The organism is Pseudanabaena sp. BC1403 (assembly GCF_002914585.1).
Lineage (GTDB): Bacteria > Cyanobacteriota > Cyanobacteriia > Pseudanabaenales > Pseudanabaenaceae > Pseudanabaena.
In genome coordinates this window covers 56,935-114,605 of record NZ_PDDM01000007.1, presented here as the reverse complement: position 1 = coordinate 114,605, position 57,671 = coordinate 56,935, and the positions used below count along the sequence as shown (strand labels likewise).

General features: G+C 41.5%; 50 protein-coding genes and 1 tRNA gene (2 of these 51 only partly in view). 26 read left to right on the top strand and 25 right to left on the bottom strand.

All coding sequences use genetic code 11. The annotated features are described in order from the left end of the window. On the top strand, positions 1-2,456 hold the 3' portion of the coding sequence (gene gyrA / locus CQ839_RS08670) for a DNA gyrase subunit A (protein WP_219817750.1). It extends 247 nt beyond the left edge of the window; only the last 2,456 of its 2,703 coding nucleotides appear in the window; its start codon lies beyond the left edge, outside the window; it ends in the stop codon at positions 2,454-2,456. Between the two features lie 280 nt (positions 2,457-2,736). Here the strand turns inward: gyrA and CQ839_RS08665 are convergent, their stop codons facing one another. Both CQ839_RS08665 and menE read right to left on the bottom strand, forming a co-directional pair. Then, positions 2,737-4,080 carry a cytochrome P450 gene (locus tag CQ839_RS08665; protein ID WP_258040670.1) on the bottom strand — a complete coding sequence of 448 codons (1,344 nt, stop codon included), beginning with the start codon at positions 4,078-4,080 and terminating at the stop codon, positions 2,737-2,739. 71 nt (positions 4,081-4,151) lie between these two features. Further along, on the bottom strand, positions 4,152-5,645 hold the full coding sequence (gene menE / locus CQ839_RS08660; protein WP_103667877.1) for an o-succinylbenzoate--CoA ligase: 1,494 nt from the start codon (positions 5,643-5,645) through the stop codon (positions 4,152-4,154). Between the two features lie 82 nt (positions 5,646-5,727). Here menE and CQ839_RS08655 point away from each other — a divergent pair, with 82 nt between their 5' ends. After that, positions 5,728-6,096 carry a phasin family protein gene (locus CQ839_RS08655; RefSeq protein ID WP_103667876.1) on the top strand — a complete coding sequence of 123 codons (369 nt, stop codon included), beginning with the start codon at positions 5,728-5,730 and terminating at the stop codon, positions 6,094-6,096. A 31-nt stretch (positions 6,097-6,127) separates the two neighbouring features. Here the strand turns inward: CQ839_RS08655 and CQ839_RS08650 are convergent, their stop codons facing one another. After that, positions 6,128-7,813 (bottom strand): alpha/beta hydrolase, encoded by a 1,686-nt coding sequence (locus CQ839_RS08650; RefSeq protein ID WP_103667875.1) that lies wholly within the window; start codon positions 7,811-7,813, stop codon positions 6,128-6,130. Positions 7,814-8,166: 353 nt separating this feature from the next. Between CQ839_RS08650 and CQ839_RS08640 the strand changes: the two genes are divergently transcribed. Then, a tRNA-Thr gene (locus tag CQ839_RS08640) sits at positions 8,167-8,238 on the top strand. Between the two features lie 44 nt (positions 8,239-8,282). On the opposite strand, the gene CQ839_RS08635 is transcribed toward CQ839_RS08640, so the two are convergent. Then, a complete protein-coding gene (locus CQ839_RS08635) occupies positions 8,283-8,741 on the bottom strand; it encodes a single-stranded DNA-binding protein (RefSeq protein ID WP_103667873.1) in 459 nt (152 codons plus the stop codon). A gap of 307 nt (positions 8,742-9,048) precedes the next feature. Between CQ839_RS08635 and CQ839_RS08630 the strand changes: the two genes are divergently transcribed. Both CQ839_RS08630 and CQ839_RS08625 read left to right on the top strand, forming a co-directional pair. Continuing rightward, complete coding sequence (locus tag CQ839_RS08630) at positions 9,049-9,630, top strand: hypothetical protein (RefSeq protein WP_103667872.1); 582 nt, start codon at positions 9,049-9,051, stop codon at positions 9,628-9,630. A gap of 54 nt (positions 9,631-9,684) precedes the next feature. Beyond that, positions 9,685-10,701, top strand: coding sequence for a zinc-dependent alcohol dehydrogenase family protein (locus tag CQ839_RS08625; RefSeq protein WP_103667871.1), 1,017 nt, complete (start codon positions 9,685-9,687; stop codon positions 10,699-10,701). Positions 10,702-10,759: 58 nt separating this feature from the next. Here the strand turns inward: CQ839_RS08625 and CQ839_RS08620 are convergent, their stop codons facing one another. The 5 genes from CQ839_RS08620 to CQ839_RS08600 form a co-directional block, all read right to left on the bottom strand. Next, positions 10,760-11,443 (bottom strand): Crp/Fnr family transcriptional regulator, encoded by a 684-nt coding sequence (locus CQ839_RS08620; RefSeq protein ID WP_103667870.1) that lies wholly within the window; start codon positions 11,441-11,443, stop codon positions 10,760-10,762. Between the two features lie 66 nt (positions 11,444-11,509). Next, a complete protein-coding gene (gene fabI / locus CQ839_RS08615) occupies positions 11,510-12,286 on the bottom strand; it encodes an enoyl-ACP reductase FabI (protein WP_103667947.1) in 777 nt (258 codons plus the stop codon). Between the two features lie 69 nt (positions 12,287-12,355). Next, positions 12,356-12,640: a YggT family protein gene (locus CQ839_RS08610; protein WP_219817749.1), complete on the bottom strand. Its 285-nt coding sequence runs from the start codon at positions 12,638-12,640 to the stop codon at positions 12,356-12,358. An 84-nt stretch (positions 12,641-12,724) separates the two neighbouring features. Further along, positions 12,725-13,042 (bottom strand): hypothetical protein, encoded by a 318-nt coding sequence (locus tag CQ839_RS08605; RefSeq protein ID WP_181016147.1) that lies wholly within the window; start codon positions 13,040-13,042, stop codon positions 12,725-12,727. A gap of 288 nt (positions 13,043-13,330) precedes the next feature. Then, positions 13,331-14,260: a DUF928 domain-containing protein gene (locus CQ839_RS08600; RefSeq protein ID WP_103667869.1), complete on the bottom strand. Its 930-nt coding sequence runs from the start codon at positions 14,258-14,260 to the stop codon at positions 13,331-13,333. Positions 14,261-15,933: 1,673 nt separating this feature from the next. Between CQ839_RS08600 and CQ839_RS08595 the strand changes: the two genes are divergently transcribed. The 3 genes from CQ839_RS08595 to CQ839_RS08585 all read left to right on the top strand — a co-directional run bounded on the left by CQ839_RS08595 (position 15,934) and on the right by CQ839_RS08585 (position 18,112). Beyond that, on the top strand, positions 15,934-16,944 hold the full coding sequence (locus CQ839_RS08595; RefSeq protein ID WP_103667868.1) for an RNA polymerase sigma factor, RpoD/SigA family: 1,011 nt from the start codon (positions 15,934-15,936) through the stop codon (positions 16,942-16,944). Positions 16,945-17,286: 342 nt separating this feature from the next. Then, a complete protein-coding gene (locus CQ839_RS08590) occupies positions 17,287-17,637 on the top strand; it encodes an NAD(P)H-quinone oxidoreductase subunit M (protein WP_103667867.1) in 351 nt (116 codons plus the stop codon). A gap of 64 nt (positions 17,638-17,701) precedes the next feature. Continuing rightward, positions 17,702-18,112, top strand: coding sequence for a DUF2996 domain-containing protein (locus CQ839_RS08585; protein WP_103667866.1), 411 nt, complete (start codon positions 17,702-17,704; stop codon positions 18,110-18,112). Between the two features lie 30 nt (positions 18,113-18,142). On the opposite strand, the gene CQ839_RS08580 is transcribed toward CQ839_RS08585, so the two are convergent. The 4 genes from CQ839_RS08580 to CQ839_RS08565 all read right to left on the bottom strand — a co-directional run bounded on the left by CQ839_RS08580 (position 18,143) and on the right by CQ839_RS08565 (position 23,634). Beyond that, positions 18,143-18,934: a hypothetical protein gene (locus tag CQ839_RS08580; RefSeq protein WP_103667865.1), complete on the bottom strand. Its 792-nt coding sequence runs from the start codon at positions 18,932-18,934 to the stop codon at positions 18,143-18,145. Between the two features lie 5 nt (positions 18,935-18,939). Then, complete coding sequence (locus CQ839_RS25670; protein ID WP_103667864.1) at positions 18,940-20,703, bottom strand: peptidoglycan-binding protein; 1,764 nt, start codon at positions 20,701-20,703, stop codon at positions 18,940-18,942. An 84-nt stretch (positions 20,704-20,787) separates the two neighbouring features. Continuing rightward, positions 20,788-21,969 (bottom strand): peptidoglycan-binding protein, encoded by a 1,182-nt coding sequence (locus CQ839_RS08570; RefSeq protein WP_103667863.1) that lies wholly within the window; start codon positions 21,967-21,969, stop codon positions 20,788-20,790. Positions 21,970-22,149: 180 nt separating this feature from the next. Continuing rightward, positions 22,150-23,634 (bottom strand): DEAD/DEAH box helicase family protein, encoded by a 1,485-nt coding sequence (locus CQ839_RS08565; protein WP_103667862.1) that lies wholly within the window; start codon positions 23,632-23,634, stop codon positions 22,150-22,152. A gap of 170 nt (positions 23,635-23,804) precedes the next feature. Between CQ839_RS08565 and CQ839_RS08560 the strand changes: the two genes are divergently transcribed. Further along, positions 23,805-25,664 (top strand): iron uptake porin, encoded by a 1,860-nt coding sequence (locus CQ839_RS08560; RefSeq protein WP_103667861.1) that lies wholly within the window; start codon positions 23,805-23,807, stop codon positions 25,662-25,664. 290 nt (positions 25,665-25,954) lie between these two features. Further along, on the top strand, positions 25,955-27,367 hold the full coding sequence (locus CQ839_RS08555; protein WP_103667860.1) for a hypothetical protein: 1,413 nt from the start codon (positions 25,955-25,957) through the stop codon (positions 27,365-27,367). A 70-nt stretch (positions 27,368-27,437) separates the two neighbouring features. On the opposite strand, the gene CQ839_RS08550 is transcribed toward CQ839_RS08555, so the two are convergent. Both CQ839_RS08550 and CQ839_RS08545 read right to left on the bottom strand, forming a co-directional pair. Continuing rightward, positions 27,438-29,012, bottom strand: coding sequence for a family 10 glycosylhydrolase (locus CQ839_RS08550; RefSeq protein WP_258040669.1), 1,575 nt, complete (start codon positions 29,010-29,012; stop codon positions 27,438-27,440). Then, complete coding sequence (locus tag CQ839_RS08545; protein ID WP_103667859.1) at positions 28,999-29,655, bottom strand: M23 family metallopeptidase; 657 nt, start codon at positions 29,653-29,655, stop codon at positions 28,999-29,001. The genes CQ839_RS08550 and CQ839_RS08545 overlap by 14 nt, the downstream gene beginning before the upstream one ends. Before the next feature lie 139 nt (positions 29,656-29,794). Here CQ839_RS08545 and CQ839_RS08540 point away from each other — a divergent pair, with 139 nt between their 5' ends. The 3 genes from CQ839_RS08540 to CQ839_RS08530 all read left to right on the top strand — a co-directional run bounded on the left by CQ839_RS08540 (position 29,795) and on the right by CQ839_RS08530 (position 31,600). Continuing rightward, positions 29,795-30,745 carry a tetratricopeptide repeat protein gene (locus tag CQ839_RS08540; protein ID WP_103667858.1) on the top strand — a complete coding sequence of 317 codons (951 nt, stop codon included), beginning with the start codon at positions 29,795-29,797 and terminating at the stop codon, positions 30,743-30,745. Between the two features lie 187 nt (positions 30,746-30,932). Beyond that, entirely contained in the window at positions 30,933-31,190 is a 258-nt protein-coding gene (locus CQ839_RS08535) for a hypothetical protein (protein ID WP_103667857.1), read from the top strand. Then, complete coding sequence (locus tag CQ839_RS08530) at positions 31,187-31,600, top strand: putative toxin-antitoxin system toxin component, PIN family (protein ID WP_103667856.1); 414 nt, start codon at positions 31,187-31,189, stop codon at positions 31,598-31,600. The genes CQ839_RS08535 and CQ839_RS08530 overlap by 4 nt, the downstream gene beginning before the upstream one ends. Before the next feature lie 12 nt (positions 31,601-31,612). On the opposite strand, the gene CQ839_RS08525 is transcribed toward CQ839_RS08530, so the two are convergent. Then, the gene (locus CQ839_RS08525; RefSeq protein WP_258040668.1) at positions 31,613-33,268 is read right to left on the bottom strand and encodes a pseudouridine synthase; all 1,656 of its coding nucleotides are present in this window, start codon (positions 33,266-33,268) and stop codon (positions 31,613-31,615) included. On the opposite strand from CQ839_RS08525, the gene CQ839_RS08520 reads away from it, so the two are divergent. Continuing rightward, a complete protein-coding gene (locus CQ839_RS08520) occupies positions 33,260-34,687 on the top strand; it encodes a YdiU family protein (protein ID WP_103667855.1) in 1,428 nt (475 codons plus the stop codon). The genes CQ839_RS08525 and CQ839_RS08520 overlap by 9 nt on opposite strands. 39 nt (positions 34,688-34,726) lie before the next feature. Here the strand turns inward: CQ839_RS08520 and CQ839_RS08515 are convergent, their stop codons facing one another. Then, a complete protein-coding gene (locus tag CQ839_RS08515) occupies positions 34,727-35,440 on the bottom strand; it encodes a hypothetical protein (protein ID WP_103667854.1) in 714 nt (237 codons plus the stop codon). A gap of 420 nt (positions 35,441-35,860) precedes the next feature. Between CQ839_RS08515 and CQ839_RS08510 the strand changes: the two genes are divergently transcribed. The 7 genes from CQ839_RS08510 (at position 35,861) to CQ839_RS08480 (ending at position 42,040) form a co-directional block, all read left to right on the top strand. After that, entirely contained in the window at positions 35,861-36,358 is a 498-nt protein-coding gene (locus CQ839_RS08510; protein ID WP_103667853.1) for a GNAT family N-acetyltransferase, read from the top strand. A gap of 9 nt (positions 36,359-36,367) precedes the next feature. Continuing rightward, a complete protein-coding gene (locus CQ839_RS08505) occupies positions 36,368-37,453 on the top strand; it encodes an AAA family ATPase (RefSeq protein WP_103667852.1) in 1,086 nt (361 codons plus the stop codon). Next, positions 37,450-38,094, top strand: coding sequence for a DUF4276 family protein (locus CQ839_RS08500; protein WP_103667851.1), 645 nt, complete (start codon positions 37,450-37,452; stop codon positions 38,092-38,094). Before CQ839_RS08505 ends, CQ839_RS08500 begins: the two co-directional genes overlap by 4 nt. Positions 38,095-38,192: 98 nt before the next feature. Continuing rightward, on the top strand, positions 38,193-38,429 hold the full coding sequence (rpmE, locus tag CQ839_RS08495; RefSeq protein WP_094535981.1) for a 50S ribosomal protein L31: 237 nt from the start codon (positions 38,193-38,195) through the stop codon (positions 38,427-38,429). Positions 38,430-38,500: 71 nt separating this feature from the next. After that, positions 38,501-39,607, top strand: a complete 1,107-nt coding sequence (gene prfA / locus CQ839_RS08490) for a peptide chain release factor 1 (RefSeq protein ID WP_103667850.1) — start codon at positions 38,501-38,503, stop codon at positions 39,605-39,607. 149 nt (positions 39,608-39,756) lie between these two features. Beyond that, positions 39,757-41,256: an isochorismate synthase MenF gene (locus CQ839_RS08485; protein WP_103667849.1), complete on the top strand. Its 1,500-nt coding sequence runs from the start codon at positions 39,757-39,759 to the stop codon at positions 41,254-41,256. 16 nt (positions 41,257-41,272) lie between these two features. Then, positions 41,273-42,040 carry a Fic family protein gene (locus tag CQ839_RS08480; RefSeq protein ID WP_103667848.1) on the top strand — a complete coding sequence of 256 codons (768 nt, stop codon included), beginning with the start codon at positions 41,273-41,275 and terminating at the stop codon, positions 42,038-42,040. A gap of 21 nt (positions 42,041-42,061) precedes the next feature. On the opposite strand, the gene CQ839_RS08475 is transcribed toward CQ839_RS08480, so the two are convergent. Continuing rightward, a complete protein-coding gene (locus CQ839_RS08475; RefSeq protein ID WP_103667847.1) occupies positions 42,062-42,544 on the bottom strand; it encodes a hypothetical protein in 483 nt (160 codons plus the stop codon). Positions 42,545-42,546: 2 nt separating this feature from the next. Further along, entirely contained in the window at positions 42,547-43,959 is a 1,413-nt protein-coding gene (locus CQ839_RS08470) for a DUF3696 domain-containing protein (protein WP_103667846.1), read from the bottom strand. A 905-nt stretch (positions 43,960-44,864) separates the two neighbouring features. Between CQ839_RS08470 and CQ839_RS08460 the strand changes: the two genes are divergently transcribed. Further along, positions 44,865-46,856 carry an FAD-dependent oxidoreductase gene (locus tag CQ839_RS08460; RefSeq protein WP_103667845.1) on the top strand — a complete coding sequence of 664 codons (1,992 nt, stop codon included), beginning with the start codon at positions 44,865-44,867 and terminating at the stop codon, positions 46,854-46,856. Between the two features lie 84 nt (positions 46,857-46,940). Here the strand turns inward: CQ839_RS08460 and CQ839_RS08455 are convergent, their stop codons facing one another. Beyond that, positions 46,941-47,255 carry a DUF3082 domain-containing protein gene (locus CQ839_RS08455; protein WP_103667844.1) on the bottom strand — a complete coding sequence of 105 codons (315 nt, stop codon included), beginning with the start codon at positions 47,253-47,255 and terminating at the stop codon, positions 46,941-46,943. A 555-nt stretch (positions 47,256-47,810) separates the two neighbouring features. Here CQ839_RS08455 and CQ839_RS08450 point away from each other — a divergent pair. Beyond that, complete coding sequence (locus CQ839_RS08450) at positions 47,811-49,127, top strand: hypothetical protein (RefSeq protein WP_103667843.1); 1,317 nt, start codon at positions 47,811-47,813, stop codon at positions 49,125-49,127. A 39-nt stretch (positions 49,128-49,166) separates the two neighbouring features. On the opposite strand, the gene CQ839_RS08445 is transcribed toward CQ839_RS08450, so the two are convergent. The 4 genes from CQ839_RS08445 to CQ839_RS08430 form a co-directional block, all read right to left on the bottom strand. Beyond that, positions 49,167-50,828, bottom strand: a complete 1,662-nt coding sequence (locus tag CQ839_RS08445; RefSeq protein ID WP_103667842.1) for a GMC oxidoreductase — start codon at positions 50,826-50,828, stop codon at positions 49,167-49,169. A gap of 328 nt (positions 50,829-51,156) precedes the next feature. After that, positions 51,157-51,906: an N-acetylmuramoyl-L-alanine amidase gene (locus tag CQ839_RS08440; protein ID WP_103667841.1), complete on the bottom strand. Its 750-nt coding sequence runs from the start codon at positions 51,904-51,906 to the stop codon at positions 51,157-51,159. Between the two features lie 126 nt (positions 51,907-52,032). Further along, entirely contained in the window at positions 52,033-52,443 is a 411-nt protein-coding gene (locus CQ839_RS08435) for a hypothetical protein (protein WP_103667840.1), read from the bottom strand. Positions 52,444-52,686: 243 nt separating this feature from the next. Further along, positions 52,687-53,868 (bottom strand): hypothetical protein, encoded by a 1,182-nt coding sequence (locus tag CQ839_RS08430; RefSeq protein WP_146048710.1) that lies wholly within the window; start codon positions 53,866-53,868, stop codon positions 52,687-52,689. Positions 53,869-54,156: 288 nt separating this feature from the next. On the opposite strand from CQ839_RS08430, the gene CQ839_RS08425 reads away from it, so the two are divergent. Both CQ839_RS08425 and CQ839_RS08420 read left to right on the top strand, forming a co-directional pair. Further along, on the top strand, positions 54,157-55,095 hold the full coding sequence (locus CQ839_RS08425; RefSeq protein ID WP_103667838.1) for a sensor histidine kinase: 939 nt from the start codon (positions 54,157-54,159) through the stop codon (positions 55,093-55,095). A gap of 26 nt (positions 55,096-55,121) precedes the next feature. Further along, a complete protein-coding gene (locus CQ839_RS08420; protein WP_103667837.1) occupies positions 55,122-55,799 on the top strand; it encodes a LuxR C-terminal-related transcriptional regulator in 678 nt (225 codons plus the stop codon). A gap of 92 nt (positions 55,800-55,891) precedes the next feature. On the opposite strand, the gene CQ839_RS08415 is transcribed toward CQ839_RS08420, so the two are convergent. After that, positions 55,892-57,283 carry an aldehyde dehydrogenase gene (locus CQ839_RS08415; RefSeq protein WP_103667836.1) on the bottom strand — a complete coding sequence of 464 codons (1,392 nt, stop codon included), beginning with the start codon at positions 57,281-57,283 and terminating at the stop codon, positions 55,892-55,894. Positions 57,284-57,387: 104 nt separating this feature from the next. Between CQ839_RS08415 and CQ839_RS08410 the strand changes: the two genes are divergently transcribed. Next, a protein-coding gene (locus CQ839_RS08410; RefSeq protein ID WP_103667835.1) for an E3 ubiquitin ligase family protein crosses the window boundary here: on the top strand, positions 57,388-57,671 show its 5' end (the start). Its footprint extends 514 nt past the window's final position; the window shows 284 of its 798 coding nt (coding positions 1-284); its start codon is at positions 57,388-57,390; its stop codon lies off the right edge, out of view.

Sequence of the window (57,671 nt, the reverse complement as noted above, 5' to 3'; positions counted from 1 at the left end):
ACACCGCCGTGTATGAAGCACTGGTGCGGATGGCGCAGGACTTTTCGATGCGCGATCGCATGGTCGATGGACATGGTAACTTTGGCTCGGTCGATAACGATCCCGCCGCCGCAATGCGATATACCGAATGTCGGCTGACCCGCATCTCTCAATTCGGGTTAATTCAGGATATCGATCGCGATACGGTTAACTTTGGTGATAACTATGATGGCTCACAGCAAGAGCCTTTGGTATTACCCGCTCGGATTCCTCAATTATTGCTGAATGGCTCTTCAGGCATTGCCGTGGGGATGGCGACAAATATTCCGCCGCACAATTTGGGCGAGTTGGTCGATGGCTTAGTCGCTCTGATTGCTGATCCAATGCTGACGGATTTGGAATTGATGCAATATATTCCAGGCCCTGACTTCCCCACAGGCGCGTTGATTTTAGGAACTGATGGTGCTCGTGAAACCTATACGACTGGGCGCGGCTCCGTGACTATGCGAGCAGTGGCTAGCTTTGAGACAATTTCGGCTTCTGGACGACAAGATCGTGAGGCAATTATTATCACGGAAATGCCTTACCAAACCAATAAGGCGGCGCTGATCGAACGTATCGCGGAAATGGTCAATGAGAAGAAAATTGATGGCATTTCTGATATTCGCGATGAAAGCGATCGCGATGGTATGCGTTTAGTAATCGAGCTGAAGCGCGATGCCTATCCAAAAGTGGTATTAAATAATCTCTACAAATCTACCCCTCTGCAATCGAACTTCAGTTGCAATATGTTGGCATTGGTAGATGGCGAACCAATTACTCTAACGCTTCGCAACGCTCTGCAAGTATTCCTCGATTTCCGTTATGAAGTAATTACGCGCCGTACACAGTATGAACTGCGTAAAGCCGAAGAACGCGATCATTTATTGCAAGGTCTATTAATTGCGCTCAACCATCTGGATGCAGTAATTGCCCTGATTCGTGGAGCTGATGACAGTAGTTCTGCGAAGTTGGGATTGATAGAAAGTTATGGACTTTCAGAAGCTCAAGCTGACGCAATTCTGGCGATGCAGTTGCGTCGCTTGACAGCTCAAGATGCCGATAAGATTCATGACGAGCATGATCAATTAGTCGCTAAAATTGCCGATCTGCAACATATTCTTGCCAATCGCGATCGCATTCTCACGATTACCCGTGAAGAATTAGAAGCAATCAAACTCGAATTTACGACACCTCGCCGCTCACGCATTTTGCCCAATGAAGGCGATATCGATACTGCCGACTTGATTGCCAATCGCGAAACAATCGTGATGGTGACGGAGCAAGGCTATGTGAAACGGATGCCTGTGGATACTTTCACGGCTCAACATCGTGCCACACGCGGTAAAGCTAGCGCCAACGTCAAGGATGATGATGCGATCGCGCATTTCTTTGCATGTCGTAGTCATGACAAAGTTCTATTCTTTACAGATCGCGGTAAGGTCTATGGAGTAAAGGCTTACGAGGTTCCAGAATCTGGTCGTGCCGCCCGTGGTACTGCTGTCGTGCAGCTATTACCGATCGCTGCGGATGAAAAAATCACTACGGTTTTACCGATCAGCGAGTTTTGTGAAGATGAATATCTGGTCATGCTTACAGCTGGCGGCTATATCAAAAAAACCAAGCTTCCTGCCTTCGCGAATATTCGCTCCAATGGTTTAATTGCGATCGCTCTTGAAGAAGGTGATTTACTGCGCTGGGTCAGACGTGCCAAAGCCGATAATACAATTATCGTTGGCTCGCGCCAAGGGATGTCGATCCGCTTCCGTACTGATCATGAGCAATTACGTCCGATGGGACGTGATACTCGCGGCGTGCGATCGATGCGACTTACAGGCGATGACTTGATCGTGAGTATGGATATTATTCCTGCGGGTCTTGCAGAAATCGAAGCTGAAGATTCTGAGGAAGAAATTGATATCACTGTAACTGCTACTGAAACAGTCAGTGAAGATGAAAATCTGGAAACTGAGGCTGAAACTGGAAACGAAAAAGCCCAAGGGCCTTGGGTACTAGTCGTAACTAGAGGTGGCTATGGTAAGCGTGTTCCTGTCAATCAATTCCGTATTCAAAAACGAGCTGGTAAAGGTTTGCGTGTCACCAAATTCAAGTCTGGACAAGATCAACTGGCTTCACTCTGTTTAGTTGATGAACAGAACGAACTAATGATCGTCACCAGTCGCGGTATCGTCATGCGTCAATCTACCGATGCGATCGCTTGTCAGTCTCGTACGGCAAGAGGTGTGCGTCTACAAAGATTGGATGCATCCGATGCGATCGTTGGTGCAACTCTAGTTCCTCCTGCTTTGGAAGAGGAACTAGAAGAAGTGGAAATCCAAAGTGGTGATGTAGCGGTAACTGCTGTTGAAATTATTGTCGAAACAACAGAAGCCGAAGAGTCAGAAGCCGAAGAATTAGACGGAGATACTGAAGTCTAAGAAAAGCATTGTAGGGGCGGGTTTAGTAGACAATTCTGTTTTTTGCACAGGAACATATCTGCAAAACCCGCCCCTACAAATCTCGTGCTCTTGGTGGTCAATATTTTTTGTCCAGATTGCCTACTGATACCAAGACACAAAATGGCTACGCATTTTGTGTCTTTAAAACCCTTACAGGGTTTGGTTTTTAATTCACAGAAGTGTTGCCACACTTTTGTGAATTATTATGAATATAGGCTACAAAAGAAAAGGTGGCGCTAATCGCCACCTTTTCTTTTAATTATGTTAAGGGTTGAAACTTTACTCTTAGCCCATCCTTTGGTCGAAGAGTGGGAATTGGGAACGGCTCTAGATTTTGGGAAGGTAAAATTTCCCATTGATAATTGCGTAATAGATGCGCAGCAATAATTTTCATTTCTAGTTTGGCAAATGCAATCCCAATACAAATCCTTGCCCCTCCGCCAAACCCAATCAGACTAAAGGGTTTCTGTTTATGTTCTTGGCGATCGCTACTAAAGCGATCAGGATCAAACTTATCAGGATTGGGATAGATATCTGTTTGTTTATGGGTAATCATAATTGAATAGAGAGCTAGCCAACCTTTAGGAACATGGTAGCCATTAAACTCGAAAGGCTTAACCACTCCCCGAAATCCGCCACCAACAGGCGGACGTAGGCGCTCAATCTCTTGAAAAATTTGATCGAGATAAGGCATTTGTCCGATTTGTTCTAGACTTAACTTACCTGTTTCCGCTAGTAACTTTTGCTCTTGTCGAGCACGTTCCAAAACTTGGGGATGACGACCTAATTCTAAACAAAACCAAGTTAACATCGATGTGGTGGTTTCATGTCCAGCAAATAACATCAGCATCGCTTGTGCCTTCAATTCTTCCAGACTAAAGCGACCACCATCCTCATCTTGCGCCTGAACCAACATACTCAGCACGTCATTAGTGGGATTTTGTTGACGTTCCTGCACAACTTGAGTGAGATGTTGTAATAGAAGATCGCGTGCTTTAAGCGCTTTACCCAAGGTGGTAAAAGGCAAGTCAAAGGGCGCGATCGCAAATAGACCATTGGTTAAGGTCGTAAATAATTTACTCAATCTCTCTACATCATCACCAGCATTTGCTCCAATCAAAAGTTGACTAGCAATCTCAAAGGTCAGTTTTTTGAATTCATCAAACCAATTAAACTCCCCCTTTTGTGTCCATTTAGCCAAATATCGCTGTGTGATTTCTTCCATCGTCGAGAAATAGCCAGTTAAAGCCTGTCCATGAAAGGCGGGCATCATCAGTCGGCGATTGCGGCGATGTTCTTCACCGTCTTGCAAGAATAGCGATTCTCCTAGCAGCATCTTGAAATTATCTGGCCAGCCCTCTTTCCACGAGAAGTATTCCATATGACTAGACAGCACAAATTCCGCAGCTTCAGAGCCAATCATAAATACTGTCGGTCTACCAAGCAAGCTAGTTTTGGAGATTGCTCCGTACTTGGCATATTGTTTCTCCGCAAATTTGCGATCGAAGAGAAACTGCAAGGTTTGTCCAAGGATCGGTAATCCCAACTCCCCAGGCGGAAGATTCATCGATTGCGAATTAGAGTTTTCAGAATCTTGATTCATGGTGCTAAAGAGAAAAATACTTTTGCTATTTTCATTGGATATTGTAGCGCGATCGCTATAATTCTCAGGTTTTATACGGACTCTAGGCGATCGCGGATTTCTTGACGCAACAATTTGCCAGAAGCAGTTTTGGGGAGAGATTCCCAAATATAGATAGACTTGGGTAATTTGTATCGCGCCAAGGATTTTTGCTCGCAAAAATCCCTAATTTCTTCTAGTGACAATTGAATATCAGTCACGATTGCGGCAGTAACTATTTCGCCCCATTCGCGATCGCTTATGCCTACAATGCAAGCCTCTACGATCGCAGGATGTTCTAGTAAAATTGCCTCAATTTCCGTCGGATAAATATTTTCACCACCACTAATAATCAAATCAGAACGACGACTGACGACATAGAGATAACCTTCGCGATCGAGATAACCTAAATCACCTGTATGTAACCAACCATCTTGAATAGTATTATTTTCAGGTTGATTGAGATAACCATTCATCACACTTGCACCTTGAACGAGAATTTGCCCGATCGCACCAACATCAAGATCTTGCTGATTATCATCGACAATTCGCAGTCGATTGCCAAAAAGTGGCAACCCCGATGAACCTCTCTTAGTAGCCACTTCATAGGGTGAAAGTGTAGTTATTTGTGAGGCAGTTTCAGTCATGCCATAGGTCGGGCTTATCAGTAAATTTAACTGCCGACATTGCTCAATTAGTTCTGAACTCGCTGGTGCGCCGCCCAATAAAATCGCACGTAATTTCTGAAGATTTTGCCATTGGGGATGTGCCAACAAACGTCTCAGCATCGTTGGTACTAGGGAAATGATTGTCACTTTCTCAATGGCGATCGCATCTAAAACTTCCTGTTCATCAAACTTCGGCAAAAGCGTAATTGCCGTACCATTAATCACACTTCGCCACGCGATCGCTAATCCACCGACATGGAACAATGGCATACAGAGCAGCCAGTTATCATTTGGCTCTATACCTAAATTTAAAGCCGATGCGATCGCGCTATGGAAATGATTGTTATAAGTTAATGGAACTGCCTTGGGCTTACCTGTTGTTCCCGATGTATAGAAAATACCCTGTGTATTTTCCAGATTTAGACTTTCGCTGCAAGGTTTACAGCCATTTAATTGAAAATTTAGCAGAGAAAAACTAGATATTTCAGAAATGATTAAATGATCGATTTGTTTATCCAGATTGTTTACAGTTGATTTAGTAAGCTCATCACAAAGCAAATATTTAGCTTGACTATCTTCTATCTGCCAACGCAATTCTTCAGTAGTGAGGCGAATATTGAGAAAAACTGCTATGGCTTCACACTTGACTAAAGCATGAACAATCATGATATATCGCGGATGATTGGTAAGTAACAATCCAATGCGATCGCCTGCTTTGATTCCCAATGCTTCTAAATAATCTACCCATTGATTAACATCAGCTTCTAATTGTGAGTATGTCCAATGTTCTGATTCGCTATTAATACCTGATTTAAATATCAGTGCGATCGCATCCTTTTTTTGCACCGCTCGTTGTGACAGCCAGTTGGAAAATTTCATAATATCGAGATATGATAGTCATTGTGAGCAGTGCAAAGTACTACCCACAACGACTATCATAAAATTTTATGGAGTAATATCAATGAATCCATTTGGTGGCATTGTTCAAAAAGCATTTTATCTAGGTCTAGGCTTGGCGACTGTCGCAGGTGAAAAAGCAGGCGAAACCATTGGTGAACTGAGAAATCAAGCTAGTAAACTAGCTGATGACTTAGTCGAACGCGGCGAAATGACAACCGAAGAAGCGAAAAAGTTTGTCGATGACCTAGTACGTAATTCTCAAAAACCAATCAGTGAGAGTGCTCCAAATCCTAGTAGCAAAGATGCCCCACGCACGATCTCAATTGATGATGAGGAAGATGGTGATTCTAATCAAACTGTAAGTGATGTAGATTCTCTCAAAAGCAAAGTTCAAGCTTTACAAGATGAACTCAAACGACTACAGAAATAAAAAGAGAAGTAGTGCTGAAAAGCGCTATTTCTTATGGAGAATCTCTTAGTGATTGCAGCAGTTGAGCTTCTGAGAAATTGGTAGTCAATGAAGCTGGGAATCGAGGAGATGAGATCGCCTGTACATAAGCATTATTGAGATAAGCTCCAAATTCAGTGCGGTTATTGAGATGAGTTTGAAAAAAAGCTAAGCTTAACGCCTTTGTGTAGGGATGTGTAAATTCAGGCTTTTCTCCTAATATTGTTGTTGGAACTACCAATACACCACGATCGCTTCTTTCTAGAAAAGAAAAATGCGTTCCTTTGGGGAAAGTTACTAAATATTTGTTTGGACTAGTTAACCAAACAAATGGAAAAAACTGTTCAGGAACCGCAGGCGTAAATAAGTCATCTCCACTAGCAAAAATTGCTACAGGAATCTTGATATTTTGAATTCCTTCTTTACCCAGTAGCGTACTACCACCGAGTGGATTAAGGGCTAACACTGCTTTCACTCGGCGATCGCTAAGATTAATATTATTTACATCTAATGAACTAAAGCGACATTGTAGAACCTTAGACACATTAAAAGAAGAGACATTGGGTTCGGGAATGCTGCATTCTTTATTAATTTGATTGAAGTTAAGTTGAGCGCCTGCCAAGGTGAAAACTGTATAACCGCCTAGGGAATGCCCAATTAAGCCTACTTGCTCTGGATTGAAGCGATCGCGCCATTGGGGATCAGTTTTAACCTTTTGCGCTAATGCATCTAGTAAATATTTCACATCATAGGGGCGTTGCACTGCTTCTTCAGTCTGGGGTGCTCTGCTCAAGCCAGATAGGAACGCCGCAAAGTCACGACTACCTGTTTTAGGATGCTCTAAGGCAGCCACAGCAAATCCATGAGAAGCAAGGTGTTGAGATAAGTATTGCAAAGTGTCAGGATTAGAAGCTAATCCATGGGAAATCACAATTAGCGGTGCAGGAGTTGCCAATCCTTGAGGGATATATATATCTGCCGATATTTTGACATTGCGATCTGGTTGCAGATAGGTAAATTGCTCTTTTGTCCATTTTACATCCCCTGCAACTCGTAGCTCTTTTTGAGAATTTACTAGAGCTTTATTCTCATTCTGATTATTCTGAGATTCTGCGATCGCTTGCTTTTCGATGGCGGCGATCGCTTGTTCCTTCTTATAGAGCAATTGTGAAACTTCTGCATAAGCCTGAAGTCCACGAGGCAAATCTAAATAGATAACTGGGACGGGATATTGCCGCAATAGATTGAGAACGCTGAGCCCCTCCTTACTTTGTGCAGAGAGAATCAACGATGCTCGCAATGCTGAGAAACCATTTAGCTCTGGAGTTATCTGCAAAATCCTACCTAAGCGACGCACTAAAATCTCGCCAACGGGAGAATAGGAAAACTGAGCTGCTGTAATATGACTGAGGCTGAAGCGAGTAGTTAAGGCTTCGCGAAGTTGAGTTTGTTGTTGAGGCGATAATCTTTCTAGATAGAACTCTAAGCGCTTGGTTAGTTTCCCTTCTTTCGCAAATTTTTCTAAATCACTAACATAGATTGTAAATTCACCAAAAGGGGCATACCAAAAGCGAATTTGTTCAGCGCTATGGACTGGTGCTGGATTAGCAAAAATATTGCTAATGGCGATCGCTATCCCAAAGACTAGGGATGCAATCAAAGCTCTGCGATCGGGCAACTTTAGTCGTAAACTACCCATAACAATTCCCTTAACTATGAATATTTATAAAATTATCTGTTGCTAAGGATAAGCGTTGCTTCGTGGCGCTTATCCTTAGCAACAGCAATTCTCATTTAAAAATTGGCTTCACAATGAGAATTGCTGCCCTAGCACAGCCGTTCTCATTATAGAAATCAGTTGTTTGAAAGACCGCCAGCGGCGGTCTTTCAAACAACTGATTTTGGTGTTTCCAGCGCCGAAGGCGCTGGAAACACCAAAATCGGTATCATAATGAGAATTGCTGATCTTAGCACTACCGAATTATATAAAGTGTGCGATGATGATATAATAGCAATCGCAAAAAATTTGTATTTGACCAGCTTAGCTAACTTGCCGATGTAGCACAGGGGTAGTGCAGCTGATTCGTAATCAGCAGGCCGTGAGTTCAAATCTCATCATCGGCTTAATATTAAAACAAGAGAGAGCGCAAAGCGCTCTCTCTTGTTCTTTAGAATGGAATATCATCATAATCAGGCGCATCTGCTGCGGGTGCTGCTACAGGCACATATGTTGACATTGGGACAACGTTAGCAGCAGGAGTAGGGTTATTAGCGATTCTTTCTGTGCGTGCAGGTGGAGCAGAAGTATTGTTAGCCGTATTGCCACCAACTCCAAAACTGTGGACACGCTGAGCAATCAGTTCTGTCCGCTTTTCTTTGTAAGTGCCGCGATCAACCGTATCTAGACGCAACCGACCTTCAACGACAACTTGATCGCCTTTATGATATTTCTCAACCATCTCATCTGCCAAACTATTCCAGCCTACAACCTTAATTCGATAAGGTGCATCTTCAGCGCGGCCACCTGCAAACTGGACAAGAAATGAAGCGATCGAGCTTTGATTATCAGGAGTGCGGCGTAGTTCTGGATCGGTCAGCACTTCTGCCATTAGGACAATAGAGTTCATAGGTTTGTATCAAAGCTTATGGCTTATTTTTATTAATCATCATAATATCGCGATCGCTAAAGATCGCCAATTAAATAAAAAACAAAACTATTGTGGAGGGCAAAGCCTGCCACAATAGTTTTGTTTTTTGAATGGCACAAGTTATTTAATTTGCGTAATTTGAGATCATCCAAAATTCAGTTCAAAAACAACAAAAAGCTAGGTGCGTTATTTCAGACAAAATCTTGAGTGCAATATTCTACATCAGCATGTATACTTTTGCTGATTATCAAGCTGCTATGCTGCCATTAGGATTAGTCACGCACATATGCTGACCGTCAATGCAATCATCATCAGTACTATCATTCTCGATGTTGGGATTCAGTCCGTGATTATCGACAGAATATTTCGAGCAAAACAAGGTAATAGGCGGCGGGAAGAAGTGGAAGAAGAAAACCTTACTCGCTACGAGTCCAACACATCTAGCGATCAGCCTAAGGGCTGGGAATTTAAAATCTTGCGTACTAGTAGCGGTGGTTTTCGCGGGCGCAAGATATTGAACAAAGTCTGTGCTGAAGAGTCACAAGCAGGCTGGATTTTATTAGAAAAGCTGGACGATCATCGCTTACGGTTTCGTCGTCCTATTACTGCTCGCGATCGCGATAATCAGTGCAAAATCGATCCCTATCGCACCCGTTATGGCATCGCTGAGAGTGTGGAAACTTGGACGACAATCATTGTGTTATTAGCGATCATGAGCGGCGCAGCAGTTTTAGGTTTTACAGCATTAAATCGATATTTTGGTGATTGGCAAACACACTCTGTACAGAATGCTCCCCGTTCTGGTGACAATAACACCATGCGCCAGCCACCTAGTCCTAGCGCCAAACCAACTCCTCCCCCACAATAAACCCAGATGAGAGGTGGCACTTCGCGCCACCTCTCATCTTTTAGTGAGAAACCCATGAAAGCAATTTTGATGACCGCAGCAGGCGATCCCAATGTGCTGCAACTTGCCGATCTTCAAGAACCAACTATTCAAGCTCCGACTGAGATTTTGGTACGCCTCAAAGCAGCAGGCATTAATCCCATTGACATAAAACTGCGTAGCCGAGGCACATTTCAGCCCGAACGCTTACCATCGATTCTCGGTTGTGATGGTGCAGGAATCGTAGAAGCGATCGGCTCAGAGGTCACTAAGTTTAAAGTAGGCGATCAGGTTTATTTTTGTAACGGGGGGCTAGGCTCTCATCAAGGTAACTATGCCGAGCTAACCACGATAGACGAAAAATTCGCCACCCATAAACCTAAATCTCTCAGTTTTGAAGAAGCTGCTGCTGCTCCCCTTGTGTTAATTACTGCGTGGGAAGCCCTATACGATCGCGGCACTTTACAAAATACTTTACAATCAGCGTCAACCAGTAACAATGTCTTAATTCATGCAGGAGCTGGCGGTGTCGGTCATGTAGCAATTCAGTTAGCTAAGCTCAGGAACGCAAAGGTCTGCACGACAGTTGGCTCCGAAGCTAAAGGACGATTTGTACGGGATTTGGGTGCAGATTTAGCGATCGCTTATAAGCAAACTAATTTTGTGGACGCTGCGATCGCGTGGACAAATGGAGAAGGCGTAGATCTCGGCTTTGATACTGTCGGAGGTAAACTGATTGAGCAGACTTTTCCCGCCGTTAAAATCTATGGTGATATTGTCTCCATTCTTGAGCCACCCGCTGATACAAGTTGGAAAGTCGCCCGTACCCGCAACTTGAGATTTAGCTTTGAACTGATGCTTACGCCAATGTTGCTCGGACAAGTCAATCTGCAAGCTCAACAAGCCAAAATCCTTAGTGAATGTGCAGATCTATTTGACTCAGGTAAGCTCAAAATCCATGTCAGCGAAGTATTTCAGCTTGCAGATGCGGCTAAAGCCCATGAATTATTAGAAACTGGATCAATGACAGGAAAAATTGTTCTGGCAATTTAAAATCAAAAGCATTAAAGGCGGCGCGAAGCGCCTCCTTTAATGCTTTTGATTTTGAGAACTAACGAAATGTCGCTAATTGCAACATTTGCTTTTCGTTGGCAATACTCATAACCTGACGTTTAGGATCAATTACAATCCACCCCTTTTCTTTCAGCTTGTCTAACACCTTGGTAGTGTCCTCAGGACTAACCTCTGAAAGATCAGCAATATCCTGCACAGGAATATTGAAAATATCAATCCCTGCATCAGTCTTACTGCCATAGGACTGTGCCAAACTAGTCAAAATAGTGGCAATTCGCACCGCCGCTACTTGTTGCCTTAACTGGATGCGCTGATTAGTTTTGCGTAAACGTCGCACCATCAACTGCAACATACGGTGATGCAACTGTGGATCTTTAAATAAAAACTGGATAAATTTTTGAGCAGGAACACTCAGAACACGCACTGGGGTAAAAGCAACAACATCCGTAGATCTTGGTGACTCGTCCAGAATCGCCATTTCTCCAAAAAAGTCACCATTACCAAGTATGGCGAGGGTTGTTGCATCCTGACTTCTCAAAAATCTAACTTTTAACCAGCCAGAAAGAATGAAATATACAGCATTGCCCCAAGCATCCTCCATTAACACGGCTCGTCCAGGGGGATAGTCACGTTCTACTGCTTCAGCGAGGAGCCACTCCAAAGTTTCGGCGCTAGCAGCATCGAATAATGGAAATAGCTCTTTGAAGATATCCGTTTGCATGGGAATTTTTTTAAAACTGATCTGGTGAGCAAGAGTTTTGGCGATCGCAAAAGTTAAAGATGTTTGTTAAGCACCCATCACTTCGTAACCAGCATCTACATAGATAATTTGCCCAGTTACGGCACTTGACAGATCGCTACCCAAGAAAGTTGCCACATTACCAACATCATCAGGGGTAACTAAGCGACGTAAAGGCGCTGTTTCTTCGTAATGGTGCAACATTTTATGGAAGTCTCCGATCGCCGCTGAAGCAAGGGTGCGAATTGGGCCTGCGGAAATTGCATTAATGCGAATATTATCGGGCCCCATATCTGAAGCGAGGTAACGCACATTCATTTCCAATGCTGCCTTGGCGATCCCCATCACATTATAGTTAGGGACAACTTTTGCCCCACCAATATAAGTTAGGGTAATCACGCTACCACCATCTTTTAGCAGTGGTCTTGCGGCACGACATAAATGGATAAGAGAGTAAGCACTCACATCAAGGGCAAGTTGAAAGCCTTCGCGGGAAATATCAGTAAAGTTTCCAGATAAATCTTCTTTGTTGGCAAATGCTAGACAATGCACCAAAATATCAATTTTCCCCCACTTTTCAGCAACCGAGGCAAACAGTGAATCTACTTGTGCATCATCCTGAACATTACAAGGCAACAAGAAATCTGGTGTCAAGGAATCGGTTAACTCAGCAACCTTGCCTTTGTTGCGATCGCGATCATCTGGTAAATAAGTTATACCAAGCTTAGCTCCAGCCTGATGTAATTTTTGGGCAATACCCCAAGCGATCGAACGATTGTTGGCAATCCCAGTCACAAGAGCAGTTTTCCCGCTCAAATCTAACAAACCCGTCATGTATATTTCCTAACGTGAACGCAGCGTAATTCGTAATTTGTAATTAGAAATAAGCTTACCTTAAAAGCCCATACTCGTGCTTGTAGCCAATGGAGCAAGAGCCCGTTGTAAAAAACTAAGCGCAAGGAATGCAAGCATAGGAGATATATCCATGCCTCCTAGAGGGGGAATAATCGAACGAAATATATTGAGATAAGGATCGGTAATCTGAGAAAGGGCAGCAAAGGGCTGGCTGAACCAATCAATGTTTGGGAACCAAGTCAGTAAGACCCGAATAAATAGCAAACCCAAATAGATCGTGATAAACGAGCTGACTGTACCTAGAATAATTGGAATGGCTGCCATAGTAGGTTGTGAGGTTATAGAACAATTAGAACAATTATAGATACCACTATTCTACTGAATACAGCAGAAATCAGGATTTTATCATCACTTATCATCAACGATCATATCTCGTAATGATTCCACTGATATTTGCTTGTTACCATTTTTTCCTTCAGCATTAGCCAATTCTTGACTAACTGAGTCGATCGCAGCGTTAAGTTGGGCGATTTTCTTTTCGAGATTACGACGTGCAAATTCATTAGGGGTTGGAGGCTGATCAATCAGGCGATCGCGATCAGATGGCTGATCCATCAAATTAGACTCTGGCTCACTGAGCTTAATCGCCACCAATGCACCAACTACGCCGCCCACAGCAGCCCCGAAGAGAAAACCTCCCCAAAAATTACCTGAATTATCTGCCATAGATTTGCCCTAACGTTCTCAACAAAATTGAATATTGCTTAAGCGTTACTTACTTAAACAGTTAGAATTTTGGCTCATCATATCATTTTGATTTACTTTGTAGGTATAGCAATCTTAAGTAGCCAGCAATTCTCACTATGAAACCGATTTTGGAGTTTACATCGCCTTCGGCGATGTAAACTCCAAAATCGGTTTTTTGAAAGCTAGACTGCATCTGGCTTTCAAAAAACTATTTGTACAGTGCTGAAACCGATACAGTCGGTTTTAAAAAAAGCAAAACTTAAAGGCTCATTTAGCCTCTAATTGTAATGACTTAGCAATTTTGATTTCATCTAAAGCGACCAGAAAGTTCGCAAATCTGATGGGAATAAATTCCTCAGAAATTATGATGTTTTTGTCATCAGTCTTTACATTTATAAAAGCTGGATTACTTGGCAAGCCTACTTTCAATAAATTAATGCGCTCATCATTAGCTACATTGTCCTTAGGATTCTTGGATATCCAACTGTTATAAGCATCGACCGCATCATACCAATATGCCTTTTTCGCAAAGATCCTTGCTTTTTCTAAATCATTTTTGGCAGAGGCTATCTCTTTGGCGACTACAGGATCTTCATCATGACGAATGAGCGCATTAACATCAATTTGTTGTGTGCCACTACTACCTTTGCCTTCCCAGCGAACTTGCCAACGCTGAACTTTCCCTTTTCTTAGCTGAGGGGCATTTTCGGGCAAAGTAAATTTATAAAGCCCTGCCCCTTTGGCTTTTCCTTCAGCCTTAAAGATAGATTTTGAAGCTCTTTCATTGCCATCACGCAAAAAGAAAGTCACTTTAAATGAGTCATCAACTTGAGGAACTGTTGTTGAAGTATCTAAGCCACTTGCCTTCACATCTTGAGGAGCAATGTACCAATAAAATGTCGGACGAGATACCAAGGTTCTTGCCCCATCACCAGGCACAAGAATTGTAACCTGAGGCAAAGAATCGACGCTTCTAGTTGCGCCTCCCGAACTTGCGGACTTTGGCAACCCTAATCCATATTGAGCAAAAGCAGAAGGCACAAAGATTGTTGAACCAGTGGCAGTGGCTATACAGATTGCGCTGATGGCGATCGCATTTTTGATGCTCATTGTAATTTGAGTCTTAGTTGAAGTCATGGTTGTAATCATCCCAGTTGTTCCTAGTTTGTTGTTACGAGCTTCAGCACTGCACAACATTACTTTACCAAAGTCTAAATTTTCTTATATATTTTAAGGTCGATAATTTAGACTAACAAGTTCCCTAAATACAAGGATTTTTGTATCTTCATCCGAACCCAAAAACAAGATTTTTTGCTGTAGCGTTTTGATCTCAACATCGAATCAATAATTTTTTAAAAAGTGTTGCTAAGCAGGATTTTTTAAAAAATTTGTGACTTTCTAGATATTAACCTGATTTTCTGAAGTGATACCAAAACACAAAGTGGTTATGCCACTTTGCGTTTTTAAAACCCTTACAGGGTTTGGTTTTTAATTCATAGAAGTGTTGCCACACTTTTGTGAATTGGTATGAACCCAAATTTAGGGCACTGGTTGCTAAAGAAGTGATAAATGGTTGTAAGGCTTATCCAGCAAGGATATATGGCGATTGACTGCAAAAACATGAAAAGCTTCATCAGAAATACTTTGAGCGACTCATCCCTCTTTAACAGTCCAGAGCCGAAATAAACCATCGGTAAATTTCATGATGTTAGCTTTAGGCAAAATGACTCATAAACAAATTGCATCAAATCAATTTCATGACATCAAAAAATTGGCTTGCTGCGACTGATTGTTGATGTTTGACTTCACCCTGATGAGTGATTGCATTTTGCAGCTTTTACATAACAATAAAGGTTAGAAAATTATGCGATCGCACAAATGAATCATTTGCGACAAAAAATCATAAGACCAATGACTAAAGTGTATTGATTATGCAGTTCATCTTTAATTTTTCTTAAGCAAAATTAAAGATGAATAAATGTGAGCGTAGGGAATAATTAATGCAAAGTTCATATTGTGGCAAATATTATTCCGACGATTTAGATTCAATAAACTTTAATTTATAGTAATCCTAAAATGGCTTTAGAGAGTTCACCTTAAATGGCGAGATATCTCAAGCTATTTAAATCTCATAAATGAATCTAGGATTTCTATAGTTAATTCTGAAAACATTGTGATCGGGAACCTCTAGTTTATTGCTCTCGTCCTATGTAACTTAGCAGTTAGTAAAACAGTTTCAGCAAACAACTTCAGCGATCATTTTTAAAGCTTGCGTACGGCTTCCTATTACACATTTTGCGCTTATCGATTAGGGCTTCAGCTTTTCTTTTATCTAAATTTTGAAATCCAAAAGAATCTCCTAAATAAATGTATTTGATGGACATTTACTAAATATAAATAAGCAGTTACTTCTGCAACTTTATTTATATTTGATTGTATTTATTTTTTAGATCAATGTTGTAGTTTCGTAGCTTTTTCTGATACTACAGTTTGCCAAGTGCATTGGTAACAGTGAGCAAGCATTCTGAAGATCATGAAAACTTCAAATAAATGAGTGTAAATACCTAGTCGAATTTCAGCCAAATCTTTAGAGAGATAGTGATAGCCGTCCTTTGACTTTTCTAGTTGATTTGTAATAATATGTTACTCAAGACGCAAGAGATAAAAAGGTTGATCATGTATTATACAAATCAACTTTGGATCAAATGACACATTAGTAGACCAACTTTATAAAACTTAAAGATTATGATTTTAAGCTATCAGGCTAGTAAATTTGGATTTTAAAGTTATTGGGTCTTCTTTAGTCTCAGACTTCTGGTCTTGGAGAAGCACTCTTAAAAAACGCTTAGTTTAAAAAAATGAGGAGCGATATGTCTGAAGAACCATTGACCCAACCCACACCAAAGACAGTGGATAGGCAAGCTAACAAGCAGGTCGGTCTGTCTGCTGACATGGTTCGTACATACTTGCATGAGATCGGGAAAATCCCTCTACTCAGTAATGAAGAGGAGATTATCTATGGAAAGCAAGTACAACAGATGATGGCGCTGTTTGAGGTACAAGAAAAGATCGCACAAAATAGCGATCGCCTGCCAACTGAGCAAGAGTGGGCTGAAGCTGCTGGTCTAGATCGGGAGATTTTGCATAGTCTTATTCGTGTTGGCACACGCGCTAAACGCAAAATGATTGAGGCAAACCTCCGTTTAGTCGTCTCTGTCGCGAAGAAATATCAAAAAAGAAACTTAGAGCTTTTAGACTTGGTGCAGGAAGGCACTCTAGGATTAGAGCGTGCGGTAGATAAGTTTGATCCAACCAAAGGATTTAAGTTCTCAACTTATGCCTATTGGTGGATTCGTCAAGCGATTACGAGAGCGATCGCTCAGCAAGCACGCACTATTCGCTTACCAGTTCACATCACTGAAAAGCTCAACAAAATCAAAAAAGCCCAGCGCCAACTTTCACAAGATCTTGGTCGAGTTGCCACGGTGGCTGAAATTGCCTATGAGCTAAACATAAAGACTGATCAAGTTCGAGAATGTTTATCTCTCTCTCGTCAGCCAATTTCCCTTGATTTACGCATTGGTGATAACCAAGATACCGAACTTGCTGAACTTTTAGAAGATACTGGACGCTCTCCTGATAACTATGTAGAAAGAGAATCTTTGCGTACGGATATCCAGAGCTTACTCAAGGAGTTACCCGAAAAGCAACGTCAAGTGATGATTTTGCGCTACGGGTTAGAGGATGGGCAAGAAATGTCGTTAGCTAGTATTAGCAAACGGATGGATCTTAGCCGCGAACAAGTAAGACAATTAGAACGTCAAGCGATGGATTATCTCCGCAAGCGTAAAGCCAGAATGCAAGAATATTTAGCTAGCTAAATCAAACAAACAGGAGGCGCAAAGCGCCTCCTGTTTGTTTGTATAGAGATCTTCATATAAAAAATCTGTTTCACAATTAGAATTGCTGAGGATATAGCTGTCGCACCCCAAATATGTACCGCCCACTTAGCGGGCGGTACATATTTGGGGTTTGTTTTTTTAATTTTGCTGAGTTACATAAAACCCAAAGAGTATGAGACGGCGCAAAGCACCGCCTCATACTCTTTGGGTTTTTATTAGGATTGATGTATACATATAGAGAAATTGTTTGGTTAGGAATCTCTAAAAATTTGCAATAATCTAAAGTTAGTTCTTCAATACTTACCCAAGTCACATATCTTTATGCCGCTCAAATCTACAACCCGTCATATTCAGATTTATGCTGCCATTGTTGAGGAGCAGAATGATGAGCTGATCGATAGCGAAAATACTTTGACTATAGATGTTGATCCTGACAATGAACTGAACTGGACAGATGGCGCTCTGCAAAAGGTTTATCGCAAGTTTGATGAGCTTGTAGCAGACTACAAAGGTGCTGATTTGACAGATTACAACTTGCGTCGCATTGGTTCGGATTTAGAGCATTTTGTGCGATCGCTATTGCAGCAAGGCGAAGTTACCTACAACCTCAATCATCGATCGCTTAACTACAGTATGGGACTACCCCAGATTGTCAATACAGAAGCCAAATAGAGAATAGACAACGCTGCGCGTTGTCTATTCTTGTTATAAAAAATTTAGAAATATCTCAAAAATTATGTCTGAAACCACTGCACCAACTTCTGAAGAGCCAAAGGCTAAACCTGCCGCAAAGCCCAAAGCCGAAAAGCCACCTGCGATCGAAGAGTTACCCTTTGACGAATTTATTAACAAGCATTATCTACCAGCCCTAACTAAAGCCTTTGGTAAGCAAGGCGTTGATGATTTGCAATTGGAGTTTGGCAACTCGCAAGTGCGTGGGATCTGGGCGCAAGGTTCACGCCAGTTTACAGTTTATTTTTCTAAGGCAGATCTCAATGCTCAGAAGGCTTTTTCTTGTGCTGATGCTGGGCGATCGCCTAGTACTATTGAGCCATTTTTGATCGATGAGCGCAAAGCACCTCTCGACTTACTCGTATTCGGTGTAATTCAACGGTTAAATGCCCAGAAGTGGCTAGCAGCTAATTAAACAAGAAAGGGCGCTTTGCGCCCTTTCTTGTTATTTCTTCACAATAGCTTGTGCGCCATTTCTAATCTCAATTTTCATGCCCAGTTTATCTAGCTCTTGAGCAACAATCTGGACTGTTTTTTTGTCAGTAGCATTTTGCAAAACTAATGACCAAGCACCTATTTGAGCTTGAGTCAGATCCCGATCTCCTTCGAGCCATTGTGCCGACTGACGAGATGACTCAGCAGAAATTTTTGGGTCTTCGACAAGTTTTTTACCTGAAAAGCTAGCCTTATCAGCCCATTCAGCAGCTTTTAGATAGGACTCTCTAGCTCCTTTAGCATCCCCTAAAAACAATAGCTGATCGGTTGCCTTGTATCGCCAAACTGTATAGGTGCTAGGCTGTTGATCGGGATCTAGATGTTTTAAACCCTTGCTATAGATTTCGATCGCTTTACTAGGAACTCCCGCAAACATTGACACACTAGCTGACATATATATGTAGCTACTTATAAATCTAGGATCGCGATCGATAATATTGGCAAAATAAAGTGGACTTAGCGTATATCCAGTTTGAAAGTCATTTCTGGCAACATCATCACCAAAGTATTGCAAAAATTGTAAAAATGCAAAGTTGGCAATCAAGTTATTAAAACCAAATCCGCGTGGTGGTAATTGTTTAACTAATTTGAGACGAGCTTCTTCATCTCTGACTGCCTTACGAGTTTCTTCTATGGTCTGTCCACCCAAGCGTTGATTGAGCTTAGGGAACTGCAAACTGAGGGTGATCACTCCAAAAATAGCGATCGCCCCCAAATTAATTGCAAAGTTACGGAACCGCATCTGACTTAATTGCCTTCAGAAATAAATGTATCTTTACTAAGACTATCAATCAGTTTATTGCTTGGTGAGCCATCGGCAGGGCTAATCGTATAAAAGTTTTGCGCTCTGATGATCGCATTCCGAGTTTCACCACTCAATACACCATCGACTTTACCAGTATAGAAACCTCTCTGAGCCAGTAAGCGTTGCAATTCTGATACTTGTGTGTTTGCAGTTGCTGCTGGTGTTGTGGGCTGTGCTACTGGTGCAGTAGTGGGCTGTGCTGCTGGTGTTGCTGTCGGTTTTGGAGTTGCTTGTACCGTGGGTTGTGGTTTTGGAGTGACTACTGCTTGAGGTTGTGGAGTAGGTTGTGGTGTTACCTGCGGTTTAGGTTCTACACGAATTGTTGGTGTGACATTAGTTGCAGCAATCGGTTGTTTTGCTGCACCTGCTTCTAAAGCAGCCATCGTTCTCGCTCCAGCCACACCATCCGCAGTTAAACCGTAGGCTTTTTGAGCAGCAATGATTGCGTCCCTAGTACGTGTACCTAAAAATCCTGTAATTGGCCCATTATAAAATCCGCGATCGGTCAGCAAATTTTGTAAGTTGGCTACTCCACCGTCAATAGCTGGAGTCACAGCATTCGTAGCTTGATTACTTGCGGTTGGACTGGGAGATACCGATGGTTTTGCATCGGTTTGCAACGCTGCTATAGTTTGAGCACCTGCGATACCATCGACTGTTAAGCCATAGTTTTTTTGAGCAGATGCGATCGCGGCATTTGTCTGAGCTCCCTTGACTCCATCGATCGCACCATTGTAAAAACCGCGTTTGGCCAGTAACTGTTGCAGTGCGGCAACATCTTTATCACTAGTCTTCGTCGCTGAAGATGTAGTTGCAGGATTCTTTGTGGCAATGCTAACTTTGCTTGCTCCCGATTCTAGAGCTGAAAGAGTTTGAGTACCTGCAATGCCATCAGCAACTAAGCCATAGCTTTGTTGAGCTGCGACGATCGCAGTACGAGTCTGTGGCCCCATGATGCCATCAACAGCACCATTGTAAAAACCACGTTTGCTAAGTAGCTCTTGCAGAATGGAAACTTCCGCACTTTTAGTGGTACTGGTGGAGCTAATATTTGTTGTAACTGCTTTAGCACCATCTGACTCTAGCGCCGCCAAGGTCTGCGGCCCTGCAACACCATCGGCTGTTAGGTTATAAGCTTTTTGAGCGGCGACGATCGCAGAGCGAGTCTGAGATCCCATGATCCCATCAACAGCACCATTGTAAAATCCGCGATCAGCAAGTAATTTCTGAAGATTCATCACAGTCGATGAAGCACTACTCGTAGTTTCGCTGACATTAACTTTGGTATCAACGACATCGACTTTTGTGGCACTTTCATCTACGGTTTTGCCATCTTCGAGTGCAGCGATCGTCCGACTACCAACAATTCCATCGGGAGTAAGTCCAAAAGCTTTTTGAGCGCGAAGGATTGCATTTTTAGTTGAGGCTCCAGACACACCATCGATCGCCCCGGGGTCAAAGCCATTTTTTGCTAGTAGTGATTGTACATATTTCACATCTGATGATGGGGCTTCGGCAGCTAAAGCATTTAAGGTCGAGCCTAAACCAATCAGCAGGGTTGTACCTGTTAGGAGTACGTTTAAGCTTAGTTTGGCGGAATTAGTAGTGAATTTCTTGAACCATGTTTGGAAGGTTTCAGGTATTTCACTGACGATCGCATCGTCAACATTGATAAATTCTTCTTGGATATATGCTAAGAGTTCCATGATTTAGTCCTTGTTGAGGTTGAAAATTAAGATTTGCGATTGAGAAAAATTCGGTGGAATTGACGAGATTTGTTCAGCTTTTATTTAGGAAGAATTGGCGTTTTTGGCTGCTGGTGCATTTTGACTAGAGGTTGGGACTTGGGTTCCATTACCTAGCGGAGCGCTGCTAGGAATTGGCTGAATAGTTTGACTGTTTGGGCTACTGGCAGGGATTTGAGCAATATTCTGAGCTGGATTTTGAGCTCTAAGGGCTGTCAGTAAATCTGAGGTCAAATCACCTGTAGCGGCTTGTCCGTAAGCAAGTTGAGCTTTCAAAATGCTTGCCTTAGTCTGAATGTTGTATAAGCCACTGAGATCTGCATCATAAAAGCCTCGTTCTTTGAGTAATGTTTGGATTGCCAAGACATCTTGTGTTGTCGGCAGTCGGGGCAATGCAGGCTGAGTGAAGGGAAGATTGTTGCCACCAGCCAACAATGAGCGCATTGTTAAAGGACCTACAAAGCCATCTTGAGCTAGGGCATAGGCTCGCTGTGCCTTTAATACGGCATTAGTTGTGGTTTGCCCTAGTTGTCCATCAATTTCACCTTGATAAAATCCCCGTTGTTTCAGCAGCATTTGCAAATTTCCGATTTCGCTTATCACTGGCTGCTGAGAGTTGCTGACTGGAGCGTTATTTGATCGCACAATCACAATTGTCTGGTTCGGTGACTGGCTTGATGATGGGCTTGGGCGATCGCTAGTCGTAATTGTCTCTGTAGTTTGATTTGGACGCTGCGATACTAAAGGCTTACTCACTGATGAGTTTCGCAACAATGCCAAGGTTTTTTCCCCAGGAATTCCATCGGCAACCAGATTAGCTTGCGTTTTCTGAAAATCAATTACAGCTTGCTTGGTATATCTGCCATAAACCCCATCGATTTCTCCGACCGCAAACCCACGTTGAGCTAGTAAAGTCTGCACCTCTAACATATAGCTGGTATTGCATATATATAACTGGTTACACCAAGGCGCAACATTTACCGCAGGCTCTAAAAAATGAGCAGCCATCGCAGGCGCTAAATTCCAGCTCAACCCATTGAGACTGGTAAAGGCGATCGCTGATAGTAAATAGGCTTGCTGTCTCATTGCAGCAAAATTCAAGTCAAGCTTATTTGACTGATACTCATCAGCATCAAGCCCATCACAAGTAAGCAGATTGCGCTCTGCCGCTCCTTGATTGGCTTGTTCATATGCCCATGCATCATATATATATGCTGCAAGTTCCATAACGGCTACCAAATGATTGCGGTCTAACTTATTTTAAACGATTTTTTCTGGTTTCTTACGTCAAAAAATGTATACATTTTTTTGTTACAGCGCTTTGTGCTGAAATAAAAACCAATATTTTTGTTGAGAGTGTTGCTTTGCAACACTCTCAACAAAAATATTGGTTTTTATTTTTTGGGTTTAGATATCGTAATCATTTGGATTTTCGGCGGCGATCGCCTGTTTCTTATGGAGATCTTTGTCGTACTTAATTCCTATTTGCAAGACATTATCCTGAGGAAGCTCTGAACGCGATCGCTCGATGCCTCTGCGTCGCTCTGAAGTTCTTACTTCGCTAGTATCTTCAGTCACCACTTCATAGAGAATTGCTTGCTTATTTGCCTCAGTACCCCGCCGCAACACTCGTCCTAAGCGCTGAATATATTCACGGGCTGAGCCTGTACCTGATAGCAAGATGGCAATTCTTGCATCAGGTACATCGACACCTTCATTTAAAACATGGGAAGCAGCTAGGGTTTTATATTTGCCTTCACGAAAGAACGTTAAGATTTCGTGGCGTTCCTTCACAGGAGTTTGATGCGTGAGTGCTGGAATTAATAAATCTTGCGAAATACGATAAACCGTGGCATTGTCGTTCGTGAAAATTAGAATTCTCTCACCGAAGTGTTGAGCTAATAGATCTGACAAAACTCGTAATTTCGCTTCTGTTCCTAAAGATATATCCTTTGATTCTCGATGGGCAAGCATTGCTCTTCTGCCTGCTTGTGATCGCGCACTCGCCTGTACAAATCTTTGCCATCCTTCGAGACTGCCAAGGGAAATTTTTGATTCCTTGAGAAAAAGATTACGACTTTGAATTAGAGAATCATAGCGATCGCGTTCTTGTGCTGAAAGAGAAACTTTAATTTGGACAATTTTATGTTCTGCTAAAGCTTGCCCTGCCAAATCTTCAGAGGATTTGCGATAGACTTCTTCCCCAATTAGGAGTTCTAAATCTGCATGTTTACCATCACTACGTTCGGGTGTGGCGGTTAAGCCCAGTCTATAGGGTGCGATCGCATATTCCGCAATCACGCGAAAAAAATCCGTAGGTAAATGATGACATTCATCAAACACGATCAAACCATAGAGATTACCTAAAGATTCTGCTTGAATGGCGGCACTATCATAGGTTGATACAAGAATCGATGTGCGATCGCGAGAACCTCCTCCTAATAAACCTATTTCCACATCAGGAAAAGCAGCTAATAAATGGGCATACCACTGATGCATCAAATCGAGGGTGGGCACGACCACTAAAGTGCTGCGATTTGTGACTTGCATCGCTAGCTGTGCTAGATAAGTTTTACCTGCGGCAGTCGGTAAAACAACCACTCCACATTTCCCAACTCTCTGCCATGCTGCAAGAGCTTCGCTCTGGTGTGGATAAGGCTCCATTTTGGTATGAGAAATTAACTTAACTTCTTGATATCCCCGTGACTTATCTTCGATCGCAATTCCTTCTGATCTCAAAGTCAAAATCAACTCGCGATAGCAATTAGCAGGAATCCGAAATTTCTCAATGCGATCATCCCATGTGGCAAATTCAATCCATGATTTACCCTTGGGCGGTGGATGAAGAATTAAGGTTCCGCGATCATAAGTTAGTTGAGGAATGCGGGGCATGTCTAGTACAAATGGTGTAATTCTATGTCTGAAGCTTGTAAAACTCTGTAAAATAACTCTCAATATTTAGGAACTAATCTTTTTTGAATTCGTCCTTTAGCAGGAAGCGTACTTTTGTACCTAAAAACTTTTGCACGAAAAAAGTGTCCATGTGAGGATTGTAAACGTTTATGCTTAAAACCAGATCTGGTAGCTCCATCAACTTAGTATCACTTACCGCAACAACAATCGCCACAACATTAATATCTAGTATCTTAAACTCCAGCTATGCTCAGGCTGAAGCTCAAAAGGAAACTAAGATCGCCACCAATGAATCTGAGCTAATTCGGTCAATTAGTCGAGATCCCATGATCACGCCAGTGATCGCCCCTAACAAATCTGAGACATCGCAAGCACCTGTCAATCTTAATACTGACTCACAAATTATTCGGGAGATCAATTCTGAGCTAGGAAAGTCAAAACCAGTCATAACTAGCGATCGCACTAAACCAAGTCTTAATGCTCAGGGTGTTACTTCGGTTTCGCAGCTAAGTGATGTTAAGCCTACAGACTGGGCTTTCACAGCATTACAATCCCTCGTTGAGCGCTATGGTTGCATTGCGGGCTATCCAGACAGCACCTATCGCGGCAATCAAGCAACTAGCCGTTATGAATTCGCCGCAGGTGTGAACGCTTGTCTCGATAAAATCAATGAAATCATTGCCTCAGGGTTATCCGACAAAGTCGGCAAAGAAGATCTCGAAACCTTGAAAAAGTTGCAAGAAGAATTTGCAGCAGAACTTGCAACGTTACGTGGTCGAGTTGATGCTCTTGATGCAAAAACAGCCAAACTAGAAGCCCAGCAATTTTCCACAACTACGAAACTGTTTGGTCAAGCCATTTTTGGACTGCAAAGCCGTTTACCCAATACTGGTAGCCTTACTCCAAGAGATGGTACGCGCAACACCGTCGATGATGCGACTAACCTCACCTTTGGCTATAACCTGCAACTGAGCTTGGTCACCCAGTTTGACAATCGTAGTCTTTTGTTAACAGGTATACAGGCAGGAAATGCTTCCACAGCTTCTACACTTTTTGCTAACAACAATTTTCTAACCAATAGCTACACTCGCCTTGGATATGAACTTGACACAGGTAATTCCCTCCAATTAAGTGATTTGTCCTATCGTTTTTTAGTAGGCGATCGCTTAGCTGTGATTGTTGGTGCAGCAGGAGTCGCTCCATCAAGTGTATTTCGTGGCCCCAACCGTTATGAAAGTGCAGGTCAAGGCGCTCTCTCAGCCTTTGCTCAACGCAACCCCATCCTCAACTTCCCTGGACAAGCTGGGATTGGTTTCGACTGGCAAATCAGCGATAACATTAGCTTACAAGGAGTTTATGCCGCATCCTTGGCATCCGATCCTCAAAATGGTTTAACAGGTGGTCCCTTTACCGCAGGTGTCCAACTGGCGATTACGCCCAGTGAGGCAATTGATCTCGCGCTATATTACCTTAATTCCTACACCACAAATGCCAGCTTAAATACGGGCGTTGGCGATAACTTAATTGGTCCGATCGCAGGACGTTTCTCAACCAATGCTTTTGGCGGTACTGCGACATGGCGAATTTCTCCTCAGGTTATTCTGGGTGGTTGGGCTGGTTACACCACATCCGAGTCTAGAGATGTGGGCTTAGGTGGCACAGTTAATACATTTAACTGGATGGCTTTTCTCAACTTCCCCGATTTGTTTGCTGAAGGTAACTTGGGCGGGATATACGTTGGACAGCCTCCCAAGATCACCAGCAGTAACATTACCCAAAATGGCATACCTGCTTTTAACATTCCTAGTGCGATCGGTTTGACTGGCGTTAATGCAGGGGACTTCGGTGGACAGCCTTCGACAACTACTCATCTAGAGTTGTTTTATCGGATGCGCCTAAATGACAATATTAGTATTACCCCAGGGGTGCTATTTATTTTTAATCCTGTGCAAACTGCTGGCAGTGACACGATCACCGTTGGCGCTATCCGTACAACTTTCACATTCTAAGACAAATCCCAAAAGAAAGGGCGGCGCGAAGCGCCGCCCTTTCTTTTGGGATTTAAGGATAGGTGGCGCTTTGCGCTACCTATCCTTAACGTATAAATCCTTTCTAGGTCTACCAAAGATCTTTTTTGAATTTTGGGAACCATAGAAATAGCCTAGTCGTCTTGGGTGAAATAAATTCTTATTGGAACTACTTCCGAGATGTTTACGTCTATCTGAAGCTTTTGGCAAGTAAAGTCTCAGTTTCAGCATTACTCAATCGCTAACCAATAAATATCAAGAGGGAAATGAAAATGCTAACTCGGATCAAGAATTACACATTCAATTTGGGGGCGATCGCAATTACACTTGGTGCAACTGCGATCGGGGCTTCTCCATCACTTGCTCAAACTACCTCAGTTCCAATTACTGGCGGAAGTTTTACTGTAAATGTGACTAATGCTGCCACAAACAACGTTAATAGCACAGCGGTAACTGTACTTACACCAGTTGGAACTGCTCAAGTTTCCGCTCTGTCTGGAACTACTGCTGGCACAACCAATCTGGCTGCTGGCAATAGCTTTGATATTGTTGGTAAATCCACAGGTTCTGTAAATTTTGACACTGGTACAACTGCAAATTTCACAAATGCTGACACCACCATCAAAGGAAAAGTTGTCACCACCACTGCTACTGGTAATGTCTCGGCTTTAGCAGCTCCAGCAACAGTGACTGGCTCCATTCAAAAAGACTCTTTTATTCAAGTTCCCACTGCAAACATTTCCGCATTACCCGCCAATACTGTTGTTATTCCTATTACCAGTGGCAAATTTGATGTCACTCGTTTTAATGATGGGACAACAGTTGGCAATAGCATCCCCACAGTGCTGACTCCCTATGGCTCGGCGCAACTTACCAAGTTTACATTTCAAACCCTTAACAGTTTGAATAATACAACAAACGATTTCTTTGTTGATGATCAAGTGCGTGCTACTGGTTTGGCTTCTGGCTCAATTCCTACTCAAGTGGGAACATTCACAGACGCTAAAACTGCAATTGTCGGCACGCTAAAGACCGCCACGCTCAGCGGCGGCACATATACGTTGAAGGGAGACATCACTAGTGGAAATCTGATTGTTCCATCTAGTGCAACGACTGTACCAAGTACCAGCACTGAGACAATTCTGATTATTGTCAAAAACCCTAAACTGTTGAAATTGGTTGGTTTAAGTCCCAAGTTCTTGGCTCCTGGCAAAAATAAATTCCTGCTTGTGCTTGTCAACAATCAGAGCTTGCTGAACTATGTAGAGTCCAAGTCTTCTGACGTAGAAGATAGTGATCCTGTCTCTCTAGGCAATAGCAATGCGGTAGACAAGCTTGTTTTCGTCAATCTCCAGAAGAAGAACCTCTACTATTTTAGCGAGGTGTCTTATCAAGCTTTGTTGACAGCGATCGCTAATTCTAGCAACACCTCCAACAATACTTCTAATAACACTTCCAACAACACTTCCAACAACACTTCTAACAACACTTCTAACAACACTTCTAATAACACCTCCACGAATACTTCTAACAACACCTCTACCAACACTTCTAACAACACTTCTACTACTACCACTACTACCCAAGTTGTGAGAGTGGTTTTTGTTGGGTTACCTAGTCGTTTAATCCCTGGTTTCGGTACAATCGTAAAAGTCGAACGTCGCGATCGTGGTGATGATGACTAAATCTCAACACGAAGCTTAGGACGATTCAAAAATCAAAAAGATAGGTGGCACTCTATGCCGCCTATCTTTTTTAGAGCTTACATATTTGGCGCGATCGCGAAAGTGCTACTTCTTCTACTTGCCAGCCAAAGGCAAAATGACTAATAGAAGTAATCGCAGGTATGGCTGATCGAATTGCTTGCATTTGCACTTCCAAGGATGGACGATTTGTAAAGGGTTCATTCCATTGACCGACTAAAATCGGCGCGATTTTCGTCCCACTCGGAGCATATTGAGCAACACGACGAACCTGATCCACGATACAGTCTGGCTTACCGCAGACAGCATATGCCATCGGTTGCCACTCATAGGAACTAGTGAACAAATGCCAAGGCTGCATTCGCGAATCAAATCCTTCGCCTACTGGTTGATTGCCATCGGAAAAGAAGGCAATACTAGCAGGAATTTTTTGCTGAAAAACAGGCTTGGAAACAGTATCTAAATAATAGGTCACACCAATAAAAGCATGGCCAACAGCCAGTTGCCATAGTTCTTTCTGCCAGTATGCGATCGCAGGCTCTTTTTGACCAGATTGATCAGATGGTTGGCGACCTTGCCAGAGAGGTTCTGTTTCTTGGGGATAGAGTTTTTTAACTACTTTAAGATCGTTTGGCGTGACATAACCCTGTTTGAGAAAGCGGTTGATAATTTCTCTGCCTTGGAAATTCTCAGCGCGATCGCGTAGAGCTTGTAATGATGATGCTCCATAGATCCACAGATAGCGGACATTGCTTACCACTGAGGCAGCACCTGCGCCGCGCTTATAACGAACATAATCAAATACCACTCCATCAGGTTTGCGCTTGACGACCTCATTCACTGCCAGATACAAATCACTTTGAGCTTGATAATTGTAGGGATCGACAAATAATTGATCTTTAGTAGGAACTTCTCCTGCAATATTTTTTCCCAAGTTCTCAACTATAGAAATTGTACTATCACCATTGGCATTGCGAGCGATCGCATTTTGACGAGCCACGGTTAGTTTCGACAATCCATTACGATCTATGCCTCTCCCATAGCCAGTACCCACATTCAACGTGAATATCCATGCATGAACCTTAATCCCGCGTTCTTGCCCCTTCGAGATCGCCAGTTTCAATAAATCTGCATTTTTATACTTCTCCGATAGAACTAGAGAATTCCAAGCAGTTGTATTCTCTGATTGTGGTAACAGAATCTTGCCATCAGAGAGAACCTCTATAAAGACTTGGTTATATCCCTTATTCACAATTCGATCCATAACTTCATCAAGCTTGCCTGATAGTAGATCACAGGGATATAGGCGTAGCCAAATTCCTTGGTTTTTGAGCCAAGATTTTTGGCGACAGGTATTTAAAGCTTGGCTGTGTTCTTTGATGATCGCTTGATATGCTTTGTTAGCCTCTAGATTTGCACCTTTGCTTGCGTCTTGAAAAGCAGCATTACGTAAATTTTCTTTAGTCGCGATCGCTTCGCGATCAAATTGACAATATTCACCAACTTGAGCAAAGGTTGGCTCATAATAAATACTCATCCCCAATAAGTTGGTGACTAAAGCAAGGGTAAAGACTTTAGTTGAGAGTGGTGCTGACATAAGCAGATTATAACGGTTAGCGATCGCCATTTAGAAACACTGCTGCTGGATTATAAATGTATGTAAAGGATTGCGCTGGTTCACAGGAATTGAATTTAATCGCAACACCCAATTCAAAATGAAGATGTCTTGTATCACTCCGACCTGAGTTTCCCATTTTTGCGAGCTCTTCCCCTCGATGAACTTTTTGTTCAACTTGAACTTGAATGGTATCAGGATAAAGGTGAGCATATCTTGTAAATAATCCATTAGGATGCAAGAGTACAATATGATTTCCCCAACCTCCTCCACAGTTGTGCAATTTCTCATTAAAGCCAAATGGACTAGATTGAGGACAGCCACGACGAATATAAACAACTTTACCGTCTGCAACCGAGCGCACCGAAACTTGAGTAATTGACTGATTAGTATTAATGAAGTCAATGCCCTCATGTTCGGATAGTTGATAAGATTTGCCTATAAAAGGGAAGATATTTGTATAATTAGCTGGCTGAAGCCAATGTAATTCTAGTTCTCTCTCGCTAAGAGCAGTACCGAGTCGCTGGACAGGAGAATCTTCCTCTAACGTCTGATTAGAGTAACCGTTCGCACAGATTTGACCATAAGCTGGTGCTAACGAAACTGGTGCTAACGAAATATGTAATAACGTCGCAACCAAGATCGATCTTTTCATGAAATTAAATCAGATGTACCAATGTTTATAAATTTGGCTGAAATTGCAGCAATGCTTTGGGGAAATATGGTATTAGATTGTTGTCTTAGTGCCAAGCACTGTATCAGAAATCCAAATACTATAGCCGACTTTAATTGCCATGACTGATGTTATCCATCCATCAACTGTTGAATCCCCTGAGACATATCTACAATTTGGCGATCGCTATCGAAACTCCGATAATATTCCCCTCGCGCTGAAAAATTATCAACGTGCCTTAGCGATCAATCCAGAATTTGCTCCAGCCCATGAACGCATTGGGACAATTCATCAACAGCAAGGAAATGCGATGGAGGCGATCACCAGTTTTAATCGAGCTGTGCAGTTCGATCCCAAATCGTTGGAGGCACAATTAGGACTTGGTAATGTCTATCAACAGATGGGATGGGCTGAGCTAGCAATTACTCATTTTCAAAAAGCACTTGAATTTCACCCTGATCGTTTTTTGGCGGAATATCATTGCAAATTGGGAGATAGTCTTAAAGATCGGGGCAAAATCTCAGAAGCACTAGCTAGTTATGAAAGAGCGATCGCCACAAATCCCGATTATGGAGATGGCTATCGGGCGATCTCACTAGTATATTTGCGCCAAAATAATCCTGAAGCTGTACAGGCAATTTATGAAAGAGCCAATGCTCATAATTCTGAACTGCTGCAAAGTAAGGACTACAATGCCCTTGGGGTGGCATGGATGTTTAAGTTCAACTCTCCAAGTGCTGATGGGAAATCCGCAATCATTGATTTTTTAGATAGTGCGATCGCTTGCTTTCAACAGGCAATTCAAATCGATCCTGCCTATGCTGATGCGCATTGTAATTTGGGAAGTGCTTTCATCCATAAAGATCAGATTAAAGATGCAATCATTGCTTACAAAGAAGCGCTAGATATTGATCCAAATTTTGCTCAACCTTACTTTAATCTAGGCATTCTCTTAAATAACATCGGCAAAATCGATGAGGCGATCGCCTGTTTCCAATCTGCGATCGAGATTGTTCCTGATTGGGTAGAAGCACACCAATATTTAGGTAAATTACTAACTCGTCAGCTATAGGCATCTCTACAGACCAATAAAATCCAAAAATGTTGTGGCGGGCGTAGCCCGCCACAACATTTTTGGATTTTATTGCGTAAATATTCTGAGGTGGTGCATTTGCTATACTCGAAACACAGTCAAATTTAAAGCCTTAACAAAATACAACAAAATCAATTAACTCAATACGAAAATTAGGCAAACACCAATGCAAAAAACAATAACTATCAATCTAACCCCTGAAGGAGACTTACAACTTCCACTGGAAATTCGCGAACAGTTCTCCAATGGCGAACAGTATTTGGTTATTACAAGTGAAGATACAATTACATTTAGAAAAGCTACTAAGTTTAACTGGAGTGAATGGAAAAGATCTCTTGACCGATCAGCGAGCGATCCTAACGAAATGACCACAGAAGAAGTTTGTGAACTTGTAAGAGAAGTACGCAGAGAAAATAAAAGATGAAAGTGGTTCTAGATACAAACGTCTGGGTGTCAGCTTGGCTATGGAGAGGATTACCTAATAATCTAATTCACTTAGCCAGAAGAGAAGAGATTCAGATTTGCATATCTGAGTCTTTATTTGCTGAACTAGAAAACACGTTGTCTTACAAAAAACTTCAGCAAAAAATACAATCACTTAACTTGACAAAAGAGCAATTACTTATAGGGACTAGCGAAATCACTTACATTTATCCAATTGCTAATCTTAATGTTTCAGAGCTTCGAGATCCAGATGACAATGTTGTTTTAGCCACTGCGATCGCTGCTAATGCTAAAGTCATTATTACAGGCGATCAAGATTTGTTAGTCTTGCAAGAATATCAAAATATTCAGATTGTGACTGCAAAGGATTTTTTGGAGCGATATTTTTAGATCGCAATTTTCTTAAAATGGAACTGGTATTTGTAGATGAATTAGCTCTTGCGATCGCGGATGTATGAAGGTTAACTCGCGAGCATGAAGATGTAATCGATCAGTTGCAGCATCACAGCCATAAAGGCGATCGCCTAAAATGGTCATCCCTAAACCTCTAGAATCGGCAGAGTGAACTCGCAATTGATGAGTTCTACCAGTTAAGGGCATAAATTCTATTCGCGAATAATTCTCTTTGTTTTCTAACAAGCGAAACTCAGTCACACTAGGCTTGCCACGTTCAAAATCCACCTGTTGAAAAGGACGATTTTCGGGATTCCCCCACAGTGGTAAATCAATTGTCCCTTGCTCAATGTCAATTCTTCCCGATAGTACAGCCTCATATATTTTGTGAATTTGTCTCTGTTGAAATTGATGATTCAAACTGCGAAGAGAATCAAGATCACGCGCAAACAATAAAATTCCTGAGGTTTGGCGATCAAGGCGATGCACAGGATAAAGAGTTTTATCTTCGCCTAGCGATTGACGTAAACGACTGAGAACGCTGTCTTGAGTATCCAAATATCGGCCTGGAACAGAAAGAAGTCCTGCGGGTTTTGCGATCGCAATTAGATGCTCATCTTCATGGATAATTTGTAAGTCTCGCTTCACCAGACTTACAAAAACATGGGGGGCAGTGGGGGATCTTCTTCCTGACAACAAAAATCCCATCAAAGGCTGACACCTCTCCACACAAGCACCATAAAACTCGCCCTGAATTTTATAGCCATCAGGAGAAGTACTTCCCCACCAAAACTCAGACATGGCTATAGGTGTGAGTTTATTCGTCGCTGCATAATACAATAACTTAGGAGCACAACAATCTCCCATACCCGTAGGCATTGCTCCTTCCGTAATTAATTCTCGTAGCGATCGCGTTTCCCCTGCAAAATTTGTTAATACATAAGCGCTATGCATCTGCGTTTGCAAAGTGCGCGATAACTCTCGGCGTTGCTTTTTGAGAACTTGCATTTTTGCATCAGCAGACGAGATCGCTTCTTTTAATGGCAGCAAAACTTGATCGCGATCGCGTTTAAAATTACGTCTTGCCATCTTCTCTAACTGGCTTTCGCGATCTAAATCTTCTAAATCTGAATTATTAAGAGTTCTTCTTAGTTGTCTTGCTTGTTTAGAAACTTGATGCTGATCTCGTAGAACTTGAAATTTCAACTCATATTCTTGTAGCTTTTTCTCATATTCTAAGCGTTCAGGAATCTTACTTAACTCAATTAGTTCCTGTTTAATTATCGCTAATTTACTTAGAGTGATAGATTCCTCAATGGCTACTTTTTCTCTACCTGCGATCGGTGGAACCCATCCTTCGATTTGGCTCTCTCCATTTAGCAAACCAGAAAAAGCTTTCAGAATTACTCTTTTCCCCGTTAATGATTTGGCAAGTAATACCCCATACATTTTGCCTTCTATATCATGAGGATAAATGCACCCAAGTTCTTGCATTAAAACTTTAGCGATCGCCTCAGATTGCAAAGTTCTTGGTAAACTCAATACTTCACCACTATAGGGACAACGCCCTTCATACCAGTAGGTTACGTCTTGATCATGATCTGAACCAAGTATCATGGCAGAAGCATTTAATATTTCGCCGCTTATTTCTTCGATATGAGTCACCCTAGCAACCCTTTCCTTAATCTCAACTACGAACCTGCGATCGAATCCCTAGCAGACTATCACGACATCGTTACCGCCGCCGAATATCCGATGCACAAATTGCGTTGGCGCAATGACGATATTTTGCCGACGTTAGGGCTTGACTCTTCACAGGTCAGCGACGATGACTTTATCGAAGCCTTTGGGCATTTTCAGGCAGTGCGTCCATTTCTAGCCCTGCGCTATCACGGCTATCAGTTTGGAGAATATAATCCTCAACTTGGTGATGGACGTGGCTTTATCTATGGACAAGTACGTGGCATTGACAGAGAACTTTATGATTTTGGAACCAAAGGCTCTGGGCGAACTCCCTACTCTCGCTCCGCTGATGGCAAACTCACCCTCAAAGGCGGTGTCCGCGAAATAATTGCTTCCGAGGCTCTGAATCGCATGGGAGTAAAAACTTCCCGTTGTCTTAGTCTTGTAGAAACAGGTGAAGACCTATGGCGAGGTGATGAACCTTCACCAACAAGATCTTCAGTAATGGTGAGGTTTTCGCGATCGCATATTCGTTTCGGTACTTTCGAGCGCCTACGCTGGATTGGAAGCGCCGATCTCACCCGCAACTTACTAGATCATGTTCTCCAAATTTACTATCCACATATTTGGGGTAAACAGAATCAAGATGGCATATTTTATTTAGAACTTGTCGAACGAGTTGCCACTCTTTGTGCTCAATGGATGGCATCAGGATTTTGTCATGCCGTACTCAATACTGACAATATGTCTATCACGGGTGAAAGCTTTGATTATGGGCCATTTGCCTTTATTCCTACTTATGATCCGCGATTTACTGCCGCGTATTTTGATTATGCTGGACGCTATAGCTATGCTAATCAACCCGCAGCCTGTTATTGGAATCTTGAAAAGCTACAAGATCCTCTCAGCATGGTGATGGACACAGATGATATGCGATCATCTTTAGAGAAGTTTAAAGACTTCTATCGCGATGCCTATTGCGAAATGATGTTAAAGCGGTTAGGTTTTATCACCCTTTCTGAGCCTGAAACAGAAGATTTAATTGGTGCAACTCTAGAATTGCTATCAGGTGTGCAAGCGATCGGCTACAACCAATTTTTTGTCAAGCTGCGCGAATCTTTCCAAACTAATTGGCGCGAAGATATAAGCAATATTTTTGCTGATCATAATTGGGAACTAAGTGATGAGCAATTGCCGCTATTAGAAAAATGGCGAGTCGTTTACCATCAATGGCTAATCCGCCAGCCGATCGCAGAAATGGAAAACATTGCCCATCAACTTAAACAAGCTAATCCCACCATCATTTTCTTGCGTCCTAAAATCGAAGAAATCTGGGAAAAAATTACTGTTGATGACGATTGGCAGCCTCTGTATGATGCGATCGCACAACTCAAAGACTAAAAAAATAGAGTGACGCAAAGCGCCACTCTATTTTTTTAGCTAAGACAATCGCTGCTTGAGACTTTCAGCAATTTTCGTCCCTAAATACTCAGGGATTAAATTTTCGTTTGGTCCCAACAAATACAAAATCAAACGTGTGCGCCCACGCCAAACCAGTAAATTGGCATTCACCACCAACAAATCCTCTTGCCAAATCGCATTCATCACCTTATAAAACAACCCAGGTTGGCTATCCGCCTCGACTAACAAAGCTGGTAAATGAAATACGCGATCGACATAAAAGTTTGTCTCTACTTTCTTAAGCCCGCTATCGAGGTTAAATTCCAGCGCCAACATCTCCTCGACCTCAAAGCGACCTAACAGAGTCTCCTTAATCGCCTTCCGCACATTTTCTGCGGTTTTCTGAGGCAGAGATTTTCCCCCACGAGAAATTACCAACTTGATAAATACCAACATTGGTGTATGGATTTGACCATACAAACTAAGGCTATGGATCGTTAATCCATAGGCAGCTAACACCCCAAAAATATCGCTTAGTAAAAAAGACTGATTGCGATAGGCAAAATACAATACACTCTTGCTGCTTTCAGACTTTAACTCAATTACCGCTTCCTTAGTTTGATAAAGCTGGTACGCCAAACGCAGATTTTGCAGTTGGATATCACTACTAACAAACTGCTCGTAAAACTGAGGAAAGCTCATGTTAAAGCGTTTCAGTAATTCGACCGTTGAGGTTTTTAACCCAAACGTCATAGCCAACCTCCTGATCGCTCACAATCGCATTTCATCATCCAAAATATAGCCCAAAATACCTGCGCACCTACTGACTTAGGCGCGATTACTGATATTGGATGACTATAACTTTGAAATATCGCGATCGGATTTAACATTGCTTGTTTCAGAAATTAAAAAATAAACGCTAGTATTCGGTGGCTTAATTAAAGGCAGCAATGCTGGAATAATTCTACCAACATAGCGACAAGACTGGATAAAAGCACCTAGCATTTATATTTATCGTCAGTTGTCTCACTAAGACTAAAAACCTAACAGCAGATATAAACAAAAGCATTTTAGTATTTGCGATCGCCCGATTTCAACAAAAGCAGATACAATACAGAGGCGTTTAGAATATCTGTAACGAGTTTGTAATAGACAGGGCGATCGCTTACACAAATGGGGTTCTGGAAAAGCTTATTTGGTTCTGACACCCTCGAACCAACCAAAAAAACAAAACTTCGCCAAGTACCAAACCAAAGCGGACAGATTTTCTTTAGCACCGAAAAAGATCTTGATCTCTACGAACTAGAAGAATTATGTGACTCTGTAGGTTGGGCTAGGCGACCTATTCGTAAAGTTCGTATTGCCCTACAACATAGTTTTGTCGTCCTTTCAATGTGGGAGCATCGCGGCGGTTTTAAACGTTTAATTGGTTTTGCTCGCGCCACATCTGACTATGCTTTTAACGCCACATTATGGGATGTGGTTATTCACCCCGATTTTCAAGGTAGGGGCTTAGGCAAAGCGATGATGGAAGAAATGATTAAAGAGTTACGCAAATCTGACATTAGCAATATCAGCTTGTTTGCTGATGCCCATGTGGTCGAGTTTTACAGTCAATTAGGTTTCAACGCCGATCCCGAAGGCATCAAAGGCATGTTTTGGTATCCATAGACTACAACCATGAACCAAGATCAGTTATCAAGAATTGTACTCAAAGGATTCAAATCAATCCGTGATTGCGATCTTGAGTTAAAAGAACTCAATGTCTTAATTGGTGCTAATGGGGCTGGAAAGTCGAATTTTATTGCTTTTTTTCAACTAATCCAGCAAATACTCCTAAGTAAACTACAGCTTTACGTGAGTAAGCAAGGAGGTGCTGATTCACTTTTACATTTTGGGCGTAAAAAAACTCATCAGCTTTCTGCTGAGCTTTACTTTGGTGATAATGGATATAAATTTACTTTAGAGCCAACCAACGATAATCGGATGGTTTTCTCTGATGAAAATTTTTGGTGGAAAAAGAGCGGTAATTGGTTTGTTGGGGCAGGTAATTTTGAAACTGAGGTGGAAACCCGAGGTCGAAGTACAAGGATCTACAATTACACAGTCCCAGTGATGAAAAGCTGGCGACTCTACCATTTTCATGACACTGGAGATACTGCTCTGGTAAAGCAGCGTCAAGCTATCAATGACAATATTTATCTAAGATCAGATGCTCAAAATCTAGCCGCATATCTTTACTTACTAAAAGAGCAGTATCAAACGCATTATCAAAGAATTGTCAAAACGATTCAGTTAGTAGCGCCATTTTTTGGTGATTTTTACTTGCGTCCTCATCCTAATAATCAAGACCAAATTGAACTGGAATGGGTTGAAAAAGGTGAAGATTTACCATTCAAGGCATATCAACTCTCCGATGGAACTTTGCGGTTTATTTGTCTGGCAACTGTGTTGATGCAGCCAGAGGATAAGCAACCCGAAATGATTTTGATCGATGAGCCAGAACTGGGGTTACACCCCTATGCTATTAATGTTCTGGCTTCATTGCTGCGCTCTACAGCAAAATCTAAGCAAGTCATCGTTTCTACCCAGTCAGTCGCACTACTTAATGAGTTTGATGTCTCTGATGTAATTGTGTGCGATCGCGTCGAAGGGGCAACACATTTACACCGATTAGATGAGGATGCTTTAGCTGAATGGCTAGAAGAATATTCATTAGGAGCTCTGTGGCAAAAAAATTTGTTAGGTGGTAGACCATCGCGATGATTAGAGTCCATATTTTCTGTGAGGGGCAAACCGAAGAAACCTTTGTGCGAGAACTTCTAACGAGCCATTTTGCTCGATTAGATATTTGGATCAATCCCATTATTTTGCGTACCAGTAAAATCGGTAAAGGTGGTATATCAACCTATGGCAAGCTTAAAAATCAGATTGAAAAAAAATGTAAGGAAGATCCTAATGCGTGTGTAACGACTCTGATCGATTTTTATGGATTCCCGAAGGATTTCCCAAAATTAGCAATACCTACAGGTTTATCATCAGTGAAGAAAGCAAAGATACTTCAGCAATCCTTTCAGGATGATATTGTAGAATCAAACTTCATTGCCAACCTGATGATTCATGAATTTGAAGGCTTTTTATTCAGTGAACCAGAAGCTTTTAAAAACTGGTGTGATGATCCACAAGTAGTCGTTAATCTGAGAAAGATTCGCTGTGGGTTTCCGTCCCCTGAGCATATTAATGATGGATATACGACTGCACCCTCTAAGCGGATTCTCAGCATATTTAGTCAATACGATAAGGTTTTACATGGCTCATTAGTGGCTCTAGATATCGGCTTAGAAACTATTCGCCGTGAATGTCCAATATTTAACAGTTGGATTGATCGCCTTGAAAGTCTTGCTTAAAATCAAAAAATTAAGAACGGGCAAATCGTCTTTTCTTATTTGCATGTTTCTGTGCTAGTCTAGAAAAGCTTAATTTTTGATTTTTTATAGCTAAGACTATGCCTAAAGCTGGAATTCACCCGAAGTGGTATCCCGAAGCAAAAGTAATTTGCAACGGTGAAGTGGTAGCAACTATTGGTTCTACTCATCCTGAGATTAATGTTGATGTATGGTCGGGCAATCACCCCTTCTACACAGGTACACAAAAGATTATCGATACCGAAGGTCGCGTAGAACGCTTCTTGCGTAAGTACGGCATGTTTGACGAAAACGCTGCTGTGGAAAATCAGGTCTAGCCAAGGATTAATTCTAAGGTTTACCTCTGGCTTACTAATTTTTCACTTTCTTTTGCGGTAACTCAAATTCCATGCCTGCTGCTTACTTAATCAAAAAGCTCGAATCTGTTGAACAAACCTTCAATGAACTGACTCGTCGGATGGGTGATCCTGATGTGGCGACCGATCACGGCGAGTTTCAGCGCATTGCTAAAGTTCGTGCTTCTTTAGAAGAGACGGTTTTGACCTACGAGACTTTTCGCAAGGCGGAGCAAGATTACAAGGAGTCGCAAGAAATATTGAAGGAGTCTAATGACCCCGAACTTATGGAAATGGCATCTCTGGAAGTCGAGGAACTATCAGCGAAGCTGGCGGAATTAGAAGCAAAGCTCCAAATCTTGCTATTGCCCCAAGATCCTAATGATGATAAGAACATCATGTTGGAAATCCGTGCGGGTACGGGTGGTGATGAAGCGGGGATCTGGGCTGGCGATCTGGTGCGGCTATATACGCGCTATGCCGAGCGTCAAGGCTGGCGGGTGAAGATGATCAGTGAGACTCTTGCCGAAATGGGTGGCTTTAAAGAAGCGATCATTGAAGTTCAAGGCGATCGCGTTTATAGCAAACTCAAGTTTGAGTCGGGTGTACATCGCGTGCAGCGTGTGCCTGCCACGGAGTCTCAAGGTCGGGTGCATACCTCAACAGCAACGGTTGCAATTATGCCTGAGGTTGATGAAGTGGAGATTCACATCGATCCCAAGGATATTGAAATGTCCACAGCGAGATCGGGTGGAGCTGGCGGTCAAAACGTCAACAAGGTAGAAACTGCCGCCGATTTATTTCACAAACCGACGGGGATTAGAATTTTTTGTACTGAAGAGCGATCGCAGTTACAAAACAAAGAACGTGCGATGCAGATTTTGCGAGCTAAGCTCTATGAAATAAAGTTGCGTGAACAACAAGCAGAGATCACCTCGATGCGCCGATCTCAGGTTGGCACTGGTTCTCGCTCCGAAAAAATTCGTACTTACAACTATAAAGATAGTCGTTTGACAGAGCATCGTTTGGGGCAAAACTTTACTTTGCCGCCGATTCTGGAGGGGGATCTTGAAGAAGTGATTCAAAGTTGCATTTCTAAGGATCAACAAGAGCGTTTGCAGGAATTGGCGATCGCAACTGGTGACGATCTAGTTTCTTAAATTAAAGGGTCGCAAATATAATCCAACCCCGTGAGGTTGCGCCCCGCAGGGGCGCAACCTCACGGGGTCGGTGAACTATTCGCACAAGTACTTAATTTAAGAAACGCTTTTATTGTGGCTGAACGGCGTTGTATGGATAAAATATAATCATGCAAGTTCGTCAGAGTGTCACCTATAGCAGTATCGATTCTAAATCTCTGCACGATTGGATTGTTAAAGCGATCGCTCAAGCTCAGATCACAGGGTCACCGATTTTATTTAGTTACTCTCAAAGCTGGGAGTGCATTAATCCTTTATTGTTGTTGGCAAGTAAGTCCGATCCCCAACAGCCAAAATTTTATTGGGAACAGCCGAATGCCGATTTGGTATTAGCGGCGGCTGGTTCGGTAGCGGAAGTTTCAGTTCCTAATCATGATTTAAGAGATCGCTTTGATTGTGCTAAAAAATTTATCAAAAACCATTTAAATAATGCGATCGTTGCCAAGATTGCCGATCTCGAAGCGCCCGAATCTCAAATTCCTATACATTTTTTTGGGGCTTTTTCGTTTTATCGCAATGGTAGTAATGCGAGTGCCTACCTCGATTTAGCAGAGCCAAATGATTATCAACCAGCGATCGAGTTTCCGACTTTACTCTTTTTTATTCCCCGTTGGATGGTTAGACTCAAAGATAAGAGTTGTACTTTAACTCTAAATCACTACATTCAGCCTTGGGACAAGCCAGATGAAGTATTAGAGCGAATAGAGAATTTGCGATCGCATTTACAAGAAAGCTCCCATTATGAAGTGCCAACAGTGCATGAGGTGAGCAAAATCGTCGAGGTACAGGGACAGCAAATCTGGACAGAGATTGTCGAACGTGCTTTGACTTTGATTCATCAAGGGCATTTTGAGAAAGTGGTATTGGCTAGGGCGTTGGATGTGTTAGCCGATCGCAATTTCGATCCGTTTCAGGTGCTGCATGTTTTGCGCTGCGAATATCCTGAATGTATTTCCTTTTTGCTAGATTATGGCGTGGGCAAGACCTTTTTGGGTGCTACTCCTGAAGTTGTATTGCAATTTAAAACCCAAAGCGATCGCCTCTGGTTACGCAGTGATGCGGTGGCGGGTTCGATTGAGCGTGGCAAGACTGTCCAAGAGGATCTGATGCTCGGCGATCGCTTACTTAATAGCGAAAAAGATATGTGCGAACATCAAATTGTGATTCGGTCAATCTGCGATCGCTTGCAAAGTATGGGGGCGGAGATCGATTCACAAGTAGAGACTAGTTTGCTGAAGCTTTCTAATGTGCAGCATTTATATACGCCGATCACTGCCCAAATTGATGATTCTGACTGGTTAATTGCTCTTGATATTTTGCAACAGTTACATCCAACCGCCGCCGTTGGAGGTGAGCCAAGAGATCGCGCTGTGTGTTTTATGCAGCAATGGGAAGCCTGCGATCGGGGTTGGTATGCGGCTCCAATTGGTTGGCTCAATGGCAATGGCGAGGGGACTTTTGGTGTGGGGATTAGAGCAGGATATATTCAAGGCGATCGGGCAAGGATTTTTGCAGGTGCAGGAATTGTCGCTAATTCGCAGGTAGAAAACGAACAAAGTGAAACTACGATTAAGTTTGCAGCTTTGTTAAAGGCTTTGGGCGCAATGTAATTTACATTCTGAATTTATGAGAACAATCGAATCGATCCTTGCTGATATTGATCAACTCAAAGTAGAGCTAGATATTTTGCGTCAATCCTTAGACAATGCCACGATTAAAGAAGCGTTAGAAGTTGAGTTTTTGTATGAAAGTAATCGTATCGAAGGTAATACTTTAACGTTGCGTGAAACTCAGTTAGTCATCAATGAGGGAATGACGATTAGTGGCAAGAGTATGCGTGAGCATTTAGAAGCAATTAATCATAAAGAAGCTATTTTATTTATTGATGATCTTGTTTCTCAAAAGGCAGACTTATCAGAATATATCCTCAAACAAATTCATGGAATTGTCTTGTATGGAATCGATCGCGAAAATGCAGGAGTTTATCGCAAGTTACCCGTAGCGATCGCAGGAAGTAAACATTTGCCACCACAACCCTATTTATTACAAGATTTGATGGAGGATTATTTTCGATTTTATAATCAGGAAAAAGATAATCTGCATCCAGTAGTTTTAGCTGCCGAAATGCATGAGAGGTTAGTGACTATTCATCCTTTTATTGATGGTAATGGTAGGACTTCGCGCTTAATCATGAATTTAATTCTGTTGCAATATGGTTTTCCATTAGCAATTATTGGTGGTGATTATGATAGTCGAATGGCTTATTATGACGCTTTAGAAAAGGTGCAGACTGAGAATAATAAAGAAGATTTTATTTTGTTAATTGCCGAAAAGGTTTTATTTGCTTTAGAAAGATATATAAATATGTTAAGTCCCCAAAGAATCAAGCGATAGATCAAGCAAATTTAAAAGGTTTTAGTTTTTAACAGCTAATTCAGGACAGAGAAAATTAAGACTAACACCATGATCTGCTAGAGCTATTTCGTAGTTGCGCCAATCAGAGTCAACGGCATTAGCGATCGCAGGTTTTGCGGGATGTGTTAAAGCAACGGCAACAAATTTGCGATCGGAGGGATCGAATTTTTCGAGAGATGGAGATTTGGGAAACTCAGCAAAGTCATTTTCGGCAATTTTTGTAATTGGAACTTTTTCGCAGCGCTTAGTGGCTTGATGTGTCAAAACCCATTTGAGAAATGCGTCACCTGCATAAGGTTGCCCAGTCTGAGAGTTTTTGTGCATGTATTCTTTGATGATTAACCATTGATTATCAATTACCAAAACTCCTGCATTCATAAGATTTTGAAGATATTTTTCACAGGCAAGTTCACAGTATTCGGATGCTTGAGGTGCTTTTTTACTAGCGACAAGCAGGACATTTGTATCGACAATTTGATACATTCTCACGCTCCAACATTCATCTGGCGATTGATTGCTGCCTCGGTCATAGCAACGAGATCGCCCATTTCATCACCAAAGAATCCTTCGGGATAGTTACAAATATTGCCGTAGGTATCAATCTCAAGAGGCACTAATTCAGAATCGCCTTGATCATCCATTTTGCAAAAATATAGCGCCGCATCTTCATTCGTAAATCCATCTTTTTCTTCAGCCATACGCCTTTGCAATCGTCTTAATAAATGTTCGCTATGACTCTCAATAATAATTTGAATATTGCGAGTTTTGATGACTTCGATAAATATATCAGCGAGTCCTGCTTGGACTGAGGGATGTAAATGTATTTCGGGTTGTTCAAATATGAGGGTTGCGCCTTTGGGTGCGTAGTAACACAACACTAATATTGGTAAAACTTGTGAGACTCCAAACCCAACATCAGTAATTAATACTTCTGCTGAATTAGGCGATCGCTTTACTAACACTTCATAATATCCACGATTCTCAGCGATCGCATTCAATCGAAAGCTATCAATTAAGCCTAATTCTTTTAATGCTTTTGCTACAGCAGTCTGAACTTCGGGATTTTTTTTGTTTGACGCAAGAAGTGCTGAAAATGCTGATGCCCCCTGTTTACCGACATCTTGAGGGTTTTCCCCAGACCAAAGATATATTCTTTTAGGGTACTCTCTTAACGGTGCAAGGTAGTAAGTGTTTTGAAATAAATCTTCATAGGCTGGCGTTAGTGTTGATAGCCAATTATTATACTGAGGAAAATGTGAGGTTGGCAGATACCAACTACCGTAATTCTTAAGTAGACGAAAATCCTCTATTTCTTGATCTATTGAATTATCAACATCTTCCAGTTTTTCAAAAAGACTACCATTTTTATAGAGTTTATAAATAGATTCTTCTTGACTAAATACTATTGAACTTGTCACATAGAAATTATTTAGTTTATTATCTTCTGTTTTAAAATAGTATTTAAAAAAATCAATACTTACTTGATCTTCATCAATGGTAATTTCAGACTCAAATCTTAGTAAATCCTTTTTGTACTGGTCATAATAGAAATGAGAACTTCCTAAACTGATAATCCTACGTCTAGGCATAAACAGACTTAATGAATTGATGTATTTGGGTATCCACTCGAAAGAGAATTTAATCTTTGCAGGTAATTTATGTCTGTGACTAATATCGTAATTAGTACCTAAATCAACATAGCTATATTGATCGCCACCTAAATGCAAAATCCGATTGCGATCGCTTGACTCGACAGTTTGCTTGAGCATCAACAAAAATTGCAAGATCGCCGTTTTGCCAGAACTATTTGTACCAAAAAAGCCTGTCAGAGGAGCCATCCGAAACTCACCTGTATCTGCCCATGACTTAAAATTCTGAATGCGTAATTGCGTAAACATTTTGGTTTGGCTATAGCTTGCTCACGCATTTATCTTAGCGCGATCGCGACATTTCGCCGAGAGGCTTAGCATTTAAGAGTAGAGCAAATGATTTGGATCTAGTCAAACAACTTAAAAAACGTCATCAATGAAAAAGCCATGTACTCTTCCAATCTCATTAGTAGAGAGCGAAAATTGATAGGAGGTATCCACTAATTACTCTTCATTTGGCAATCCAAATCCAATTTCAGTAGTATCTTCGCATGAGATTTGATAACCCCGTAAAGTCTTACTGCGATTCACTAATAGTTCTTGCACGGACATAGTTGATACATCCTTTATTTTATCTAGAAATACTAGGCAGTAAGTGCTCTCCCTATCAGAACAAGAAAATTTATCATGCCGTTTTTGATAATACTTAAAAGAGAAGCTAATTCCCTGATCTGATCTGGCTTTAGTCAGGTAAATACTGGAACCAAGAGACTTCTCAATTTCAATTCTCTTAATCTTCTTTGGCACGAGAACGAAAATACTCCTTTATCCAATCTTTATTGATTATTTCATTGCTTAGGTGTAATAAATGAGGTTTTGTAGTTTTAAATTACTTATAAAAGAACCAGTTTTATTGGCTAAGCAGATAAAGTAATTGCCTACATCAAAATAAGAAAACAGCATAACTTTTGCGGGTTTTTAATGAATGTATTGTATTCATTACTCTATCTACACTCGAAAGTACTACTTATACTATGGTTTCTCTAGAGAAAAATTGATGGAATCCCTGTAAAGCGCGAACCATCTTGATTAGCCAATTTGCCTACACTAAAGTAGGACAAATTGTTAACTCTTTAAGCTAATCTTAAGACTGTGTGATGTGAGAGTAGCTGCTTGTTTTACGACAGGCGAATTTTTATTATTGTCAGTGAGTCATGAGCAAGCAAGAAAATAAGTCAGAAGATTTTAACAATCGCGAAGAAGAGACCGAAAATCTTGAAAAAAAGCCCTCTTTTCGCCCTAAATTGCGGCATATCTTCGTGATGCTGTTCTTAGGAGTCGTAATTAGTGGTGCAGCCGCAAGAACTTGGCAAATTAGTAATAAACCAAAATCAATCGAACCGATCGCCCAAGATCCCAGCTCGCCAATCAAACTATTTGATAATAATGGTTACCCTCTCCTAAATCCGCCAGCACCTGCGGATGCCGAAGTCTGGGAATGCGAAGTTGCAATTGTTGGAGGCTCATTGGGGGGAGTTGCGGCAGCCTATCACGCGATGAAAACTGGGGCGACCACTTGCTTGATTGAGCTTACACCAATGCTAGGTGGACAGGTGAGTTCGCAGGGAGTTAGTGCGATCGATGAATCATTATTGATGCGCTATCGTCAACAATTTCCCCTCAGTTGGACGCATTTTAAAAATATTATTGCTAGCCAGCCAGCTTTACCAGAAAAATATTCTTACTTAAAGCCAGGAGCAGTGGTAGCAGATACCAATAGTTGCTGGGTGGGCAATCTTTGCTTTACGCCCTACTCAGGCGAACTCGCATCTGAAGAATTTTTGCGTGAATCCCAACGTTCAGCACCGAAAAGCAGATGGAGTACACAGATCGCTTTTAAAGGGGCAAGTTTTAACGAAAAAGGCGATCGCATTACAGCTATTCATGCCGTAGCTCGGATACCCCGCGATCCCAATTATTTACCACAAGGTCGCTTATCTCGCGAAATCAAAAGCTGGTTTAACTGGAACTCTGACGAAACTTTTAACAAGAAGCCAATTCGTTTACAAGCTCCTGCGGGCAAGCAGATGATCGTGATTGACTCCACTGATACTGCCGAAGTAATCGCTTGGGCAAACCTTCCCCACCGTGTAGGGTCTGAAGGTTTTGCCACCACAGGTGAAGTTCATGCTGTAGCAGACAATCCCGAATGCACACAAGCATTTACATTCCCCTTTGTTCTGAAAATTGCCGATGATGAAGGGCGATCGCTTAAAGAACTACGTAAAGTGCAGCCAGGATATTCCCGAGAAGAGCATCGCAAAGACTATGACTTGGGTAGATTTCCCATGTTTGAAGGCAACAGCGTATTCAACTATCGTCGTATTGTCAGCATGAAGCGTGATGACCCATTTAAGGCAATTCCTGCTAAAGGCGATATGACCGTCATCAACTGGAATCGAGGTAATGATTGGGGGCTGATGAATCCACCATTGATCTTGACTGATAAACAAATTAGAGATTCTGGACAGCAACAGAACTGGCTAGGGGGATTAAATACCACAGCACTTAAGGATGGTGAAAATCATGCCTTGTTATTTGCTGAATGGATAATGGATAAGTATGTATCCACAGAATTTCCTTTGCGGATCATGTCGGGCCCCGATAGCCCGATGCCCACCGAGTCTGGATTGAGTATGTATCCATATATCCGTGAAGGTCGGCGTATTTTAGGGCGCTCAGCATATGGTCAGTCAGAATTTCTCATGCGTGAGCAAGATATTCGTAACGATATGGAAGGTGGACGTAATTTTACTGCTACTTCGATTGGGTTGACCCATTATGCGATCGATATGCATGGTTGTCGCTATCGCAATTGGGAACCATCGAAAGCACCAAGCTCTGCTCCTGCCAATGAGGATAAAGTCCGCCCAATTATTCTGCCGTTTGAGAGTTTAATTCCTCAACGTATTGATAATTTATTGATAGGTGGTAAGGCGATGGCAGTTAGTCACATTGTCAATGGTGCAACTCGCATTCATGTTGGAGAATGGTCAGCAGGAGCAGCCGCAGGAGCTGCCGCTGCTTGGATTGTCTTACAAGACGATCCTTCGCTAACTCCGCAGGCAATTCTAGATCGCGGTAGGATTGGCGATCTGCAAGAGCTTCTGAAAGCACAAGGTATGTTAGTGGAATGGGTAAATTAGCATAACTAAACCCCAAAAAACTGTACCGTCCGCTTCGCGGACGGTACAGTTTTTTGGGGTTTATATTTAATTTTGCGTAGCTACTTATGTTTGCGATTTGCTGGAAATAGTCGTAAACACTTGTTTAACCGTTAGCAATATCAAACCAATAGCAATCACTGCAAAAATCATAGTTGCGCCAGTACCGACAGCTAACAATAAAGTACGAACTAGTGTTGCCAAACGATTAGTGAGAGTATTGGTCGTCTGTAAAGGCGCTAAAGCCAGCTTGTGCGCCATCATATTTGTAAATGAGTAAAGCCCAGTGGCGAGAGTAGCCGAAATTGCTACCCCTGTAAGATTCTTAAAAGGAGAGGGAGCAGTTTCTTGTACAGATTTAGATGGGGCTTCTTCAGTCATATCTGGCTTGCAAATTCGTAACTAGATTTTGTAACTAGATGAGAACAGGTAACGGCAAATGTTGTCGTTACCTGTTCTTAATATATATTTGCGACTTGCGATCGCAAAAAAATCACTTTGGCAGGCAAAAAACTTAATATCTTTGACCACAAAATGATTTAAGATATCCGCACTCAACACAAAAATGCTAGTCCCACTGGAAACAGTGGGCTTTTTTCTGTGTACTTTTATCATTGCACAAATGTTTGTGTGGTGCGACAACGAAATTTATATGACAACATCCAAAAAGATAAGGGGCAAAGCTCCACACTGCCTCTTATCTTTTTGGATGCTAACCACATCAGGTATTATGGCTCTTGAGCCTAAGCAAATGTTGCATATAACATTTACATAACTTAGATATACCTTTTTGATAACAAAACTAGCCTAAGAATCGCTTTTAAATAATTAAAAAAGTGAATAATATCTATAACAAATACCTTGCTAAGCTTTGTCAGTGACAAATTATAAGCTTTAGGTATTGTTTTAGTTAATACTTTAAATGATGAAATTATTATGTTCTGGACAGCAGATCGGATTTACTCTCAAGGAATTGAACAAGCGCAACAAAGAATTTATGAATTCTTTTTAGAAATTGTGCGCCGTAAATCCCCTGAGGAAGTACTTGAAGATTTCAGGGATTTATTCATAAATTTTAGTAAGAGTCATAATCCCGAAATCACGGAAGCACTTGATCAAATTTTGACAGCATATAATGAAAAAGAATTTTTTTATACGCTAAAACGTTGCTGTTATATCCTCATTAACAATTGGACGGTCAGCAATAATCGAGTTGGCATTCAATCATTAATTGATATTTTTAACCATTCTTCAATTTATAAAAATCCGAAATCTATTAAATTGAGAACGATTAGAATCTGGTTGCAGATGTTTGTCAAGAGTGAAGATTTTCAATCATTACAACTGTTTACTCTGCATCTGGAAGATCATGGCAGTAACGATCAAAAATGGGGAAATCGCTTTGCTTCGTACTTGTTAGCTTATCAGTATACTAACCCTACAAGTCCTCTAGAACAAAGACAAGCTGCGAATTTGTTAGCTCAAAAAATGAAGGATAAGTTTAGGTTTGATCTGGCTATGTATACTGCGCGTGTTGGCACACAATCATCTCCTCAAAATCATCAAATAAACCCTACTAGCTTAAGTAATAACGTAATTAATCTTGTTACACTTATGCTCACTAAAAAGAGCGTGCTGAACTGTCAAAACTTATCTATTAATTTTCTTGAGAATATTAAGAACTCATCTTATCAAGAATTCAAAGTTAGCCTGCTTAAATATCTTGATTTCTCCGTCACCGATGCCGAAATATCTGAAACAGTTCAAACTAAACTGCATGAGGGCTTGTTAGAGTTTAAATCAAACTATGATGATTATCCTGTTAATATATCGCTAATTTTAAAAACTACTAAGTATTTAATTGGTGAAATTACGATCAGCGATCGCAATCAACCAACAGAGTTATTTCATGTTTTACTGCATCATACAAACCCAATCAATTTAGTCGTATTGATCCTAAAGATTTTATTGCTTAATGAATCTATTCGTCCGTATCTAGAACTAAGAGTAGCTTCTATAATTAAGTACTACAGTCAATATAGTGAATCCAAGTGTAAATCGGTAATTGCTTTTATCGATATGCTTAATATTGCTCTGGCAATTTATGCTGGTGAAACTCGCTACAATATTGTGAAAATGAATCCATATGATTCATATGAGTTGTCAAACTCAAATGAAAGTGACACTCAATCAGATTCACGTATTTCTAATTTTGATACTAGAGAATATCGAATTTTTTCGCAGGCTCGATAATCAAAGCAAAAGTCGGCACAAAGCGCCGACTTTTGCTTTTTAAAAAACACCTTTACGCATTCCTTCAGCAATAAATTCACTTGTCCTCGCAGTGATTGCCATCTCAGTCAAAGTAGGACTTTGCCAACCAGATGATGCCCAGCAAGCTCCATCAGTCACAAAGAGGTTTGGAGCTTCCCATACTTGATTGTTGGCATTCACCACTGAATTTGTAGGAGAAGTTCCCATTCTTGCGCCACCCACTTCGTGAATGTAATAACCTGGAGGAGATGAAAACGCCATATTTTCTTCCATTCGGCTAACAAAATCAGCAAAGATCGGAACATGAAACATATCGGTTAACTTCATATTCTTACCGCCAGCAAGCTTAATGATTTCATCAATCTGCCGATGCATATGGTCTAGCATTAGATGTTCATTTTCTGACCAAGCACATTCGATATGGGGCACTGGAATTCCCCATGCATCAACTACTTCGTTGCTTAATTGAATTTGATTGCTATAGCGAGGCAAAACTTCGCCATGAGCAATCAGAAAACCAATGGAACCCGACCCAACTTTACGGACAATACTTGGTAAATCAAAGCGCTGCACCCCTCCCCAGATGCCATAGCCACGCAAAAATTTCTCCTGTTGTGATTCTAAATTGCTAAAACAAGGAATAAAAAAGCTATCGCATCCCGAAAGGTCAAAGGTTTTTGGTTGTTTAATATTGGGCAAGAAAAAGAAGGTTGAGGTGGATACATGATCCATCAGATAGTGTCCTAGCATTCCTGAAGGGTTGGTTAATCCCGCAGGTTGATATTGCTCGGTGGAATGTAAGAGAATCCTCACCGACTCAATCGTAGAAGCACATAAGACAACTGTCCGCGCAAATACCTCATGGGTGGTTTTGCTGTTGCGATCGCGATATGCCACACCACGAGCTTTGCGAGTATCTGGATCAAAGATGACATGACTGACTACAGCATCCGATCGCAAAGTCACATTGCCAGTTGCGATCGCGGCTTTAAGCGAAGAACCGAGGCTGGAATACATCGGCCAAGGTTGCTCTGGGGTGGGACGGTGCAGAGCAAAGCCCCGTGATGGGATTAGGCAACGGTCAGACCATTGATTCTCAATGACTTGCTTCAGATGCATTTCGGCGGGAGTAAGCGGTAACGTGGGTTGATAATCGCCATCGGGAAGTTGGGCTAAACCTTCTTGGCTGCCGTACACCTGAAAAAATCTTTCCAATTTACTGTAGTAAGGTGCGAGATCAGCATGGGCGATCGGCCAGTCTTGTTCATGCCCATCGCGACTTGCTGCTTTAAATTCATAATCTGATAGCCGCAGTGTGATTCCGCCCCAAGTTAGGCTTTTGCCGCCCACCTGACGACCGCGAATCCAGAAAAAAGGCTGATCTTCTGGTGTGGTATAAGGATTATCTTTTTCATCAATAAACAAGTCGGGGTTTGCTTTCCAGTACCCAGGGTGCATTGATTGGTAGGACTGTCGCTTAGAAATCGCAAGATTGTAAAAGCGCTTTGCCATATCCCTGACCTGATGCCCTAGATCTTCCTTGGCATCAGGTGTGCGACCTGCCTCTAATACAAGGACTTTGAGACCACGTTCGCTCAATTCTTTTGCCGCAACGCCGCCATTGGCTCCAGAACCAACCACGATCGCATCATAAATTTCTGAAGAGGGATGGGTACTCATCTTATTCCTTGACAAACCTTAAGCTTTTAGATATTCGCTTGGCAACTACAGCAATTTAATATCTTGCCTGAAAATGCCCCCAGAATTTCAAGCTTTTGGCTAACTGATGCTTTCAAGGATGACTTTTTGGGCAATCGCTTTTTTTCATTGCGATCGCAAAAAACAACAAATAGAAAAAGCGATCACCTCAAATTTTCTCGTTTGAAAATTAAATGGCGATCGCGGTTTAGATGATAAAGCAGGATAAGTTAGTGATCATCCTTAAACCTAATTGTGCAAAGCATCTAATCTTAGTGAAGCAATGCATTCTCCTCATATTCAAAAGCATTTATGTCAGGAACTTTTCTATCCCTCTTGCGATCGCCTGTGCTGCTTTCACAACATTTTCACGACTCATGCCAGGAGCATCAATAAACAATGCTTCAGTCAAAACCTTAGGAACTCCATCGGGAACTCCATATAAAACACCTAGACGTTGGGGTTTTACTCCCCCATTCTGGAAGGGAGGATTTGGAAGGTTATTCTGTAGTTCCTTACTAATCAACTCAGCAAGTTGCTCATCTTCTTGAGTTGCTTCAGGTAATATTAACACTTCATGCCTCTGTACTGCCCCATTAAAAGCATTCAAGTGAAGAGAAACAAATGCATCCGCCCCTTTTCCGCGAGCGCCAATTTCTCCCAAGTCTAGATTGTCGGAATTGAGGACAATTTTGACTGATGCTCCTTTGCTACGAAGGTATTTCGCAACTTCATCAGCTTGAATAATATTCTCTACTAATTCCGAAGTTTCAAATCCTACTGCGCCAGAATCACCCTCTTCTCCATGTCCAGGATCAAGGACAATCTTTTTACCCTTCAAAGCACCATCGGGCAAGGAAAATTGGGCTGGTTCAACAGCAGCTTGCATGTCAACCAGCATTGTACGTGGCAAATTTGAAGTTGCTCCTGTAAACCAATCTAGAGGGACATCCAATATGGTGGACTTGTCTGTCGATTCAAGAGCTACTTTACTGATGTACTGCTCGGTTCCTCCTTGCATCAGGTATAGTGCTTTAGATGTCAATTTTAACCAGCTCATATATTTGCCTCTAATTATATGTTGATTACTCTAGAGTTCAAAAACGAATAAATTTTCAAAAGAAGAATGTAAGTCTTGACCCCAAACTCGTCACGACTTTTACTTGATGTGCAAAATTGTGTAACATTATAATTTACCAATTTCATCAAGAATGACGGCAATTTTAGCCACATCTCCAGTATTAATGACAAACAAAATATTCTGAGTCAAGCCAATAATTAAATTAATATACTGCAAGATCTTGTTCAATTTTTCTAATTGAGCAATGGCTTCATTAGCTTTATCAGTTGCAAACTGAATTTTAGTCGCTCCTTGCTTTAGATCGATGATAATTGCATCGAAGATACGATCATTAATAGCTTCGATTAAATCACTAATTTTATCCTCGGCAATAATCATTTGTTGGTATTCAACCATCCCAATCTTGTGTTCTCGGTTTAAACTCCGACGGCGACCAGCAATTGTGCGGCGTAACCCACGCCAATTTTCTCGCTGTTGCACCATTTCATCAATTGTTAAACTTGTAGTAATAATCATTGGAAAAACCTCTTGTCTAAATATTTTTGGGAAAATAATAATCCTATGTGAGAATGTTGAATTGATTAAAAATCAATATTTTTAACACTTTCTTTTATATAATTTACAACTACTATAGCAATCCTAAAATGCAATGTGAGAAGTTTAGATTTTTAAGTTGTTGCAATATATAGATATCCAGTTAGATTCTTTCTCATATCTCATTTAGGGCTACTGTATAAGGTGTAAAATCAAATTAAATCCTTAGCGATAAGTTTGCTTAAGAACCTTTAGAGAAGGTTGAATACTAACCTCATATTCAGATAAGATTTGGTGAGCTTCTTGAACTTGTTCAGGTGTTAAATCAAGTGTACTTTTTTGAGTGGAAACAACTGTGTCAGATGCTAAATAACCTTCATTTTGGCATAAGATATTCTGATCTGCTGTCGTCATATCTCCTCGAAATGTTTTGGCTAAAGCCTGATGAGTAATTGAAGTTTGTCCTAGAATATTAATGTAAGCTTGTGCAGATGTTTTTCGGGCTTCAATTCCCTCAATACGCTGATTATAATCATTTTCCAAAGCTGTATATTCATTGATACTGGATTCGGGTTTATTGTTAGCTGAATTGTTGAGGTAGACATTATACATTTCCTCAATATACTGAATGTTTTTTTCTTCTTCTTCTTGTAAAACACCAGTAATATAATACTTCTTGATTTGATTTTGTAAATCACCAATGTATTTAGTTACAGCATCATTATTACAAACAATAATTGGTTTGAGTTTTTCATGGCGTTGCTGATCGGCAATCAGATTGAGCAAAGAAGTAGAAATATTAATGCCATTATTCACTCCATTTTCAAAAGTTTTTCGTTCATTTTCACTTATTGAACTAGATGAACCAGGTGCTTGTTTTTGGAAGCTTATAAAAGATTCTCGGATCGCATTCAAATTTTGATCGAAGGTAATCGTATTTCGGCTTGCCAAACGCCCCAAAGTTGACACATAAATTGCTAGGACATCGTTCAAGTTCTGTAAAACTTGTGCCTTGTCTTTTTCTGCCCGACATTTAAAGCGAATTTTGGCAGGTGGAAAATTAGGTGCTTCCGATGTTTCCTCAGAATTACTATTTAAAGTTCTTGCCAAACTAACGCCTGAATTCCTTAGAACAACTCCAGACATAATAGGTGTAGGTACTGTAGGCTTTATAGATATTGGCGCTGCACGCTCTAGGGCATTAGCGTATTGAATCTGCACATATTCTTTGCGCGTGCATGAGTCATAAATATCTTGAACCATCTTAGTGGAAGTTTGCTGAAGCACTGCTGATGTCTCGCCAAACTTCTCAACGGATGACAAGTCTTCTTTATCACAGCCGCTAACCATAAGTACAAAGGCAACAATTGGTAGAATTAGCTTATGAGACCTCGATTTTGTCGTCATATCTAGACTCCATAAATTAATAGAGTTGTGGTTTCTGATTGGTTATCGAGGAAGAATTCATATCCCGATCGCTAACTTGTTGCAAGATTAACTTAAATACCCTCTGCAATGACATGATGATTTAGGTAAATAAAATTGCGTTAAACCGCAAATAAAATAACTATTATCTGCATTGAGAAACTCAAGGTATTTAGATAGAATGTGTCGAATGTTAGACCTTTTGAGTATTAAGATTTGTGTTCATTTCGATCGCTTAATCTTCAATCCACATCATCCGATGCAAGAGATATGATTCCCCATAAAGCATGGCAACGTAATGCCAGAATGTCTTGGCTTCTGCACATCATTCTGCTGGGTAGTTTGGGAATTTTAAGCGCAGTCATGTTTTGGGCGCAACTTCACGTACCTATCGTCATTCCTTTGCTGATATTGGTTGCCATCGGACTACTGATTTTATTTTCCTTAAGACTCAATTGGCAAAAAGACTTGATTAACGAGCAGAGATGCGAAATTGATCGCCTGCACGCAATAGAACAGACAGCTGTGATATCCCAAACTCGTAAACTACTACATCGTATTGCGGCTGATATCCATGATGGACCACTCCAAGAACTCAAACTGGTGATGGATCGCCTAGAACTTCTACAAATGAATTCTCAGACCGTAGATCTCAATCCCATTCTTGATCGCTTAGAAGATATGGGTAATCAGCTCCGTCAACAACTAAACCAAACTCGTGCGATCGCTTTAGAAATCACGCCCGATCTTCGTGAAGGACTAGACATTGGTATAGCAAAAAAGCTGCAACACTTAGTTGAGTCTGAGGAACTTACCCTCTGTGTTGTCCAGCACTTGCAACCACTAGGAGAACCTCAGCTAAATAGCTTATGGCTCGAAGCTCGTGAAGATATTTATCGCTTTTTTACCGAGGCGATCGCGAATGTCATTCACCATGCTCAACCACCTCAAGGAATCGCCACACAGGTTAAGGTGAGCTTAGTGCAGCACGATCAGCAATGTACACTGAGCATCGAAAACGATGGTGAGATATTGGATAAATCCGTACTTGAAATTACGACTCAACAACGACAGCGTGGCGGTTATGGCATGAAACTGATGCAAGCGATCGCCTCTGACCTTCCTAACGGAGCATTTGCAAGAATTGCTTTAGCTAATGGTGGAATTCGCGTCCAACTAACTTGGCATTTGTTGCGTAATAGTGAATAATTCGGGTATACCTAATAGTCGAACTAATGCAACTCAGTACAGCCGACTCTAAGCCTCTCATATTTCTGATATTAGAAGATCACCCTGAAGTGGCTCAGAATAACTGTCTATTTTTGCAAAAGCTAGAACCATTAGCTCTCTGCATCATCTGCAATAGCCACGCAGATGCGCTAGAACGTCTCAAGTTAGAAACGCCTGATTTAGTTACTGTCGATTTGCTGTTTGGCACATTTACAGGAGAACAATATGCCATATCCAGCCTGAGATTTTTGCAGCAAGTCTTTCAAGACTATCCATTCCTGAATATTCTGATCTATACCAGTGAATATGACTATCTCAAACCTCTAACCAATCTCATGGGTCGTCACCAAGGCGGATTTGTCGTAGTTAGTAAAATGGAGCGGCGCAAAGTTTTTTTGGATGGAGCTAGACATGCTCTAGAAGGCAAACTAGAGATTCCCAGAGAATTGCGCTATGGCATTGACTTCAACGATCGCGAACTTCAAGTATTATCTTTGCTCTGTAAAGAATCACTGACCGATAAGGCGATCGCGCAACAACTCAATTTATCGCTTAAAACTGTACAGAACTGCGTCCTAAGGCTAAAGATGAAAATGGACATCGATTATCTTGACGAAAACTGCACCAGCGCAAGAGTGGCTCTCTGTATGCAAGCAGTTCGCCGAAAATTGATATTGCCGTAAACTTCAGATCAAAATGCTGTAGCTTACAGGATAATCTCTACAATTTATTAACTAGCTTATGAAAAACCTCAATTTGTGAGGTTTTTCATAAGCTAGTTAATAAATTTTTTTAAGGTGTCGAGAGTCATTTTATAAGGCGGATAGCGCCACTTGAGATCGAAGCGGAAAGAATTTTTGAGTACACTCTTACGATGGGAGAAAGTATCAAAACTTGCCTTGCCGTGATAGTTCCCCATACCACTATGACCGATACCACCAAAGGGAAGTTCTGGATTGCTTAAGTGCAGGATCATGTCGTTGAAACAACCTCCACCGCAGGAAATCTCTTGGAGAATGCGCTCTTGATTTTGTTTATTGCTGGAGAAGAAATATAGGGCTAGAGGTTTAGGTTGAGCATTGACAAAAGCGATCGCATCTGAGAGTTGGTCATATTCTAAAATTGGCAAAATTGGACCAAAGATTTCCTCAGCCATGATTTTCGAGTTAGGTGCAACTTTATCGATCAGGGTTGGCGCAATATAGCGATCGCTTTTATCGCTGTTGCCACCAATTAGCACTTTGCCTTCATTGAGCAAACTTGCGAGGCGATCAAATTGGCGATCGTTGACAATACGGGCAAAATCTGGGCTTTGTTGAGGATTTTCACCGAAGAAGGTTTTGACATGGGTGACTAACTTCTCTATTAGTACAGGCTTAATATTTTTCTGAACCAATAGATAATCAGGAGCAACACATGTCTGTCCAGCATTATAGAACTTACCCCAGATAATCCGCTTAGCAGTAATTTCTAAATTACAGGTTTCATCGACAATACAGGGGCTTTTGCCACCGAGTTCTAGGGTGACAGGAGTTAGATGCTTTGCCGCCGCTTCCATAACAATTTTGCCGATCGCAGTTCCACCAGTGAAGAAGATATGGTCAAATTTTTCGGCAAGTAAAGCTTGATTAGTCTCGATACCACCTTCAATCGCAGTGATAAAATTGGGATCGAAGTTGTTGTTAATGATTTTAGCGATCGCATTGGAAGTGTGAGGCGTATGCTCTGAAGGCTTAAGTATCGAGCAATTGCCTGCCGCGATCGCCCCAATTAGAGGTTGGATTGTCAGGGCAAAGGGATAGTTCCAAGGCGCAACGATTAATACTACGCCTAGCGGTTCAGTATAGATATAACTAGAGCTAGGAAATAAATTTATAGGAGTTCCCACTTTTTGGGGCTTCATCCAAGCTTTAAGATGTTTGAGAGCAAATTTAATCTCTGAGAGGGTGACTAAAATCTCACTTCCAAAAGCCTCGATCTCAGGTTTGCGTAAATCAGCATAAACAGCATCAAGAATTAGCTGTTCATTGTCTTTAATCAGTTGTGAAAGTTTATTGAGTTGAGCAACCCGAAAATTATAGTCCTTGGTTTTACCTGTGGCAAAGAAAGCACGTTGATTGGCGATCGTGACTTGGATATCAAGACTAATAGCAGGTATGGTGACCATAATTCATAATTCGTAATTTGTAATTCGTAAAATTGAGTTCTCCCTCAAGGTTAACCCATGTTAATTTTAAGCCATAGCAAAAGCGCATACATACTTCAAAGACTATGGCAATTTTTGGTGGCATCCTGATCGTAATCGGTATCATTCTGTTTTTTGTCCAAAAGAATTACAGTACGAAACTACAAAGTATTAGGCTAGCAACAGCCTCGACAGTTGCGGATTTGCAACGTATTGCTAGTGAAATTGCGGGAGAGATTGGCAGTGGAAATTTACGAGAATATGTGAAGGTGCGCGGTATTATTCGTAGCGATCGCCCTTTAATTTCAGAGCTTAAACAAGAACCCTGTGTGCATTACACCATGAGAGTCGTCAGGGAATATGAGGAGGA

Coding starts and splice junctions, on each gene's coding strand:
- CQ839_RS08440 (WP_103667841.1), bottom strand. CDS start 51,906: ATGAGCTGGTTAAAATTGACATCTAAAGCACTATACCTGATGCAAGGA.
- CQ839_RS08550 (WP_258040669.1), bottom strand. CDS start 29,012: ATGGCGATCGCTAACCGTTATAATCTGCTTATGTCAGCACCACTCTCA.
- CQ839_RS08555 (WP_103667860.1), top strand. CDS start 25,955: ATGCTAACTCGGATCAAGAATTACACATTCAATTTGGGGGCGATCGCA.
- CQ839_RS08510 (WP_103667853.1), top strand. CDS start 35,861: ATGGGGTTCTGGAAAAGCTTATTTGGTTCTGACACCCTCGAACCAACC.
- CQ839_RS08530 (WP_103667856.1), top strand. CDS start 31,187: ATGAAAGTGGTTCTAGATACAAACGTCTGGGTGTCAGCTTGGCTATGG.
- prfA (WP_103667850.1), top strand. CDS start 38,501: ATGCCTGCTGCTTACTTAATCAAAAAGCTCGAATCTGTTGAACAAACC.
- CQ839_RS08475 (WP_103667847.1), bottom strand. CDS start 42,544: ATGTATCAAATTGTCGATACAAATGTCCTGCTTGTCGCTAGTAAAAAA.
- CQ839_RS08545 (WP_103667859.1), bottom strand. CDS start 29,655: ATGAAAAGATCGATCTTGGTTGCGACGTTATTACATATTTCGTTAGCA.
- CQ839_RS08595 (WP_103667868.1), top strand. CDS start 15,934: ATGTCTGAAGAACCATTGACCCAACCCACACCAAAGACAGTGGATAGG.
- CQ839_RS08415 (WP_103667836.1), bottom strand. CDS start 57,283: ATGGTCACCATACCTGCTATTAGTCTTGATATCCAAGTCACGATCGCC.
- CQ839_RS08650 (WP_103667875.1), bottom strand. CDS start 7,813: ATGGGTAGTTTACGACTAAAGTTGCCCGATCGCAGAGCTTTGATTGCA.
- CQ839_RS08445 (WP_103667842.1), bottom strand. CDS start 50,828: ATGAGTACCCATCCCTCTTCAGAAATTTATGATGCGATCGTGGTTGGT.
- CQ839_RS08540 (WP_103667858.1), top strand. CDS start 29,795: ATGACTGATGTTATCCATCCATCAACTGTTGAATCCCCTGAGACATAT.
- CQ839_RS08435 (WP_103667840.1), bottom strand. CDS start 52,443: ATGATTATTACTACAAGTTTAACAATTGATGAAATGGTGCAACAGCGA.
- CQ839_RS08665 (WP_258040670.1), bottom strand. CDS start 4,080: ATGAATCAAGATTCTGAAAACTCTAATTCGCAATCGATGAATCTTCCG.
- CQ839_RS08565 (WP_103667862.1), bottom strand. CDS start 23,634: ATGCCCCGCATTCCTCAACTAACTTATGATCGCGGAACCTTAATTCTT.
- rpmE (WP_094535981.1), top strand. CDS start 38,193: ATGCCTAAAGCTGGAATTCACCCGAAGTGGTATCCCGAAGCAAAAGTA.
- CQ839_RS08630 (WP_103667872.1), top strand. CDS start 9,049: ATGCTGACCGTCAATGCAATCATCATCAGTACTATCATTCTCGATGTT.
- CQ839_RS08580 (WP_103667865.1), bottom strand. CDS start 18,934: ATGCGGTTCCGTAACTTTGCAATTAATTTGGGGGCGATCGCTATTTTT.
- CQ839_RS08500 (WP_103667851.1), top strand. CDS start 37,450: ATGATTAGAGTCCATATTTTCTGTGAGGGGCAAACCGAAGAAACCTTT.
- CQ839_RS25670 (WP_103667864.1), bottom strand. CDS start 20,703: ATGGAACTCTTAGCATATATCCAAGAAGAATTTATCAATGTTGACGAT.
- CQ839_RS08420 (WP_103667837.1), top strand. CDS start 55,122: ATGCAACTCAGTACAGCCGACTCTAAGCCTCTCATATTTCTGATATTA.
- CQ839_RS08600 (WP_103667869.1), bottom strand. CDS start 14,260: ATGTTGTGCAGTGCTGAAGCTCGTAACAACAAACTAGGAACAACTGGG.
- CQ839_RS08560 (WP_103667861.1), top strand. CDS start 23,805: ATGCTTAAAACCAGATCTGGTAGCTCCATCAACTTAGTATCACTTACC.
- CQ839_RS08585 (WP_103667866.1), top strand. CDS start 17,702: ATGTCTGAAACCACTGCACCAACTTCTGAAGAGCCAAAGGCTAAACCT.
- CQ839_RS08425 (WP_103667838.1), top strand. CDS start 54,157: ATGATTCCCCATAAAGCATGGCAACGTAATGCCAGAATGTCTTGGCTT.
- CQ839_RS08460 (WP_103667845.1), top strand. CDS start 44,865: ATGAGCAAGCAAGAAAATAAGTCAGAAGATTTTAACAATCGCGAAGAA.
- CQ839_RS08470 (WP_103667846.1), bottom strand. CDS start 43,959: ATGTTTACGCAATTACGCATTCAGAATTTTAAGTCATGGGCAGATACA.
- CQ839_RS08455 (WP_103667844.1), bottom strand. CDS start 47,255: ATGACTGAAGAAGCCCCATCTAAATCTGTACAAGAAACTGCTCCCTCT.
- CQ839_RS08450 (WP_103667843.1), top strand. CDS start 47,811: ATGTTCTGGACAGCAGATCGGATTTACTCTCAAGGAATTGAACAAGCG.
- CQ839_RS08505 (WP_103667852.1), top strand. CDS start 36,368: ATGAACCAAGATCAGTTATCAAGAATTGTACTCAAAGGATTCAAATCA.
- CQ839_RS08655 (WP_103667876.1), top strand. CDS start 5,728: ATGAATCCATTTGGTGGCATTGTTCAAAAAGCATTTTATCTAGGTCTA.
- menE (WP_103667877.1), bottom strand. CDS start 5,645: ATGAAATTTTCCAACTGGCTGTCACAACGAGCGGTGCAAAAAAAGGAT.
- CQ839_RS08515 (WP_103667854.1), bottom strand. CDS start 35,440: ATGACGTTTGGGTTAAAAACCTCAACGGTCGAATTACTGAAACGCTTT.
- CQ839_RS08625 (WP_103667871.1), top strand. CDS start 9,685: ATGAAAGCAATTTTGATGACCGCAGCAGGCGATCCCAATGTGCTGCAA.
- CQ839_RS08590 (WP_103667867.1), top strand. CDS start 17,287: ATGCCGCTCAAATCTACAACCCGTCATATTCAGATTTATGCTGCCATT.
- CQ839_RS08430 (WP_146048710.1), bottom strand. CDS start 53,868: ATGACGACAAAATCGAGGTCTCATAAGCTAATTCTACCAATTGTTGCC.
- CQ839_RS08570 (WP_103667863.1), bottom strand. CDS start 21,969: ATGGAACTTGCAGCATATATATATGATGCATGGGCATATGAACAAGCC.
- CQ839_RS08605 (WP_181016147.1), bottom strand. CDS start 13,042: ATGGCAGATAATTCAGGTAATTTTTGGGGAGGTTTTCTCTTCGGGGCT.
- CQ839_RS08620 (WP_103667870.1), bottom strand. CDS start 11,443: ATGCAAACGGATATCTTCAAAGAGCTATTTCCATTATTCGATGCTGCT.
- CQ839_RS08610 (WP_219817749.1), bottom strand. CDS start 12,640: ATGGCAGCCATTCCAATTATTCTAGGTACAGTCAGCTCGTTTATCACG.
- CQ839_RS08635 (WP_103667873.1), bottom strand. CDS start 8,741: ATGAACTCTATTGTCCTAATGGCAGAAGTGCTGACCGATCCAGAACTA.
- CQ839_RS08520 (WP_103667855.1), top strand. CDS start 33,260: ATGAGTCACCCTAGCAACCCTTTCCTTAATCTCAACTACGAACCTGCG.
- CQ839_RS08535 (WP_103667857.1), top strand. CDS start 30,933: ATGCAAAAAACAATAACTATCAATCTAACCCCTGAAGGAGACTTACAA.
- CQ839_RS08480 (WP_103667848.1), top strand. CDS start 41,273: ATGAGAACAATCGAATCGATCCTTGCTGATATTGATCAACTCAAAGTA.
- CQ839_RS08485 (WP_103667849.1), top strand. CDS start 39,757: ATGCAAGTTCGTCAGAGTGTCACCTATAGCAGTATCGATTCTAAATCT.